Source organism: Nocardiopsis oceani (assembly GCF_054777395.1).
The window spans coordinates 1-56,406 of sequence record NZ_BAAHAR010000051.1 but is presented as its reverse complement, the minus strand read 5'-3'; the positions used below and the strand labels follow the sequence as shown (position 1 = coordinate 56,406).

Below are 56,406 nucleotides of genomic sequence, written 5' to 3'. Positions count from 1 at the left end.
CCACGCCCAAGGAGATCGATAGGGGCGTTCAACCGGACAGTCGTATCGAATACGTCGACAGCGACGACGGTCTCACGGATTGGAGTACGCCAACGGTGGTCCTCGACGACGACCTGCACCACCACGACGCCGTCGTCGCACGCACCGGGGACCGGTACGCCATGGTGGTCGCCAGCGCTCCGAACATGTATGACGAACACGGTTATCCGCCGCAGGGGCTGTGGGCGCTGACCGCGGGCCGCCCTTCCGGACGGCGCGGCGACTGGAGTGCTGAGCCGAAGCAGATCCTCTCCGGCGACAGCGCTCCGGAGTGGTACGCAGGAGCCATCTATGCGCCGGCAGCGGTCGCGGGCGACGACGGCATGCTCCACGTGTTCTTTACCGCCGCCCGCAAGCCCGACCCTGAGCCGTACGTGCTCTCGATCGGCCGCCTCGACATCCCCGGCGGTGAACTGCCCGCTTGAGCATCCCTTCCCTGGCGCCTCAGGGGGTGGCTTCGGCCTGACCGCCGGGGCGCCGGGCCGCGTCGGCGGTCCGTACGCGGATCTTCGAGGGTGGCCTACACCGTGTTCGAACAGGGCGAACACGGAAGTCCCGCCGCGTTCGACGTCGTCATCGGTGACTTCGCCGGGGCCCTCCGGCGCTGCGGGCTGTCACCCGGGCTCGCCGCTGCCGCCGAGACCAGCGACTACGACGACGCGCTACGCGCCTCCCACCAAGACGGTGTGGACCGCATCGACGCCGAGATCGGCACCCCGGTACTGGCGATCACCACGTCGCAGGGCGCCCAGCGATCCTGCTTCGGACCCGTCCTCACTGCGGTGCCCGCGTACGAGGACGCGATCCGGCTGTGGGAGGGCACCCTCGCCACGGCCGCGACCCCGCACTTCCGGGAGCTCAAGTGCTGACGCGCCACCGCCCCGCGGGGCGGTGGCGGTTCACTCCGGGGCGGGCAGGGCGTCGGCGCGCACCATCACGCAGTCGAACTCCAGCACCCGGCCGGTGGCGTCCTCACGGGTCACCGGGTACATGCCGGTGACCTCGAACCCGTCCGCCTCGTAGGTGCGGATCGACTCGTCCATGCGGGGCATGCCCTCGTAGATCTGCATGAGGGCCACCTCGGACTGCATCCCCACGAACTCCCTGATCCGCTCGCCCGCGCCCGTGTAGGCCTCGAGGTCGAAGCCCTGGGTGTCGAGCTTCAGGTAGGGGCGGGGGTTCTCGATCCCGGCGAGGGCCTCGTCCAGGAGCCTGTCGAGGCGGCGGAGGGTGATCTTCTGGCTCTCGGTCTTCTTGAAGCGCTTATAGCGGGTGTTGCCGAAATCGGTGGGGTCCAGCAGCGAACTCATGGACCCCTGCACGACGTTGATGGTGTCCGTGCAGTCCTCCCGCCCCAGGGCGATCGGGTGGACGTGCCAGTCGGGGTCGTTCTCGGCGACCTGCCGCAGCTTGTCGGCCATGGCCTCGACCGGTTCGAAGGAGACGATGCGGCCCTCGTAGCCGTGCGCGCGCAGCTGTTTGCCGTACTGGCCGACGTTGGCGCCGACGTCGAAGACGCAGTTCACTCCGGCGTGGCGGATCAGCGAGGCGATGTGCCGGGCGCCCAGGTAGTTCTGCGCCCGCTTGTGCATCGCCAGCTCGTCCTCCACCGACAGGTCGGTGTCCACGGAGAGCGTCGCCCCGGGGCCGAAGGGCACGCGTTCTCGGTCGCCGGTCGCCTTGCGGGGGCGGCGGGGGGTATCGCCTCTGGCGACCTTCCAGGACCGGTTGCCGGCCGCTGTCACCCGGTAGTCGCCGCGGCGTTCGAGGACGACCGCGCCGGGGCCGAGGTCGTGCACGTTGATGTTGAACTTGGTGAGTACCTGGAGCAGGCGTCGCCGTAGCGTGGGCATGTTCCCAACGTAGTAGTGAGTGTCTGTCTCGCAACAGGTTTGGGGAGATCCGATCGCGGATCTGCACGGTTTTCTCGGCGGACCCGTCGGCTTCGGCCCTCTGCGCGTGGGGATCCGGCCCATTACGCGTGGGAAAGGGCGAGCTCGAGGGGTTCTGGGGTACGGGCGGGTTCCAGGGCTTCGACGAGCAACCGGCCGTAACGGATCTTGCGCCCGCTGGTCGTGCCCAGGAAACGGCGGAGCTGCTGGTCGTCCGGGCGGCCGCGCTGCGCGGGCTGGTTCCGGAACGTGTGCAGGGCGCGCGACTCGTCCTGGTCCGCAACCACCTGTTCAACCCCCTGGATACCGAGCGCGCGGATGAGTTCGTCCTCCAGGTCTGCGACGCACACGTGGAACCCTTGAGGTTCCAGTTCGGAGCCGAGGCCGGAACGGGCGAGGGCGCGGCGGACATGGTGCTCCTCGCCGACGTCGCACAGGCCGGCGAGGCGCAGCCCTCGCCCGTGGGGACCGAGGCGTTCCACGAAGCGGTTGATGTTGGTAGCCCCGCCCATGGACACGATCACCGTGCGCCGTGCGTCCAGGTCAAGGCTCGTCCGGGCGGCGAGCGCCGCCAGTGCGGCCCGGTCGCTGTCGCCCTCCACCAAGATCGCGGTTCGTGCGCCGTCCAGTCCTCTCACGCTGTCACTCTACGGTCGGCCTGGCCGCGGCCAAAGAGGATTTCCCGGGCGCCGACATGCCCAGGGGCTCGTGCGCACGGTCCTCCCGATCGCGCCCGTCGAGCGTAGGCTGCTCCGGGGAACCGTAATCCGCCCGGTCGCGGCTCCGGGCAGGGCGAGGAGGACTGACATGCGGATGGTCTGCGTACTCGACACCAACGACCTGGACACGCTGGCGACGTTCTGGTCGGCGGCACTGTCGTTCGAGCGCGAGGCGGGGGAGCACCCCACGTACCGGGCGCTCCGGGACCCGGAGGGGCGCCGCCCGGACCTCATCCTCCAGTGGGTGCCCGAACCGCGGCCCGGGAAGAACCGGATGCACTTGGACCTGCTCGTCTCCGACCAGGCGGCGGAGGCCGAGCGGCTGGTCGGTCTGGGCGCCCGGATCCTGACCACGGCCTTTGAGGAGGACGGCCATGTGCTGTCGGTGCTCGCCGACCCGGAGGGCAACGAGTTCTGCGTGGTCCAGCCTCCCGAGGGCGTCCCGGAGGCCTGAGGGCGGGCCCCGGAACCGGGTGCCCGAAGAAACAAGGCGCCCCTGAGGAACTGACCCGCCTCAGGCACCCCGCTTCAGTGGTCCGTGCGTCGGGGGACGACGTCCTGGAAGCGGACGTGTTCCCGACAGGTGGGGCAGACGGGTGGGGAGGCCTGTGCCATGGGGTGTTCGCGGCCGTCGGGTCCGCGGTGGTGCAGAACGGCGGGCGGCTCGTCGAACAGCCACTTGTCGCCCCAGGAGAACAGGGCGAACAGGACCGGGGCCAGGTCCCGCCCGGCCTTGGTCAGGTGGTACTCGTACCGTGCCGGGCGCTCCTGGTAGGCCTCGCGCCGGACGATATTGGCCTCCTGCAGGGCGCGCAGGCGGGCTGTGAGGCGGTCTCGGGGCGCTCCGGTGTTGCGGGCGATCGCGTCGAACCGGCGGACGCCGAAGAGGAGTTCGCGGACGACGAGCAGGGACCACTTCTCACCCACGAGCTGCAGGGCGGCCGCCGCGGAACAGGGCCGTCCGGGGACGGTGACGGCCGGTGGTGGTTGCTGCGTGCCCTCGGGATGCTGCATGCCTCCAGCATGGCACGGGGGCAATAGTTTGGAAATCAAACTCACCCTGTAGTGTGCCCGGTATGGAGAACCAGAACACTGCCGCAGCGGAGTCGTGGGGCGAACCGCGCAGCAAGACGATCACCTGGAACGACCCCAAGCTCACGGTGGACGGCCGCGAAGGCCTCACCGGGCTCGAGCACATGGAGGCCCTCCTGCGCGGCGAGATCCCCGGGGCGCCCATCGCATCCCTCATGGACTTCACGCTCACTGAGGTCAGCGAGGGCCGGACGCGCTTCGAGGGCACACCGGACGAGTCCGCCTGCAACCCGATGGGCGCCGTACACGGCGGCCTGATGTGCACCCTGCTCGACTCCGCGGTGGGCTGCGCCGTGCAGACCACCCTCCTGGCCGGCGTGGGCTACACGTCGGTGGAGATCAAGGTCAACTACCTGCGGCCGGTGTTCGCTGGTACGCCCCTGGCCGCCAAGGGCTGGGTGACCAAGCCCGGCCGCCGCGTGGCCTTTGCCGAAGGGGAGATCCGCGACGCCGCGGGCAAGGTGGTCGCCACCGCGTCGTCCACCTGCCTGGTCTTCGAGATGTGAGTCCCGCCCGAAACCTTGACGCCGAGCGGCTCAATACCTGGCCACGCGCGGTTTCCACAGGGTGGCCCGTTCCACCACGTAGGCCTCCAAGTTGGTGACGCTCGCGCCACAGTCCGCCTTGCGCTCGGTGGCGACCAATGCGGAGGCGATGAGTTCGGCCCGGTGGCTGGCCTCGTCCTCGGTGTCACCGACCGGGATCACCTGGCGCACGTGGTGGCACCGGGCACGGCCGTCGGTGTGCACGAGGCCGACCACGTACGTGCGCTTCCACCTGCGGTGAGCGGCCTCGCGAGGTATCACGTAGCGGAAGCGGCACCGGACCCGGCTGCCGCCGGGCAGGTCCGCCTCGGCTTGGTAGGTGATGGACCACCAGTTCTCGGCCACCTGGACGACGGGTACCTGCCTGGCCCGGGCCCAGGCCTTCAGGGCCGACCGGTCCTCGGCCTCGATGGTGGCGGCGTCGCCCACGGCGCCCCCCAGACAGTTGAACGGACCCCGGGCACACCCCCTTGAACAGCCCGGGGCTCTGACATTGGATCACGCTAAGTGAGGCTTCGCGTTCAAGGGGTACAGAATGTAACCAGTCCCGGTGTTCCGGTCAGGACAGCAGTCCGATCTGCGCGGACAGGTCACTCGCGCGGCGTCGGCGCCGCGACTCGCGTGACTCCAGCTCCTCCATCACCATCCGGCGGGCGAAACCGTTGTACCGAACCGTCTCCGGGGCGGCTTCGTGCGCTTCTTCCAGCACGAGCAACGCCTCCTCCGGGTGGCCCGCCAAGTAGCAGGCGCGTGCCTGTTCGATCCGGTGCCGCGCCCTGCGCGGCCGGGACGGGATCGCCTCGGCCGGTGCCCTTTCGGCCTGCCTTATCCCTTCGCCGCCGTTGCGCAGCTCCACGGCCACGGTCACCGCGTGCGCCCCCATGACCGGCCGGGAGAACGAGGTCATCGGATGGTAGTACGCAGCTGGTAGCCGCTCGGCCGCTCGGCGTGCGGTGTCCCAGTGCCGCCACGCCGAACCCGCCTCCCCGCGCCGCGCCGCCGTGTAGCCCGCCTCGAACCGCAGTGCGCCCCAGACCGCCAACACACGGCGGTGCCCGTCCGGTAGGTGCCGGACGAGGTGGCGGCTGGCGTCTTCGGTGACCGCGTCGGCGGCCTCCCAGTCGCCCGCGTCCCGGTGCGCCTGAGCCAGGAGCCAGGAGGCCACCCCCAGGGCGTGCGGGTCTCCGGCCTCCTGCGCGGCGACCATGCCGCGTTCGGCCACCCGCCACAGCAGGCTCTGCGCGGGTTGGTAGGCGATGAAGAACTGCGCCAGCGAACACACCTCCGACAGCACCGACTGCGCCTCCGCCCGCGCGGCCGCGCTCTCGGCCTGCCGAACCGCCCCTTGCGCGTCCTGGAACAGCACGGGGAGCAGCCGGCCCACCACCTCCCGGTGGTTGGGCGCGGAGTGCCGGGCTTTCCAGGCACGGGCCAGCCGGGCACGCAGGTGCGCCGGGGGAGGGGCGGGCCGGTCGTCGTCGACCGGCAGGGCGTTCACCGCGTCGCGCACCCGTGGCAGCAGGGCGTGTCCCGGTCCGCTGAACAGTTCCACGGGCACCGACTGCTCACCGGTGAGGTCGGCGAGGTCGCGGATGCGCAGTGCTTCGACCAGCCGGAGCAGGATCGGGAGTTTGGGTGTGCCGAGTCGGCCGGTCTCCACGGCCTTGACCCACGAGGCCGAACGGCCCACCAGGCCGCCCAGAACCTCGCGCGTCATGCCGCGCCTGGTGCGGTTCATCTTGAGGCGGGTACCGAACGGGACCTGGATCTCGTGCGGGTCCGGGGTGCCGTGCACGGACATCGTGCTGTCCTTCCCTGGGGGAGTGCGGAGTCCAGGCTACGAGGGCGCTTCCGCGCACAGGAGGGAAACCGCGCAACCAGTGCGGCGGCCCAGCGCGCCCGGGGGCGGACGCGCCGGAGCCCTCGGGGCTCGCGCTCCGAGGGCTCCCTGTCTCCACGTGTCTCTGTGCCTCTGCCTCTCCGTGCTTCCGCGGAGCCGCAGCGCCGTGCGCCGGGCTCCTCGCGTCAGGGTTGGCCCTCGGCCGCCCGGTCCTCGGCCAGTGCCACCATCTGCTCCTGACGGGCGCGGACGGCGGGGCGCTCCGGGTGGGCCACGTGCCCCAGCTCCCTGCGGCGTCCGTGCCGGTTGGCCAGGGCCATCGCGGACGAGCGCCGGATACCCAGGTCCTCACCCTGCGCGGCCAGGTCCTGCCGGACCCGGCGCCGGTAGGTGTGCCGCACCGCGAAGTAGACGGTGACCGCGGCGAGGAACACCAGCAGTGTCTTGGCCGCCATACCGACGGGGTGGTCGGCGATCGGCGCGTCGAAGAGCCAGTGCAGGCCCATCGCCAACAGCAGCAGTAGCGCGGCCCCGGCCGCCCGCCGCCCGCCCGGTCGCCAGGCGGTGGCGGCCAGCAGACCGATCGCGGTACCGGCCAAGGCCGACATCGCCCAGTGCGAGCCCAGCCCGGTGAGGCCGACCCGGACGAAGAGGGTCTCCAAGACCGAGGCCATCCCCCCGGTGCCGCCCCCCATCGAGATCGCGTTGAGCGCGTAGGTGAAGTTCTCCACGAGCTGGAACCCCAGGCCCACCAACGAGCCGATCACGAAACCGTCGACGGGTCCGCGTACCACCCGCGGAGCCATGACCGCGATCAGGACGACCCCCAGCACCTTGAGCAGTTCCTCGTTGACGGGGGCGGTCAGTGCCGCGCCCCAAGCGGTGCCGAACTCCAAGCCGCCCGCCCTGGACCACGCCGACAGCAGGTTGCTGTTGGCGAAGAGGGCCAGACCCACGGCCCCGGTCATGCCCCAGAGCAGGGCCAGGATGGAGAACGTGAGGCCCGGTGACCGCACCGGGCGGATCCGGCGCAGTACCCAGAACCCGAGCACGCCCAGCAGCGTGAGCAGGAGCGCCGCCACCACCGCCTCGACGGGGAAGACCAGCATCGCCCCGGCGAAGTTCATCAGGGTGAAGCCGAACCCGCCCAGGCACAACAGGCCGAAGAGCAGCATGGCGGCCAGGCTCGGCAGGTGCCGCGCACCTGGTGGCGCCTCCTCCGCCGGGCCGTGGAGGCGCCCGGTGCCCTCGCTGCCCTGGTCGGAGTCGCGCGGTGTGGGAACCCGGCCGCTCGCGGTCGATGGAACGTGTGGTTCGGGTCGTGCGTGGCTCATGTGTTGCCTCCCCGCGTCCGGTCGAACGTGATCGACTCGACCAGGTTCTCCGCGTCGGCCAGCTCGGCCGGACTGGCGTCGGCGCCGACGGCTTGTGCCTCCACCGCGAAGTCCCCGCTCGGTGCGGGAAAGACCGTCGCGGTGCCGGTGTGCCGGTGGATGTGCAGGTCGCCGGTGAGTCCTTCCGCGCCCCGGTCGGAGGTGATCGGCTCGGGATCGTCCAGTCTGGCCCCGGCGTCGTCGACCCGGACGGTGTCGCGCATCCCGTCCCACAGGTCGGTGGCAGTGGCCCGCTGAGGCGGGTGCACCACGGCCATGTGGAGGTTCACCGGCCCCTTGGTGAAGAGGTACTGCTGGCCCTGGGAACTGGCCCCCTTGTCGAGCTCCCAGCCTTCGTCGAAGGTCACCGACGCCTCGTACCCCTCACCGGCCCCGAGCGTCATGCTGTGGCCGCTGGTCATGGTCTCGGTGGCCGGTAGCGCCGCGTTCACCGCCGCCCACCCGCCGGTGAGTACCGCGACCACCACGACGCTGACCCCCAGAGGGACCCAGTTGCTCCGTGGCCCGCGTGGTCTGGCGTGGCGCAGTTCCGCGCTCTCCTCTGCCATCGTGCCCCCAACTCCGCGGTTTTTGCTCTTGGACACAGCGAAACACCCCAAGCGGGACAACTCAGCTGAGCAGTGAACGCTTGGCGCATGTTTACGGCGATTTCACTCAAAGCAGGCATGATGTGCCTCGGGCGTGTGGCGCCCATGCCCTGGCTCGTTCTCCGGCACCGCCTGCCCCTGGGCGGGCACAGTGGGAGTCATGGGCACGCGGGCACGGTGCTTTCCGTTGTTCGCGCGACGACGGTTCCCGCGAACCTCTGACGAGGGCGCGGCGGAGCGTGAGACCCTGGGGCCGAGGGGCGGCATGGGTGGCCGGATACGGCCCCCGCCACGGTGTATGGTCCCCTTGGCGAAAGAGACCACCCGTGGTGGGATGCCACCGCCTCTCCACTGACACATAGGGAACACGGGCGACCGATGCCGAAGCAGACCATGGAATCTCTCAACACGGACCGATCCTCTCTGGGACACCGGATCCGGTACGCGCTGCGGCACCCCAGCCGCATCGGGCCGTATCTGCTGCGATCAGGGCGCGATCTGCTGCTGCGGTTCACCCACCGCGACCACGTCTCCTACTACCGCGCGGTGATGGCCTCCGACGCCGCCCGCGACCCCAAGCAGGCGGTCGGCAGCCGCAACGAGAAGCGGTGGCTCGCCCTCGGGCAGATGCAGTTCGACTACCTCACCGAGCACGGGCTCAAGCCGGAGCACCGGATGCTCGACATCGGCTGCGGCAACCTGAGGGCCGGTTGGCGCTTCATCGACTACCTGCACGAGGGCAACTACTACGGGATCGACATCTCCCCGGACATCCTGGTCGCGGGCAAGAAGGTCCTCGCCGAGCGCGGACTCCAGGAGAAGCTCCCGCACCTGACCATCACCCAGGACCTCACGTTCGACTTCCTGCCCGAGGGAAGGTTCGACGTCGTGCACGCGCACAGCGTCTTCTCGCACTCCCCCCTGGAAGTGATCGAGGAGTGCTTCGCCAACGTGGGCCGGGTGCTCGCTCCTGGCGGCTTCTTCGACTTCACGTTCGACCGCACCGAGGGCAACGAGCACCACGTGCTGCGGGAGGATTTCTACTACCGCACCGATACCCTCATTGCCCTCGCGGAGAAGTACGGCCTGAGTGCGCGCTTCATGGACGACTGGGAGAAGCGCCCCCACGGCCAGTCGAAGATCCGGATCACCGTGCCGGAGTAGACCGAAGAACCGAAGATAGGGGCGCACGCGCCAGGGCCGTGGGCTTTCGGGTCACAGGCTGGTGGGCAGGGGGCCGCCGTTCCACTGGACCGCGTCCGAGAGGGCTTGGACCAGGTCCATCGGCCCACCGGTGAGGTCGGCGTGGGCGCGGTGGAGGTTCAGGACGATCCTCTCGGCGTCGGACCAGCCATGGAACTCACCGAGGTCGACGGCGCGCGCGGCCTCCAACGGGGTACGACCCTCCCGGACCGCGTCCCCCGCGGTCGCCAGGACGAAACGGTAGTAGCGCTCGTGCGCGGCCAGGACCCCGTCCATCGCCGAGCCCCCGAACACCGGCCCGTGGCCGGGCACCACGTGGTCCGGGGCGAAGGAGCGCACCCACTCCAAGGAGCGCAGCGCCCCGTCGAGCGAGCCCATGAACACCAGCGGGGTCAGCCCGTGGAACAGCAGGTCGCCGGTGAACAGCACCCGTTCCTCGGGGAGCCATGCCACGACGTCGCCGGGGGTGTGCGCGGTGTAGCCGGGGTGGCTCAGGTCGACGCGCCGCCCGCCCAAGTGGAGGGTGAGCCCGCGGTCGAGGGTGATCGACGGCAGCCTGCGGGTGACGTCGCCCCAGTCGGGGACGGGATCCCAGAACGGGGGGACGTTCTCGAGCAGGGGGTCCTCGCTGAGCGCCTCGCGCATGGCGGTCTGGCCGATGAGTACCGCGGAGGCGGGGAGCAGGCTGTTGCCGTGGGTGTGGTCTCCGTGCTGGTGGGTGTTGACCGCCCACCGGATCGGCGCCCTGCCCGTGGCGGTGCTGAGCGCGTCCAGGAACAGCCGGGTGCGGGTCGCGCTCGCGCAGGTGTCCACCACGAGCAGCCCGTCCTCCCCGGCGACCGCGCCCGCGTTGTTCACCCACCAGGTCCCGTCGGGCTGCACCCACGCGTAGACCCCGTCGACGATTTCGCTGAGTTCCCCGGCACCCGGTCCGGTGTCCGTCGTCTGGCCCATGGTGGTCCCTCCAAACCGGGAGCGTGTGTCCGGGGCGTGAGTCCGACTCTCGTGCAGGCTCTTCGCACACGGTAGTCCGCGCCAGCAGGGCCAACACTCCGCATCATGCACTACGAAGGCCCGATGACCTGGACACCCTCTGCGGGCAGGTGTCCTGAACCGGCCCCGCCGGTGAAATCCGGGCTTTTGTCGTTGCGGGGTGCTAACGTCCCGAGAATGGACACCCCCCGATACCTCACCGCACTCCGCGAGAGCGGGACCACACTGGCCGACGCGGCCGAGGGGCGCCTCCACGCCCACGTTCCCACCTGCCCCGAGTGGAACGTGGCCGACCTGGTGTGGCATACCGGCGAGGTCCACCACTTCTGGCGGGCCATCGCCTCCGGTGAGGTGCGCGACCCCAACGACGGCTACGTCGGGCCCGAGCGGCCCGAGGACGAGGATGTCCTGGGCTGGTTCCGGGACGGCCTCGCCCAGACCATCGCCGTGCTCTCCGAAGTCGATCCGGACGAGGCCCGCTGGACCTGGGCGCCGCAGAAGGACGGCGCCTTCATCCTCAGACGCATGGCCCAGGAGACCGCCGTGCACGCCTGGGACTGCCTCAACGCGGTCGGCAGCCCCGAGCCGGTACCCGCCGACGTCGCCGCCGACGGCGTGGACGAGTTCCTCGCCTTCTTCCTCGGCCTCGCCGAGCTCTTGGACCTGCCGAAGCAGCCGGTGGGGCCGGTCGGCCGCGTGCTGCTGCGCGCCACCGACACCGGCCACGTGTGGTCGGTCGACCACACCGGCCAGCACTGGAGGGTGAGCCGAACCGAGGAGACCGCCGGATCCTCCGCCGAGGGCACCGCCTCCGACCTGCTGCTCGCCCTGTGGCGCCGCACCGGAACCCAGACCCTCGACGTCAAGGGCGATGAACAGGCCTTCGCCCGCTTCCTCGCCGCCGCCGAGACCGAGTAGACCGGCAGGGACCCAACTAGCCGTCTTGAGCACTTGGGTGCGGGTCTGGCACGCAGATGCGTCTTCCCGCAGGATGCACAGGATGGAGCTTCCCCCCGAGTAGTGGACATCGATCGCACCGTGCTGAGCGCGTTCCCCGTTTCGGCGTCCACGCGGCCGTCTTGCCGGAAAAGCACGTTCTCGTGCCGAGCCGCGGCGGTCCGGTGAAACCGAAAGCGTCCCGACAGAGAGTCTCGAAGAGCACGATCGGCGCGGTCGCGTTCCGGGACGGCGCCCCCGTCCGGTGGGCCGCACATGGAGGAGACCGTGCCGGAGAGGGAACAGGAGGACGGAGCGGTGACCGGTCCAGTGACCCGTGCGCTCGCGCGGGTGCGGATGACGTTGGGCGAGTGGTCGGTGCGGAAGGTCTTCCTGGGGGTTTCCGCGCTCCTCGCCGTCGTGGTGCTCGCGCTGGTGGTGCACCCGCTGACCCAATCGTCCCCGGACCCCGATCACACCACGGCAGCACCGGGCACGGACCGCACCGTGCCCGACACCGTCACCGGGGTCGGGTGGGTGTGGGACCACCCGGTCGAGGGAACCGCCGAAGGAAACGCGGAGGTCGTCCCGGTCCCCACGGGAGTCCTCGTCATCGACGCCCGCGGCCTGTACGCCCTGGATTCCACCGACGGTGACGAGCGCTGGCGGCTGCGCCCGGAGTCAGGGCTCATGTCCCGCGGGGTCTCTGCCGACGGAAGCCTTGTCGCGGTGTCCTTCTCCGAACGGCGGTGGGGTGACCTGGGCGAGCGCTTGCTGGCACTGGACACGGACACCGGAGAGATCCGGTCCGACCACTTCCGGTCCATAGGCGAAGACCAGGTAGGGGGCTTCGTGCAGAGCCGGGAGCTGACCAGGGGCACGTACGTCACCGAGTCGGAGGCCAATCCCTACACCGTCCGCGCCTACGGCCTCGACACCCGGGACCAGCTCTGGGAGGGACCCCAGGTGGAGCCGTGCGAGCGACCCTACGCCCCCGACCCCGACGGCGGGGAGGGCAGGCCCACCTCGCCTGACACCGAGCTGCTGGCCACCACGAAGGACAGGATCCTGGCAGGGCAGTCCTGCCGGTACGAGGACGGTGTGGGCGAGTCGCGCCTGGTCGCCTTCGACGCCGAGAACGGGGAGGAGCTGTGGTCCCATGATTCCCGGGAGCCCGTGGTCGGCGTGGACACGGCTTCCGACGGGCTGGTGGGGATCGTGCACGCGTACCCCGGCGGCGATGGCGAGAACGAGGTCCCGGCGGTCGCGTTGGACCTGGAGGATGGTTCCGTGCTCGCTGAAGAGCTGCCGACAAGCCCGGAACCGAGGGAGTTGAGAACGTACCGGCCCTACGACTGCCCGCCTGAGCCCGCCCCGGAACCCGGCCGCCCCCAGACCACCGCGTGGAACGATCGGAGTGCGCTCGTCGCCGAGGCCGGGCAAGGAGACGAGGAGATCCGCTTCACCCTCACCTCCCTGGACTCGGGGGAGCAGCGGACCGCGTCGGTAGGGACGGTCCGCTCGTTCGACGCGGTGGCCTACAGCTTGGGGTGCACAGCGGTCATGGGAGAGGGGGTGGCCGGTGTCACGGGCGCGGAACTGGTGGGGGAACGGCCCGGCACACAGCCCGCCACGCCGGGAGTGTTCGTTGCGGACTGGGGGACGGCGGGCGTACACCGTGTCATCGACCTAGGCGGAACCGCTGAGGGGTTCAGCGCCGACGACGCCGACGCGTTGACACTGCACGCCGCACCCGGTGCCGTAGTGGTGTCCGGTGAGGGGGCGGGCGCAGAGCCGGGGCGGCTGCGGATCGTGGGGCTGACTCCCGATGGTGCGTAGTCCGCGTCCTGTGTGCGGTGCCGGTGGGCGCTCGACACCTGTATCCGTTCCTTCGTCCGGTCTCTGCGAGCGCGATCACGTGCATCCGGGTACTGGCAGGACCTCCCTCGGGCACTCTCGGGTTCCTAGTCTGAGCACATGGACCAGCCCAGCCAGATCCGGGAGTCCCGGAGAGCCAAGAACACACCACAGCAGGGCCTTTTGAACTGCGGCTATGTAGTGTATCGGGCAGGCGTTGAGGAAGGGTTGGTATCCCGGTCGAGTGCACGCAGCATGGGGGCGAGCTTGCTTACCGTCTCCGCGTACTCGGCGTCGGGGTCGGCCCCGGCCACGATCCCTCCTCCGGCGTACAAGCGCACACCGTCGGCCTCCTGCCGACCGCAGCGCAGGGCCAGGCCGATCTGTCCGTCGCCCTCGGAGTCCATCCATCCCACCGGACCCGCGTAGCGGCCGCGGTCGTGCGGTTCCAGCTGGTTGAGGACGTCTACCGCGGCGCTTCGGGGGACACCCGCGACGGCGGCCGTGGGATGGATGGCTCCGGTGAGCTCGAGTACGGAGGTGGCGCTGTCGCGTACCCGTCCGCGCACGTCGGTGGCGAGGTGGTGGATGTTCGGCAGTTCGAGGACGAACGGTTCAGGGCAAGAGTCCTCAAGATCCACGATTCCGGCCAGGCCGTCGATGACGGAACGGACCGCGTGGGCGTGTTCGTCGGCGAAGCCGCTTTCAGTGGTGAGCCGACGGTGCTGTTCCGCATCGGGCCTCAGCCCGCGCGGAAGGCTGCCGGCAAGGACGCGCGAGCTGACCCTCCCGTCACGGCGAGCGGCGAGCATTTCGGGTGTCGCTCCGACCAGTCCGCCGATCGTGAACGTCCAACAGGTGGGGAACCCGAGGGCCAAGCGGTCCAGCACGGCCGTGCGGGCTGCCTCGTCGGCCTCGACGAACTCGTCCCTGCACAGCACCACCTTGCTCACGCGGCCGCGGGAGATCGCCTCCAGCGCCGAGCGCACGGCGCTCGTGTAGCCCTCGCGTCCAAGCCTCCCTCTGTTCGGCGGGCAGGGTGTGACCCGGTCCGAGACCGTGGCCGGGGCGTGCGCGGCCGCTGCTGCGCAAAGGCGCTCGGCATCGATGTACTGGGTCCGCGATGCACCGCCCCCGCGGCCTACGGACCTGATCTCCGCGGGTATGCGCAGCACGCTCGTGGTAGCCGAGGCGTCGTCGAAGACGGAAGAGACGAAACACGTCAGGCCCGGCACACCCGCGCTGACCTTCCGCCAGATCGCTGACATGCGGCGCAACCGGTCCGTGCCCGTGAGCTCGACCGTCCACCCGCCCGAGCCGACCACCCCAGAGCCGTCGGTGATCCAGGCCACTGCGTCATCCAGGTCGGTTCCCTGTGGAAGGAGTCCGGGCCCGACGTGCTCCGAAACCTCACCCATGGCATGTTCCTCCTTCGGGCGGGTGTGCGGCCGCCGACGAGCGGTCGGCGGCCTTCAGGGACGGCCACGTGCGGGCCGTGGATTCAGTCCTGCGCGGCCCCAGCATCGGCAGCCTCGGCGAACGAGGTGTCGACGACTTGGTCCTCGATGGATACCGATTCGGGGAAGTCGAAGAGACCGGCCTCCCGGTAGGCCTCCTGCTGAGCCTCGAGCTGGTCCTGCGCGGGGGCCAGGTCCGGGTACCACACGTAGGTCGGGCTCTCCTCCAGGACTTCGATATCCTGTTCCGTGGCCTCCGCGAGGACCTCCAGGATCTCCGGGTCGTAGGGGTCCTCCTGCAGGTCAGCGGAGGCCCTGACGAGCGCGTCGAAGAACGGTTGGGCCTGATCGCTCTCCAGGAAGTGCTCACCGTAGAGGACCCCGCTCGCGATGGTGCCCTCCGGCGGCAGCGCGAACTGTTCCGCCGTGCCGTCCTCGATCATGGCGCTCGTGAACGGAGCCGGGGGCAGTGCGGCATCGGCGCCCCCGCTGTCCAGCGCCCCGGCCATGTCCCCGAAGTCGACGTTGAGGGCCTCGATGTCGTCCAGGGTCAGGTCACCCTGTTCCAGGATCGTGGCCAACTGGTAGGCGCCGGCCCCGCCGAGGTCACCGGAGAGCGCGACCGTGCGCCCCTCGAGGTCGCCGACCTCCGAGATCTCACCGGATTCGACCAGGTCCGCGGCCACCATGAGTGCGCTGGGGGAGTTGTCCTCCTCCCCGCCGCCACCGCCCATGGAACCGACGACCTTGATCTCCAGATCGTCGTTGACGGCGCTGAACAGGCCTGATCCGAGACCCGCCACCAGCACGTCGGCCTGTCCGGCGGCGGTCAGTGGAATGGCGTCCTGTCCGGCCTGGACGGTCTCCATGCTGAGTTCGAGTCCCTCGTCCGCGAAGTAGCCGCGGGCGTCGGCCACGTACAGCGGGGAGAACAGGGTCGACGGTACGTGGATGACGTCGACGACCTCCAGGTCGCCGTCTTCACCGCCGTCGGCGCCCGCGCACGCCGCAGTGACCACCAGTACCGAAGCAGCGGCGACAACCGCCGAAGTGTGTTTCCTCATGTGGCCGACCAGCCTTTCCGCTGTGTGGGGTGATGGGTCATCGGGCCGACCTCCGCGGCCCGGTCCTGCGCCACGGGAGCGCGAAGTACTCGACCGTGGCGACGGCGAACGTCGCAAGGGCACCCAGGAGCGCGACAGCGACCAGCCCGACGTACATGTTCCCGGCTTGGAAGAGCTGCCAGGAGTTCCAGATCAGGTAGCCGAGGCCGGAGTTCGACGCGACGAACTCCACCGCGGTGACCACCACGACGCCCAGGCCGGCCGCGACTCGGAAGCCGGTGAGGATGGAGGGCAGCACACCGGGGAAGATGACGAACGCCATCCGTTTCCAGCCGACCGCGCCGTAGGCGGTGGCAGCCTCCATGGTCTTGGGGTCGAACTGGCGGATGCCGCCCAGGGTGTTGATCTGTAGGACGAAGAACACCGTGAAGGCCACGGCCAGGATGCGCGGCAGGTCCGACAGACCGAAGATGAGCAGCAGCAGGGGCAGAATGGCGATCTTGGGAAGCGCGTACAGCGCGGAGAACATCGGTCCGAACGCGGCGTTGAGCGGCCGCGACATCCCCATGATCATCCCGGCGAAGGTTCCCGCCAGACCGCCGAGGAGGTATCCGGTCAGGAACCGGTAGATCGTCGCCGAGGAGTGCTCCCAGAGTTCTCCGCTGAGGATCATCGCCCACGCGTTGGCGAAGATCGCCGTCGGCGGCGAGAACAGCCGTGCGTCGATGACACCGGTGCGCGCTGCGGCCTCCCAAGCCAGGAGCAGGACCACCGGGGTACCGATCGACAGGGCGATGTCGCGGCGCCGCAGCCGGCGCTCGCGCCTCATCTCACGGCGGGCGGCGCTGTCGACGACCTCGGCGTTGCTGGTGTCCTGGGCGGGGGTCGTGGTCGACTGGCTCATGCTTGCTGCGCCTCCTGGCTTAGCTGGACCTCGTCGCGCAGGTCCTCCCAGATCGACTGGCGCAGCGAGGCGAACTCCTGGGTGCCCTCGATCCCGGAAGGGCGCGGGCGCGCGAAGGGCACGTCCACGACCCTCTTGATCCGGCCCGGGCGTGCACTCATCACGAACACCCAGTCGCCCAGCACCAGCGCTTCCTCGATGGAATGGGTGACCAGGACCACGGTCTTCTTCTCCTGCTCCCACAGCCGGAGGAGTTCCTCCTGCATGAACAGGCGGGTCTGGGCGTCGAGGGCTCCGAGCGGTTCGTCCATGAGCAGGACTTCGGAACCCGTCGCGAAGGCACGGGCGATGGCGATGCGCTGCCGCATGCCCCCGGAGAGGCTGTTGGGATAGGCGGTGGTGAAGGCTTGGAGGCCGACGGCGTCGATCCATTCCCGGGCGGTGGCGTTCCGCTCGCGTTTGCCCACACCGTTCATCCGCAGGCCGAAGGCGACGTTGTCCAGGACGTTGAACCAAGGGAAGACACCGTGCTCCTGGAACACGAAAGCGGGCCGGTCCGTCGATGCGGCGTTGGTCTGGCCGGTGGTCGATTCCTCCAGGGATCCGAGGATCCGCAGCAGGGTCGACTTCCCGCACCCGGAAGGCCCCAGGACACAGACGAAGGAACCCCGTTCGATGTCGAACGAGACCCGCTCCATCGCAACGGTCGCGCCGTTGGCCGCGAAGAACACCTTGGATACGTCCCGTACCGCGTAGGCGAGGTCATTGTGGGACACGGTCACGAGCTCCTTTCTGAACTGGCACCATCGGCTCGCTGGCCGTCCACGCGTGGCGGACGGCGCGAGCAGAACTCCCCGCCCAGGAGGTGGAGCCACGGGGCGGACGGATCCGCCTCCTCCGGAACCGATTCCACCTGGGCGCGCGCGGCCTCGCTGTCGTCAGCGGCCCGGAATCCCAACTCCTCTCCTCCGACGCGCGAGAGGTATCCGCTTGTGTTGCCTGATACCCCCCAGACGGTGCGGAACCCCGGTGCCGGCCCACTGAGGGCTGCCAGTACCAGCGCTGTGGCGTCGGCGGGGGAGAGCCAGGTGCTGAGCGTTCGGCGTGTCGTGGGAGCTGACTGACGAGAGGCGATGCGCAGGGCGACCACCTCCATCCCGTAGCGGTCGCCGTACAGGGACCCCAGCGCTTCGAGCGCAGCTTTGCTCATCCCGTAGAGCGTGTCAGGCCGGATGGAGACGTCGTCCTCGATGAAGCCGTCCACGGGTACGGGTTGGAAGCCCGCGGCGTGGATGGAGCTGGCCAGCACCACTCGGCGCACGCCCGCTGCTCGCGCGGCTTCGAGTACTCGATAGGTGCCGTCGATGTTGACGGCGAGCAGCCGGTCCCAGTCGTCTTCCAGGGGGATCCCGGCCAGATGGACCACAGCGGTAGCTCCGGCCAGGGCCGGAGCGATCGCCTCCGCGTCACGGATGTCGGCGGTGACCGGTTCGACGCCAGCGCGTGCTGCCACGGGCCGCAGGTCCAAGGCCCGTACCGTCCACCCGGCCGCCGCGATCCCGTCGGTGATGTCGGAGGCCAGTGCTCCGGCCGCACCCGTGATGACGACGGCACCGTGCGAGCCGTCCGATCGGCCTGTTCGGAGCCCGCTGTCGGTGGGGTGTCCAGTCACGTCAGCGCCCCCTGCCCAGCCAGCTCGGCGCGCACGGCTGCCACGTCTTCTTTGCCGCGGTCAGCGGTGACGGCGGCGGCGACACCGGCGGCGTGACCCGTTCCGAAGGAGGTTCCCATGACCCGTAGCGACGCGAACGAGCTCTGGTCACAGCTGGTCAGCCTCCCTCCGGCCCACAGGTTGTCCGTCGAGCGCGAAGTGACGGAGCCGTAGGGCAGGTGGTACCAGCCGCCCCCGGCGATTCTGGTGTAGTCGGTCCGGCCGCGCGCCACGTGCTCCTCCATCGGCCATCCGCAGCGTGCGATCGCGTCCTCGGGCCGCTTGCGCCCGGAGACCACGTCGTCGGCTGCGACGACATCGCGGCCGGCCAGGCGCCTGGTCTCCCTGATGCCGATCTGCGGACCGGTGGTCAGCAGGTAGGCGTCCTCCCAACCGGGCAGGAACTCGCGAAAGGCGCGGACGTAGTGCCAGGCGTCGGCACGGGCGTTGACCTCGGCCGAGGTCAACGCCCCGACGTCCATGATGTCGACGTGCTGGTCCGCGACCAGCATCATGACGTCGCCGACCACGGGCATGCGCACGGCGATCCCCGAGGTGCGGGGCAGGTGTACGCCCGTGGTCTCGGCGTAGCGCTCGACGGCCTGCGCCATCCTGGCGGAGACACCGTCGGCGTGGTCCTTGTGCACACCGCCGACCCGCATGACCAAGGTGGAGGCTTGGCGCTCACGGGGCGGTGAGAGGAGCTCTTCGGCCTCCGCCGCCTTGATGAGCACACCGTCCCCGCTGGCGTCCACGAAGCTGGTGGCGGTGATGGTCCGTACGCCGCCCCGGTGGGCGAGCGTGACGGATTCGATCGATCCGTCAGGCGCCTCAGCACTGACCAGGAAGGAGTGCAGGTAGAGGGAGACTCCCGCCTCGAGGACGATCTCGTCGTATACCCGCTTCATCGTCTCCAGGTCCAGGAGGACGACCTTGTTGCCCGTTGCCGCCACCGTGTGGGTCCGGTAAAGGTCCTGGGCGGCGAGCCTGTCCAGGACGCTCTGCCCTACCCCGCGTACCACCTGCTCGCCGTTCTGGTCGAAGAAGCCGCAGTGCGTGAGGACCGAGCTGGCGGTGGCAGCGCCGCCGAGGAACCCGTAGCGCTCGATCAGGCACACGCGCGCCCCCGACCTCGCCGCGCCCACAGCGGCCGCGATCCCGGCTGCTCCGCCGCCGATGACTGCCACATCGAACTCTTCCACGTGTGTCCTCCTCGGTTGCTGGGCTACGCGGAGCCCGTGTGATGAGGTCCTGGTCCCGGCGTCACCGGTCGTCCCGTGCAGGTGGCGTCCTTGTTACGTCTGTGTTTCCTGATGTTGACATCCGGAAAGCTATCCAGGAACTGCCGGATTCTGGTGGGGCCATGCTTTGAGGGCATAGCATCGTCTGATGGAGATCCGACATCTCGCCTATTTCGCAGCCGCTGCCGAAACCGGTTCGATCTCGCGGGCGGCGACCCGGCTCGGTACGAGTCAGCCCTCCGTCAGCCGCCAGATTCGGACCTTGGAGAAGGAGCTGGGCGTCAGCCTGTTGCGGCGTAGCGCGAACGGCGTCCGCACGACACCGGCGGGGGAGGGGCTGCTGCGCCACTACCAAAGGGTGTCGGCCGAGATCGCACGGGTCCCCGAGGTCGTCGAGGCCGCCTTCGAGGGCAAGGAGTTCGTGCGGGTGGGCTTGCCGCCCGGTCTGCCCTCGACATGGTTTCTCGGCGTGCTGACCGGGCTCCGCGAGGAATACCCCAATGTGGAACTCGACCTCGTGGACCTGTCCAGCCCGGAGCAGGAGCGGGCGCTCGGCCGGTCCAGACTCGACCTGGCCTTCATGCACCACACCCCTTCCGGTTACCGCAGCACCCACGTGCTGCGGCAGACGCTCGGCGTGGCCCTGAGACCGGGGCGGCACCGGTTCCGGTCCGCGCGGACGCTGACGGATCTGGACGGTGCCCGAATCCTGGCGCATACCTCTTGGGAGGTGTCGGGGCAGATCAGTGTTCTCGAGAAGGTCAGTCAGGCGGCAGGTGTGACCATCGACTGGCGCTTCCGGCAGTTCGGTGAACACGTCGGACTGATGGCCGCCAGCACTCAGGCTGACGGCATCCTCATCACCGAGGCGACCGCCGCGCGTTTCGTCTACCCCTGGCCCTGGGTCGCGATCGAGGTCGCCGGTGACCGGCCGATATACCTGGACACGTGGGCGGTCCACCCCACTCCGGCGATGCTGGCGGTCGAAGCGGTCGTGGACAGGGCGGTGCGTACACCCGCGGAGTGGCAGCTGCGTCTGCCAGCCGACGGAGCGGTTCTGACGACCACGGGTCACGACCGGCCTGTCCGGGACCACGAGTTCTAGGGCGTGTCCGGCGGATGAAGTGGCGGAGCAAGACCTCCGCGGGGTCGGCATGGTTGGCGCGGCCCAACAGCACCGCATACGGCAGTCCGCTCAACCATGCCAGGACCGGCACCAGCCGCGGCACCCGCACTGTTGACTCGGTCTCCCAACCCCACGATCGTCTGCGACAAGAGCGCAACGAGGACGGCTGATTCCAGCAGAGAGCAGGTCAGAGAGCGCTGGCCGGCTGCTGCCCGGGCGCCGATGACTGCACGGAGCAACGGTGGGCGTCTTCAACGGCCATGAGTACTCAGCTCCTTGCCGCAAGGGCTTCGATCTCGAAGAGTCCCTCGGGTGCCGCCAGCCCGGCGACACCGACGATCGAGTGCGCCGGCGGGTGGTCACCCCACGCCCGCAGCGATGCCTCCCTGACGATTCGCGCGCGTTCGGGTTGGAAGCCGACGACGTAGCTGGTGGCCTGGATCACGTAAGCGAAGTTCAGGTCCACTGCCTGCAGTGCGATGCGGACGCTGGCGAGCGCGTCCTCGACCTGCTCGGTGAAGTCGGTGTCGAGGAACTCTCCCCCGGCTGCCGTATTGACCGAAGCCTGCCCTGCGACCACCACGAGGTCACCGGAGAGCGCGGTGATGACGTGGGTGTATCCGTAGGGTGTGGGATCGAACAGCCCGGTCGGGTTGATCCTGGTCAGTGACATGGTGCTCCGCACCCCTTCTCTCAGGAATCGGCATTCTGCTCCCGCCCGTCAGCGGTCCTAGGTCTGTGGCGGTGTGACGGCGGTGACGGCTTCTTGGTAGAGCAGGTCGGGATGTTCCAGGGCCTCGGCGATGAGCAAGGCTCCGCCCGCCAGGGCATCGGTGCTCAAAGGGTCGAGATCCCACACGGGGGACAGGTCGACTCCTTCGGCGGCGCATCCGACGATCCGGACGATGTGCTCGGGCCCGGCGCCCACGGCACGCAGGGCGGCGTCGCGATTGCGCCAGAGCTGCTGGAGTTGGGTGGCCAGGTCCGGGCCCGCGGGGGCGCCGTTCTCATCGACGCCGGTAAGCGGTCCGATGAACACCAGCGCACCATCGGGACGTGTCACCCGGGTGACGTGGGTGCCCACCGGGATAGCGGGGTCGGTGCCATGACTAGCGCGTTCCAACGACATGATGCTCAACTCCTCGCCGCGATGGCTTCGATCTCGAACAGCACCTGGGGTGCGCCCAGCGCGGCCACACCGATGAGCGAGTGCGCCGGCAGGTGGTCGGCCCACGCCCGCCGCGATGCCTCCCGGACGATCCGTGCCCGGTCGGGATCGAGGCCGACGACGTAGCTGGTCGTCTGGGCCACGGCAGCGAAGTCCAGGCCTGCCGCCCGCAAGGCGATGCGGAGGTTGGCGAGCGCACCCCCGACCTGCTCGGTGAAGTCGGTGTCGAGGAGCTCGCCACCGGGCGTGAGTTCTCCCTCGACGCCGACTTGGCCGGCGACCATGACGAGGTCACCGGAGAGGGCGGTGACGACGTGGGCGTATCCCGCAGGTGTGGGGTCGTGCAGTTGGGGCGGGTTGATCCTGGTCAGTGACATCGTGTTCCTCATTGCTTCTCGGAGATCAGTTGTTCGGGTGCGGTCGGCGCTCGGCGGTGGTGTCTGCGTCATCACGCGGCCGATGGCGTGCGGGCCGGATCTCGTCGATCAGGCGCGAGAAGCCGTCCTCGCCGTGCCCCCTGTGGACGCTCTGGTCGATCCATGCCTTGAGTTGGCGCAACGGTGCGGCGTCGACACCGGCCTGCTCCCGGCTTTCGATCAGGTCGCCCATCAGTGCGGCGTGGGTGCGCAGTGGTCCCGTCAGCGGTGCGGGCGTCCGGTTCCAGACCGTGGTCGACCGCCCGTCAGCCAGCACCGCCCGGGCGACCGCACTGCCCATCGCGCCGGTACCGAGCACGGCGACGGCCCCGCTTCGGCCGACATCGGCCTCGTCCTCGTTCGACATGGTCATGCCTCCTCATGCCCGCTCAGGGCGTCCTGTTCGTGCTGCGCAGAGTCTGGTTCCCGCTCCTCTTCGCAGCCGTCGTGACGTCCGCGGTCCCGGATGACGAGGACGACGCTGACCAGCAGTGCGGCGAGTCCGACGAGTACTGCCCCGATGACCGTGTACGTTTGCAGTCCCAGGCTGATCGCGTCGTGCACGGGACCAAGAAGAGCCGGGCCACCGGAGCCGAGGCCTTCCGCCGCGGCAACCCCGCCATGGAGGCTGGAGAGCGCCGTATCGGCAGCGGATTCGGGCACTTCTGCTGGCATCGCCGACTCCAGCCAGGAACGGTAGACCACCGTGCCCACAGCACCACCCGCCGCGATTCCGAGGGCGTGGCCGAGTTCCCCGCTGACTTCCTGTGCCGCGCTGACGGATCCGGTCTTCTCCGTCGGCGCGCTGGAGACGATCAGATCCGTGACCAGGGCGAAGGCCAGACCTTGCCCGAATCCGAGCACCGACATGGCGGCGATGATGATCGGCAGCGGAGTGCCGGGGCCGACGGTCGCGGCCATCAGTACTGCCCCGGCCAGGACGACGCCGAGTCCGAGCGCGACCACCACCGCCGGGCGCAGCCGCCTGGCCAGTTGGGGGGCGAGCATCGCTCCGGCGATGTTGGTCGCGGCGAAGGGAAGCGTCCACAGTCCGGCCTGCAACGGGGTGAGCCCCACCACGAGCTGCATGTACTGGGTGAGGAGGAAGAACATCCCGAGTACGCCGGTGGCGACCAGCAGCATCGCGCCGAGCGAGGCCCCGATCCGCGGGTTCCTCAGCAGGTCCAGGTCGAACAGCGGGGAAGCCAGCCGCTGCTGGCGGCGGACGAAGATCCCCATCAGGAGAACCCCGGCGGCGGCAACGGCCAGGTTCGACAGGATCGACCCCTCCCCGGTCTCCTGTCCTGCGGCCAGCTCCTGTAGGCCGTAGACCAGCGCGAGGATGCCGGCCACGGACAGAGCGACGCTGGGCAGATCCAGTCGGGCGCTATTGCGCTCGGCGCGTTCGGGCAGCAGCCAGGGGCCAAGCAGCATCAGCAGCACCATGAACGGGACGTTGATCAGGAACACCGAGCCCCACCAGAAGAACTCCAGGAGTGCTCCGCCCATGACGGGGCCGATCGCCCCTCCGACGGTTAATGCGCTGAGCATGATCGCGATGGCCAGCCGGCGTTGGCTCTCATCGGCGAACATGGTCCGCAACAGTGAGAACAGGGAAGGCATCAGTGTCGCCCCGGCCACACCCAGCAGGGCGCGGGCGGTGATGAGCATTTCGGCGTTGACCGAGAACGCCGCGACGGCGGAGAGGACACCGAAGGCGGCAGACCCGATCAGCAGTATCCGCCGGGGTCCGGCCCGGTCTCCTAGGCGTCCTGCCGTCACCAGTAGGCTGGCGATGACGAACCCGTAGATGTGGGTGATCCATAGTCCCTGGGAGGCGCTGGGTTCCAGATCCGCGCTGAGGGCGGGTAGTGCCAGAAACAGCACTGTCAGGTCGGAGGCGACCATCAGCATCGGCAGTACCAGCAGGATGAGCCCGGCCCATTGCTTCTTCGTGGCCCGCTCGGCGGTGGGTGCGGCAGACATCGGAGTTCCTTGAATCTCGCTCTGGCTACGCATCGGGTGATCCCGATCCGGTCGGCTCTCGGTGTGCTATCCGAGTACCTTGTGGGTGGTCGCGCTGGCGTGGCTCTCACTACTGGCGTGGCTCTCGCCACTGGCCGGTAGCTCGAAATCCAGACCCGGGTAGGGGCGCGTCTTTCGGGCCTCGCGCAGCATGGGAGCCCACCAAGCGAGCTCATCCAGCACCGCGGTGGCCGGTGTGCGCAGACCGGCGGAGTCCACGGGGCGCCCGTCGTAGTCGAAGGTCTTCTCGAAGTTGGCCAGGGAGATGAAGCTCTTGGTGGCGATGGCGGGGAACTCCGGGAAGATCCCGCGCAGGTGTTCCACGGCGGTCAGTCCGCCGGTGATCCCGCCGTAGGAGATGAAGGAGACCGGGCGGAGCACCCACTCGCTGTAGAACCAGTCGATCGCGGTCTTCAGCGAGGCCGGGTAGCTGCGGTTGTAGACCGGGGTGATGAGCGTGAAGGCATCGGCCTTCGCCAGCCTGCTGCCGAGCCGGACGACGTCCTCAGGAGGCGTGACGCTGTAATCGTTGCCGGCGAGTTCTACCGGGAGCTCGTAGTCGGCCAGGTCGATGAGGTCGATGTCGAAGGCTCCGTGCCTCCGGGCTTCTGCGGTGAACCAGCGGGCCACGGTGGGGCCGAAGCGGTCGGGGCGGATACTGCCGATGACCACGGCCAGGGTGGGGGTCTCGGTGGTGGGCATGATCGCTGCTCCTGACTGGTCGGAGAACCTTTCACCACTGATCGTGGACCGCGGCGTCTCCGGAAAGGCTCCGGCGGAGCTCCGGGGTGCGGGTCCCGTGTCTCCAGGGCTTCCTCGGGGCCATGACCTGGACCTTGTGCACGTGCTCCCGACCGCAGGCGTGCAGGAGTGACCCGAGCCCTAGAATCGCCCCATGAGGATTGAGGTGCTGGGACCTGTACGGCTCCGGGACCACGCCGGAGATGTGGTCGAGGTGCCCGAGCGGAAGGTCCGTGCCCTGCTGGCAGCCCTGTCCGCTGCCGACGGCAAGTCGGTGTCCCCGCAGACGCTCCTCGACCAGGTCTGGGGTGCGGCGCTGCCGGCCAATCCGGCGCGCGTGCTGCAGTCCAAGCTTTCCCAGCTGCGGAACCTGCTCGAAAGCGCGGGTGGAGGCGGGCGCGGGATTCTGGTCCGTGAGCCGGGCGGATACCGGCTTGTCGCCGGTCACCGTGAGACCGAGGGCCCTGTGTCGGGGGTGGAGACCGATGCCGACGTGCTGCGCCGGGGCGTCGCCCGGGCGCGGGCGGCCACCGAGCCTGCCGAGCGGCTGGCCCTCCTCAACGACATCCATGAACTCTGGCGCGGTCGTCCCTACGGTGAGTTCGCCGACGAACTGTGGGCCTCCGCGGACACCGCGGCACTGGAGGAACTGCACCTGCAAGCGGTGGAGCTGCAGGCCGCGGCACTGCTGGAGACCGGGTCCCCCGAACCCGCCTACACGGTGTTGCGACCGCTGCTCCAGGACCACCCCACCCGGGAGCCGCTGGTGGTTGCCGCCATGCGTGCCTGCTACCTGACCGGCAGACACCCGGAGTCGCTGCGGCTCTACGAGAGGCTGCGCACCCACCTGGCGGACGAGCTCGGAGCCGACCCGAGCGCCGCGACCCAAGAGCTCCACCAAAAGATCCTCCGGCAGGACCCACAGCTGACACCTGCTCCGGGGCCGGGTGACCAGACACAGGCACAGTCCGGGGCACCGGGTTCCACGGCGTCCGGAGAGAGCCCGCGCGGGAATCTCCCTCGGCACGGTTCACCGCTGATCGGGAGGGAAACCGAGTCCGCCGCCCTGGAGAGTCTGGTGCGCGACCAGCGCCTGGTGACGGTGCTCGGCGTCGGTGGTGTCGGCAAGACCCGCCTGACCACGGCCGTGGCGGCCGGTATCGTCCGGACCCGACAGGACAACCCTGAGGCTGGCACGACGGGCGTCGGTTCGGCGTGGTTCGCCGATCTCACCGCCCTGGCTGCGCGCGAGACCGTCGAATCCATCACCGGGCAGTTGGTCGCCCTGCTCAAGCTGCCCGCGGCCTACGGCGACCATGAGACGCTGCTCTCGCGCGTGGCCGCGGTACTGGACGAGCGCAGGGCGCTGCTGGTGCTGGACAACTGCGAGCACGTGGTCGACGCTGTCTCGTACTTCACCGCGGAGCTGCTCGGCAGGACCGAGCATGTGCGTGTACTGGCCACCAGCCGTGAGCCGCTGGGCTTGCCGGAGGAGCAGCGGTTCCCGCTGACACCGCTCGCGGTGGAAAGCACCGGCCCCGCCGATGAGGGCTCCTCCGCCCAGGACGGTGCCGGGCGGCGGAGCCAAGCGGACGGTGCTGTGCAGCGGAGCCGAGCTCCTGCGGTGACGCTGTTCCTGGCCCGTACCCGTACGGTCGCCCCGCACCTTCAGCTCAGCGACCAGGACCTCGGCATCATCGCGGAGCTCTGCCGCCGCCTGGACGGGCTGCCGCTGGCCATCGAGCTCGCCGCCGGTCGGATGAACACCCTGGCACCGCGGGGTCTGCTCGACCGCATCACCGACCGGCTCGATCTGCTCGCTCGGCCTGGACGGGGCGCCCCGCGCCGTCAACAGACTCTGCGCGGTGTGCTCGACTGGAGCTGGGAGCTCCTGGACGAGACCGAACGTGCTCTGCTGCGCAGGCTGGCCGTTCACCCGGCCAGCTGGACCTTGGACGCCATCGAGGCGGTCTGTGCGGACAACGCCACCGGCACAGACGCAGCGGATTGCGGGATCCCGCCGGGCGCCGCCCAGGAAGAGCACCGGGCTCATGGGCTGCGCGGTGTTCGGCTGCGCCGCGCGGAAGTCCTTCCCACACTCGCACGACTGGTGGACCGCAGCCTGGTCTCCACGGTGCACATCCAGAACGGTGGCGGTACCGCTGTGCGCTACCGGCTGCTGGAGACAGTGGCGACCTATGCCACGGAGAAGCTGGAGGACTCCGCGGAGCGACCGGGGGTCGCGTCCCGCCATCTCTCCTACTACCGGGCCCTGGCGGACTGCGCCCGCGGCTTCCTGTTCGGACCGCATGCCCGTGACTGGATGGACTGGATCGATCAGGAACAGGCGCACCTGGACCACGCCCATGCCGAAGCGCTGCGCATCGGCGACGGGGCCAATGCCGTCGGACTGACCCTCTCGACCTTCTGGCACCGCTGGATGACCGGAAGAGTGGGGGGCCTGGTCCAGACGCTGCGGGCAACCCAAGCCTGTCCCGGTCCGCGGGACAACGCCCACAAACAGGTGGCGGTACTGGCAGCCAGGGCCGATGAGCGGGACGACGTGCACCACTGGTCTGCGGAGATCACCGCTGCCCTGGACGCGTTCGGCGGCGACGACCAGGCGGTGCTGGCACGTATGCAGGTGCAGTGGTTCCCCGCCACCATGCTGATCGTCTCGGAGGACTACCGCCGCACCGGAGAGCAGCTTGCCGACGAAGCTATCGGCTACCTGGTCGACCACGGCGACCTGCATGGAGCGGCCTTCGCCACGACCCAGCGGGACTGGTTCCTGCTGGACCACTGGGACGTTCCGCCCCAAGGGCTGCCCGGCGGCCATGACGCGGAGGCCGTCCTCCGTGAGCGCGGGGACTCCTACGGGCTCATCCTGCTGCTGTCGGTGCTCCACATGAGAGCGGAGAACGAGGGCCGCACCGCTGTCGCCGAGAGCATCGCCGAGGAAGCCCTGGGGCTGGCGGTGAGCCTCGATCTGGATGGTGAAGCCGCCTACTGGTATCCCATCCGCGCTCTGAACAGCCTCCGCGCCGGTGACTTCGAGGCAGCGGAGCAGGCCATCGAGGCGGCGCTGGCCCTGGCCAGGTCGGTGGCCTTCTGGTACGGGGAGGTGTTCGCCTTTGCGGCCCGGGCCGCGGGGGCCGCAGCTCGCGGTGACACCGCGCGGGCGGCGGAGATCCTCAACTCCATCTCCGCCCCCGGACACCACCACGGTGCCCGCTGGGTGACCCGGATCCTGGGCGACGAGGCGCTGCCAACCCCCGATGAGGCCGGTCGGGCCTGAGGCGCCGAGCGGAAGTGCAGGGCCGCCGAGGAGCCTGCCCAAGGGTCATTCCCAGCGGAAGAGCGCGGCGGCCACGCCGGCGCCGATCACGGTGCTGGCCCCGAGGCTGACCCAGTTCTCCCAGGCCACCGTCTCGCCCAGCCACGCGGACTGGAACGCTTCGACGGCGGCTCCGAAGGGCAGCCAGGAACCGATCTCGGCCAGCTTGTCGGGCAGGTTCTCCACAGGGCCGAACATGCCGCCCAGCGCGGCGAGCCCGAAGAACGCGGTCAGCCCGACGGCGACCGCCGAGTTGGGCGTCGGCGCGACCGAGGCCACGATCATGCCGATGGCGTACATGGCCGCGCAGCAGGCCAGCAGCACCAGCACGGCCGTCAGCACATCGTTCGGCGGATTGGCGTTGAAGAACAGCGCCCCGACACCGAAGGCGAGCGCGATGCCCAGGATGACCTGGAGGAAACTGACCACCATCTGGGCCACCAGCACCATCGCGGGTGAGGCCGGGGTCACTGCCAGCCGGCGGAGGATCTTGGTCTTGCGATAGGTCGCCAAGAAGCTGGGCATGTTCATCACGGCGATGGTGGTCACCACCATGGTCACGACCACCGGCAGGGCGTACACGTCGAGCACGGTGACCCCCGGCGCGACTTCCTGGCCCAGGTCGTCGAGGGAGATGCCTTGCATCACCAGGATCAGCAGGGGCAGGCCCAGCGGGACGATCAGTCCAGCGGTGTCGCGGGTGATCATCCTGGCCTCGGCCTGGATCATCCGCAGCCATGCGCGGGGGCCCGGTCGGCGGGCTTGGATCGTGGTCGTCGGCCTGGTGGCCATCAGTGGTCCTCTTCCTGGTCGTCCTGCGGCCCCTTGCCGGTCAGCGCCACGAAGGCGTCCTCCAGCGTGGCGACCCCGGCCTGTGCTTTCAGCTCCTGCGGTGTGCCCTGGGCGATGATCTGGCCGTCGTCGATGATCGCGATCCGGTCACAGAGCCGTTCCACCTCGTCCATGGCGTGGCTGACCAGGATCACCGTCTGCTCTTCCAGTGACTCGATCGTCGACCACACCCGGCGGCGGGCCTTCGGGTCCAATCCGGTGGTGAGCTCGTCGAGGATCACCGCCTGAGGTCGGCCGATCAGCGCCAGGGCGATGGAGAGCCTCTGCATCTGCCCGCCGGAGAGGTTGCCGAACCTGGTCTCGGCCTTCTCCTGCAGCTCCACCATGGCCAGGGCCCGGTCGGCCTCCAGGGGGTCCGGGTAGAAGCTGCGGTAGAGGTCCACCAGTTCACGGGCGGTCAGGGCATCGTGCAGGTAGGCCTGTTGCAGCTGGACACCGAGTACCTGGCGGACCCGGGCCCGGTCGGTGAACGGGTCCAAGCCCAGAATCCGCACACTGCCCTTGGTGGGTTTGCGCAGCCCGGCGATCATCTCCACCGTGGTGGTCTTGCCGGCCCCGTTGGATCCGAGGACGCCGAAGGTCTGCCCGACAGGGATCTGCAGACAGACGCCGTCGACCGCTGTCTTGCCCTTGTAGCGCTTGACCAGATGCCGGGCATCAACGGCCAGTGGTGTGGTCTGATCTCTCATGCTGATCAGTCTTCTGCGCCCGGTCGCGGCAGGTATGTGCCGGCGGTCATCACCTCGCCCATGACTTTCGGCACCTACGGTCCCCCCGGGCTCTCAGTACCCTTGACCGCTATGGAGGATCATCCCCGCAGCGCCCCGGTCTCCGCGGTTGCTCCCCGCAAGGTGCGCCGTGCCGAGGCCTTCGCCGGGTTCGCGGTCATGGGGCTCAGCCTGGTCATCGGGGTGCTCACCCTGGTCATTGACGACCCCATCATTCCCGTCCCAGCGTGGGCCGGCCTACTCGTGGTGTGGTGTGCCTCCACGTGCCTGTCCGCCAGTGAACTGCCCAGCCGCGCCGGGCAGCTGCTGCTCTATGCCGCCGCCGTGCTGACCTCCTGGTTGCTGGGGGTAACGGCGTTCGGCGGCGGAATGACGGTCATTCTGATGATCGTGGTCGCTGCCGTGGGCAGCTACCTGATGCCGATGCGGTGGGTGCTGGGCGTCGTGCTGCTGAACTGCCTGGTGGTCTTCGGGCACACGTGGGTCAGCAGTGCCGACCTGGTCACAGCCGTGGTAGTCGCGAGCTTCTACCTGATCATCCATCTGGCCACGGTCTTCAGCACCTACCTGTCATGGCGGGAGAGCCAGCTGCGCACCACCTTGGAGCAGAAGAACCTGGAACTGGTGGCCGCGGGAGTGCGGTTGGAGGGCTCCGCAGCATCCGCCGAACGGCTGCGCATCTCCCGGGAGCTGCACGACCTCATGGGACACCAGCTCACGGTGCTCAACCTGGAACTGGAGGCCGCCAAGCACCGCGATGGCGCTGCCGCCCGTGAGCACGTGGAGCGCGCCGGGTCCGTGGCCAAGGACCTGCTGGCCGATGTGCGCAGCACGGTCGGCGAACTGCGCGGGGCCGGACCGGGCGACCTGCAACAGAGCCTCCAGCGGTTGGCCGGGGCGGTGCCCAGACTGGAGATCCACGTCGAGGTCGGCGCCGGGGTGCAGCCCGACGAGGACGTCTCCGCCGCTCTGGTACGCGCGGCCCAGGAGATCATCACCAACACCGTCAAGCACGCCGAGGCATCCGAACTGGCCCTGACGGTGGAACTGGACGAAGGCACGCTGACCCTCAAGGGCACCAACGACGGCCCGGCCCCGCACAGCATCACCCCCGGACACGGCCTGACCGGCCTGCGGGAGCGCTTGGAGCCGCTCGGCGGGAGCCTGGACATCAGCACCAGACCGCATTTCACCGTGGAGGTGCAGCTACCGCTCAACCGTGATCGGCAGCTGCAACCATGAGCCGGCCGGCCCCACGCGTTCTGGTGGTCGACGACCAGACCCTGGTCCGCCAGGGAATCCGCTCACTGCTCGAACTCGCCGGCATCGACGTGATCAGCGAGGCGTCCGACGGCGCGGAGGCACAGCAGGCATGCTCCACGCACAGCCCCGACGTTGTCCTCCTGGATCTGCGGATGCCGGTCTACGACGGGCTCTGGTTCCTCGAGAAGCAGTCCGAGCAGGGAAGCGAGATCCCCACGCTGGTGCTGACCACCTTCGACGACGACACCGTGGTACTCGATGCCCTGCGAGCCGGAGCCCGGGGCTACCTCCTCAAGGACGTCACCGTCGACCAGCTCGCCCACGCCGTGGAGTCCCTGGCCTCCGGAGGAACACTGATCGGCCCGTCCATCACCGAACGCCTGGTCAGAGCGATCCGGTCCGGTCCGCCGCCCGTCGGCGCCGCCGGGGCCGTCGTCGAGGGCCTCACGGACAGTGAGACCAAAGTGCTGCGTCTGGTGGCCGAGGGATACACCAACCGTCAGATCGCCGAACTGGTCCACTTGGCCCAAGGCACGGTGAAGAACCACGTCTCCGCCATCTTGGTGAAACTCGGCGCCCGCGACCGGACCAATGCCGTGCTGCGGGCTATCCGCGAGGGGATGCTCGGCTGAACACGCTGCCGGTACCGAGCACAATGCTGAGTCGTCAGACGTTCCCCCAGGGCGGATGGGGAGCGCTTGCGCGCTTCCCGTCAGTGGTCCGCACCGAAGCGCCCCGACACCGAACGCAACCGTGTCCGCTCCGGTGTCTCGGGCAGCCACGGATACCCCGTGCTCGAACCCATGACCCTGGTCGAGAACGGGCCCGAGCCTTGATCAATACGCCGTACTTCGGCAACCTCGTCGGTGAGTTCCTCACCCTCGAAGGAGTGACATCGTGCATACCCGCAAGACCTTCACCATCGTTGAGGACACCCTCCAAGAAGGGGGACGCCCGGTCGGCCCCGCGGCGCGCGTAGCCGTGGTCGCTGCGGTGATCGACAACCCCTGGCGAGGCCAGGGCTTCGTCGAGGACCTGCAGGAGGGGATCGATGCCACCGCCTCCGACCTCGGGGCTCTGCTGGCGCCCAAGGTCGTGGATGCTCTCGGTGCTCCGGTCGAGGCCTACGGCAAGGGTGCGGTCGTCGGCCTGGACGGGGAGATCGAGCACGGCTCCGCCCTGATCCACACCCTGAAGTTCGGCGACCACTTCCGCAAGGCGACGTCCGCGACGACCCTTCTTCCGGCCGTGGAGAAGAGAGGACCCGCCGGGATCGTCTTCGACATTCCGCTGAAGCACATCACCGATGCCACGATCCGGTCCCACCACCAGACAGTGGAGGTGCGGCTGCCGGACGCTCCGCATGCCGGGGAGATCGTCATAGCGCTCGCGGCCTCGGCGCAGGGCCGTCCGCAACAGCGGCTGGCCTCCCTGTCCACGGAGCAGTAAGACGGCCGAAACGGCGGCGCCCGTCGTGCTCCTCCATGGAGTCGTGCTGGCCAGGCTCATGTTGGGTCCGCTGATCGATGGGCTCGCCCGACGGACTGATCGTCCAACGGTCGCGAGGATCAAGCCGGGCACGTTGCTGTGTCCGGGGAACGGAGAAGCCCGTGGTCAGAACGATATTCTGACCACGGGCCAGGAGCGCACAACAGGCTAGACCGGCCCCCAACCGATGGCATGGGCGACCAAGAGCGCGGTGGTCCCCATCGCCAGCCAGATCAGCATGAGCGGCCAGATGAACCGCACCCACTGGGTCCAGGACACCCCGGCGAGCGCCAGGCACGCCATGAAATAGCCGGACGTGGGGTAGAAGATGTTGGCGAACCCGTCGCCGATCTGGAAGGCGAGCACGGAGGTCTGGCGAGTGACGCCCAGGATATCGGCCAAGGGCGCCATCACCGGCATCGTGATGACTGCCTGCCCGCTGCCGGACGGGACCAGGAAGTTGAATGATCCCTGGACCAAGAGCATGCCCAGCGGGGCGAGCATGGCCGGCAGCCCGATGGTCGCGGCGGCAAGCCCGTGGACCACGGTGTCCAGGATCTGCCCGTCTTCGAGCATGACCGCCACGCCGCGGGCGAGCCCGACGACGATTGCGCCCATCAGCACACTGCGCATGCCCTCGGTGAACGAGTCACATACCTGCGTGGTGTTGAGGCCCGACACCAGCCCGACCACGACACCCATGGCGAGAAACAGCCCGGCCAGCTCGAACATGAACCATCCCAGGCCGAGTACCCCGTAGAGGAGCAGGGCCAGGAACCCCAGGAGGACGACGATTCCGGCCACCTGGCGCTTGGTAGCCGCCGCCGGTTCGGTCTCGGTGGACTTGGTGAGCTCAGCGCGCTTCTTCTGGTCCTCGGCGTAAACCAGGCTGTGTTCGGGGTTCTTACGAACTTTGGCTGCGTAGTGCATCACGTACAGCACGGCGGCCGAGACGACGCCTACGAACAGCACCATGCGCAGGCCGATACCGGAGTACAAGGGGATGCCGGCGATGTCTTGGGCGAGCCCGACGGTCACCGGGTTGGTAAGGGCGGCGGAGAACCCGGCCGTGGTCGCGCACAGAGCCACCGCGGCCGCGGTGATGGAGTCGAAGCGCAAGGCCAGCATCAGGGGGAGGATCACTGGAATGTAGACCAGGCTGAGTTCTTGGGTGCCGATGAAGGTGGCGATGAACGCGAAGGGGACCATCAGCAAGGGGATGGTGAGCAGCCCTCGGTGGGAGAAGCGCCGCGCCAGCCGCCCGACCCCCAGATCGATGATTCCGGTGGCCCGCAGCACCATGAATGCTCCGCCGATGAGGAATGTGAAGACCACGACCTCACCGGCGTCGACCAGGCCGCGCGGTACGGCGGTGAGGAATTCGACCAGTCCCACCGGAGCGGCGTCGATGTAGCGGAAGGAGTCGGGGTCGACGATCTCCCTTCCCTGGGGGCCGGGGACGAGATCGTAGGCCCCGGCGGGCACGAGGTAGGTGGCCCCTGCTGCCAGCGTGATCAGGCTGAACAGGATGACGTAGATGTGGGGGACTTGGAAGCGCCGCTTGTCGAGCCTGGCCGTGTGTAGCTTCTTCTGCGCCTTCTGTTTGGCCTGCTTGTTCTGTTCGGTCTCACCGGCCTGGGATTCCTGGGGTGAATCCGTGGGCTGTCTGCGCGCCGGGGTCATCGATGTTCGCTTCCTGGTCGGGGAGTAGCGCGCTCGGCGCCAGCCAAGGCGGTGAACCGTGCCCCTCGTCTCCGCTCGTGGAGGTTGGTCGCAGAGGAGCCGTCCCCGCGGCGCCGGAATGCCGTTGACGGGCTGGTTGCTCCTGCCAGCCCGCCCTGGGGTCCGGTTGTGGCTGGTTGTAGTGGCGCCCGAGCGCGCGGTTGGCTGGCAGCAACGAAGGCGCACCTGGTCCAGGGGCCGTTCCGGGCCTCGCCCTCCTGATGGGGATGGGCTGGCCTGTGTCCGGGGTAAAACCCGCGAACTTCCATTCCATTATGTGGAAATGAAATGTTGCATAATGGATCTTATGCATAGCGCCCTGTTCAGCGTCAATACATACAAGCTGATCGGGCCCTATCCCAACCGGTTCCGTGTTTTCCTCCAACCTCTCGCGGTCCGCTCGATGACCGCGTTGGTTAACCGGTCTTCTCCGGCCACGGGGGGCTGGCTGGCCGTATGTGTTTCGGGAGAGTCGGGGCGAGAGGGAGCAAGGGCCAGGCGAGGCGGGGCCGGGCACGTTGCGACAGGGTGAGGCGGGGTTCCCGTCGGGTTCCGGTGCGGGAATGCGGAAGCCCGGCACCCTCGGTGGTGTTGGGCATGGCATGGCCCTCTCTTCCCACGACCTTCCCGGCGCCCGCACCGGACTGATCGGGCGTGAGCACCCCGTCGCGGTCCTGCGCTCGGCGATCGGGCGCACGGACCACAGCCACGGCGGTCTGATGCTCATCACCGGTGAGGCCGGCGTGGGCAAGTCCAGTCTGGCCACCGCTGCCGTGGAAGAGGCCCGCCGTACCGGGGCCTTGGTGCTCAGCGGATCGTGCTGGGACTCCGATGGTGTCCCCGACCTGTGGCCGTGGATCCAGGTCGGCCGTGCGCTGCGCCGCGCGGCCGACCTACCGGGGGCGGCACGGATCGACCAGGGGACCTGGGAGGCCCTGGCAGTGCTGTTCGGTGAGAACACCGGAGACCCGGGAGCCGGATTCGCCCTGTTCGACGCACTGACCGAGGCCTTAGTGTCCCTGGCCCGAAACCGGCCGGTCCTGGTGGTGCTGGAGGACCTGCACTGGGCGGACACGGCGTCTCTGGACGTCTTGGAGTTCGTCGCCCAGCACACCTGGTTCGAACGGGTCCTCGTGGTGGGGACCTACCGCGACGCGGAGGTGGAGAACGAAGGCCACCACCTGCAGAGCCGCCTGGCGTCGCTGGCTTCGAGGGCCGTCACACTCGCGCTGAGCGGACTCGAACCCAAGGAGACGGGTGCCCTGGTCGAACGCACCGCGGGGCGGCGCCCGGACGAGGAGACCGTCGAGGCGCTCCACCGCTGGACCGGCGGCAACCCGTTCTTCGTCGAGCAGGCCGCGCGCCTGTGGCAGGGCGGAAGCGGGGCCACGACCCTCGCACCCGGGGTGCGTGAGGCGGTACGGCGGCGCCTGGACGTACTACCCGAGCCGGTGCGCGGCGTGCTCACCACCGCTGCACTGCTCGGGCGCGAGTTCCACCGCCAGATCCTGGCAGCGGTGTCGCGGCAGCCCGACGCCCGGGTGGACCGCCTGTTGGAGCAGGCCGCGGTGGCGAAACTGGTGGTGATCCAGAGTGGCGGGCACTGCGCCTTCTCCCACGATCTGGTGCGGGAGACCGTGGAGGCCGACCTCACCGACGAGGACCGCGCCGCAGCGCACCTCAGCGTGGTCCGGGCCGCGGACCGCTCACCCCGGATCGCCGGGATGATGTCTCCTCCCGACCTCGCCCGGCACGCCTACGCCGCCGGAGAGGACCTGGACGCGGAACGGGCCGTGGAACTGCTGGCGCGGGCCGCGGAGGACGCCGGCGGTCGGCTGGCCGGGGAGGAGTCCCTGCGGCACTACCGCCGTGCCCTGGAGCGCGCGGACTCCCTGGCACCCCGTCCGCGCGTGCTCCTCATGCTCGACTACAGCGCCATGCTGAGCCGGTGGGGCGAGGAGTCGCACGCGGACCGGGAGTACGAGCGAGCCCTCGAACTCGCCTCGCAAGCCCGGGAACCGGAACTGTTCGCGCGGGTGGTGCTGTCCTTCCCCCACACCTGCCAGGAGGGGAGCTCCGACAGATGGGAGGAGCTCGTCGCAGAGGCACACCGCGGTCTGCTACCCGACCGGACGAGGCGGGAGGGCACACCGGAGGCCCAGGCGCGGGAGGTCTTGGAACACCTGGTCCGCCGGGCCAGAGAACGAAACGACGACGAAGCGCTGACCTTCGCACTGTCCTCCCTGCACACCACGGTGTTCGGAGCGGGAAGCGCGCGGGAACGGCTCGCCCTCAGCCGGGAAATCGAACAGCTGGCCCGACAGACCGACGACCAGCCGCTGGTGCACATCGCCTCGGCCCTGCAATGGGTGGCGCTGCTGCAACTCGGCGACCCCCGCTACCTGGAACAGTTCCGCACGTTCGCGGCACGCGCCCGAAACGAGGGCGCACCGCTGTTCGTGCTCGTGAGCCAGGTCGACCAAGCGATCGTGTCCGGGATCCTCGGAGAGTTCGAGGAGTCCGCGGACGCCCTGGCCGAGGCCCACCGCTTCGCCCCCGGTATCGGGGAGAAGGTGGTCGGAGGCGACGAGCTGCTCAAACACGAGGAGTGGGGCCTGCTCCTTCTCCAAGGGCGCCACACGAAGCTGGAGGAGCTGCACCGCCGGCCCCTGCAGCGCCCCACCCCCTTGCTGGCCGGACTGCAGCAGGCCATCGCCGCGGTCCAGCACGGCGACGCGGCCGCCGCACGCGCCTTCCTCGACGAGCACGAAGACGGCGAGCCGCCGAAGGGCACCGCCCCGCTGTGGTGGCGGCTGCGCGCACAGGTCGCCGCCGCCACCCGTGATCCGGGGTTGAGCGAGCGCGCCCGCGGCGACCTCGCCCCCTACTCCGGCGAGTGGCTGGTGTCGATGTACGGCTTCGAGATCGGGGGCCCGGCCGACCTGTGGCTGGGAAGGGCGGAGGCTGCCCAAGGGCTCTGGGAGCCGGCCTTGGAGCACCTGCGCGCGGCCGTGGCCTCCGCGCGGGCGCTGCGCTCACGTCCGTGGACGGTCGAGGCGCTGCTAGCGCTGGCCGAAACGCTGTTGGACCGCGCGGACGACGGTGACGGGGACGCGGCCCTCGCGCTCCTCGACGAAGCCGGGGGCCGGGCAGCGGGGATGCACGACGTCCCGGCACGCGTGGCTCGGTTGCGCGAACGGGCCGCGGCGGACCCGGCGCCGGTGGATTCCGGGCCGGACCACGAGTTCCGGTTCGACTCCGGTACCTGGTCGCTCCGCTTCGCCGGGTCGGTCGTTCACATGCCGGACGCCAAAGGCCTGCGCGACCTGCACCTTCTGCTGTCCAGCCCCGGAGTGGACGTGCCCGCGGTACGGCTCGTCAACCCGGCCGGCGGTGCCGAGGCGGAGTCCGCCGCCCGCATGGGCGGGGACGACGTCCTGGACGAGCGGGCCAAGGCGGAGTTCCGGCGGAGACTGACCGAACTGGACGAGCTGATCGAGCAGGCCGAAGCGCTAGGCGACGACGAGCGCGCCGCCGCCCGCGATCGGGAGCGCGCGGCGCTGCTGGGGGAGCTGCGCTCGGCCGCGGGCCTGGGCGGGCGCCCCCGGCGCCTGGGCGACGCCGCCGAGCGCGCCCGTAAGACCGTGACCGCGCGTATCCGGGACACGCTGGGGCGCCTCGACCGGCGCCACCCCGAGCTCGCCGCCCATCTTCGCGAGTCGGTGTCCACCGGAGCGCACTGTTCCTACCGTCCGAACACGCGGCCCCGCTGGCGGCTGTAAGGCCGGGCCGGATCCCCCTCTCCGGGACGGGACCCGGCCTCACAGCCGCGGTTGACGGGGCCGATCGCCACCGCGGCTCACTTACGGTTGTACAGCCACATGGTCAGCGAGCCGAAGATCAGCACCGAGGCCGCGCAGAACACGCCCACCCAGGTGATGGCGGCGGCGTCGGGCACTCCGGCCATCACGGAGCGGATCGCGGTGACCAGCTGGGTGATCGGGTTCAGGTCCACGAACACCTGGAGCCAGTCCGGCATGGTCCGCGGGTCCACGAACACGTTGCTGAGGAACGTCAGCGGGAACAGGATCAGCATGCTGATGCCCATCACCGACTTCTCCGTGCGGGCGATCAGGCCGATCGCGGTCCAGATCCACGACAGCGAGAAGGCCGCCGCCAGCAGCAACAGCACTCCGGCCACGACTCCGGCCGGGCCCCCGTCCGGCCGGAATCCCAGGAGCAACCCCAAGCCCATGATCACCGCAGAGGCGGTCGTGTAGCGGAACACGTCGCCCAACAGGTAGCCCACCATGGGCGAGGGCCGCCAGATCGGCAGGGTGCGGAAACGGTCGAACACGCCCTTGTCGATGTCGTTCTTGACCGAGGAGCCCGTGTACATCGTCGTCATGATGACGCTCATGACCATGATCCCGGGCAGCAGGAACTGGATGTAGTCCTCGGTGCCCCCGGCGATCGCACCCCCGAAGAGGTACGTGAACATGAGCGTCATCATGATCGGGAAGGCCGTGACGTCGAACAGCTGCTCCGGCACGTGCTTGATCTTGAGCATCGCACGCCAGCCGAAGGCCGCGGTGGCCGCGGCCGGGCTGGGCCGTTGGGGCCACTCCTCCGGGATCAGCACGGCCCGCAGCTCGGCTGAGGACGCGCCTGGCGAGGAGCCGGACGACGCTTCTGGCACGGCGCCGGATGAGGCGCCCGACGACGAGGCGGAAGCGGTGTTGGTCGGTGCGGTGGCCATTACGCGGCCTCCTTCGCGGTCTGGTCGTCGGTGCTCTGGTCGTGGGCGGGGTGGTCGGTCAGGGCGAGGAAGACCTCGTCCAGGCTGGGCTGGCCCAGCGCGAAGTCGTCGACCGCCACCCCGTTGCGGGACAGTTCGGCCAAGGCGTGGGCGGCCCGGTCGGCGGCGTCGGCGGACCCGGTCAGCCGCGCTGTGAGCGCCACCGGGTCAGCGGCGCTGGTGACCTCCGCCCCCATGGCCTCAGCCAGAACCCGGCGCGCTTGCTCGAGCTGGGCCGCATCGCGCAGCCGCAGCTGCACCGACCCGGCGCCGACCGACGACTTGAGCTCACCCGGGGTGCCTTCGGCGATGACCCGGCCGTGGTCGATGACGGCGATGCGGGAGGCCAGCTGGTCGGCCTCGTCCAGGTACTGAGTGGTGAGCAGCACCGTGGTGCCCTGCGCGACGATGATGCGCACGATGTCCCACACCTGGTTGCGGCTGCGCGGGTCCAGGCCGGTGGTCGGCTCGTCCAGGAACATCAGCTCCGGAGGGCGCACGATGCTGGCGGCGATGTCCAGGCGGCGGCGCATGCCCCCGGAGTAGTTCTTGGCCTGCCGGTAGGCCGCGTCCTGCAAATCGAAGGCCTCCAGCAGGAGCTCGCCCCGGCGGCGGGCGGCTGCTTTGCGGTAGCCGACCAGCCTGCCGATGAGGATGAGGTTCTCGATGCCGGTGAGGTCCTCGTCGACCGACGCGAACTGGCCGGTCAGGCTGACCTTGTCCCGCACCTTGTTGGCCTGCGTGCGTACGTCCAGGCCCATGACCTGCGCCTGTCCGCCGTCCAGTTGGAGGAGCGTGGCCAGCATCTTCACCGCCGTCGTCTTTCCGGCCCCGTTGGGGCCGAGCACGCCGTAGACCTGGCCTGCCGGGACGGTGAGGTCCAGGCCGTCCACCGCACGGTTCTTCCCGAAGACCTTCACCAGGCCCTCGGCACGGATGGCGGCGTCAGCGTCGCGAATCGCCATGGCTCCTTCTTTCTTGAGTGCGGATACTTGAGTCCGAATCGTCGGTCTCCGTAAGGAAAGACCTGGGGAAGAGGCGGGAATCATCGGGGCCACTCCCGGTACGGGCGCCGCGCGCGGGCCTCGCGCAGGGCCAGGCCCCACCACAGGAGCTGGTCGAGCATCGCCGTCGCGGCCCTCTCGATGTGCGGGCCGTCCATGTGGGGCAGGTCCTCGGTGAGCAGGTTCAGACCGACCCGGTTTCGCATGGTCACCGCTTGGAGTTCGACGAAGACGGCGCGCAGGTGCTCGACGGCGTGCAAGCCGGTGTCTCCGGTGCCGTAGGAGGTGAAGCCCACCGGTTTGGCCCGCCACTCGTCGAAGCCGAAGTCGATGGCCTGTTTGAGGGAGGCGGGGTAGCTGCGGTTGTACTCGGGGGTGACGATGACGAACCCCTCGGCCCGGTCCAAGGCTTCGGTGAAGCGGATCATCTCGGGGGTGGGGTCGGCCGGAAAGCGGTTCGGGAAGTCGAAGGCCGCCAGGTCGACGAGTTCGGGGGTGAACTCCGGGCGGGCCCTGAGCACGCGGGTCATCCAGGCGGCGATGTCCCCGCCGGAGCGGGCCTCGCGCGTGCTTCCCACGATCACCGCGGTGCGCAGCGGCGACTGCCCGTCCAACGGGTCCAGTGTCCCGGTGCCGTCCATAGCCGTGGTCCTCCCGCCTGTCTCGCTGCTTGCCCAGGAGGCGCGAGACGGCGTCCGGCTTCCGCTAGACGGGAGCTAGCGGCGGTTCAGTCTTCGCTGCTGGACTTGGGCAGCACTACGACGGGGATGGGGGAGCGGTGCAGGAGGCCCTGGCTCACCGAGCCGAGGAAGAGCCCTCGGACCGTGCCCCGGCCGCGGGAGCCGACCACGATGGCGTCGGCCCCTGCGGCGGCCTTCAGCACCGCGTCAACCGGGTGGGAATCGGAGCGTACGACGCTGACCTCGACAGCGGAGTCGTCGCGGTCCTCGAGCGCGTCCGCGAGCAAGTCGGTGACCAGCTGCTCGGACTGTTGGTCGAAGACCTCCTCCAGGGACTGGAGACCGGGGCCGTACGCCCCGGTCGGGTAGCCGTAGGGGAGGGGTACCTCCCAGCTGTTGACCACGACGAGTTCGCCCTCGGCCTCCGCCACCAAGTCCGCGGCCAAGCCCAGCGCGCGGCGGGAGGGGTCGGAACCGTCGACGCCGACGACGATGCGGTCGAGGGAGGTCTTCGCCGAACGCCCCTCGCCGTCGTCGGGCACCACGACGACCGGGCAGGGCGCTTGGGCGGCCACGCGCACGCTCACCGACCCCACGAACACCGAGGCGACCGTGCCCAGGCCCCGGGTGCCCAGCACGATCAGGTCGTCCGGGCCGCTCTGCTGGATCACCGCCAGCGGCGCCTCGTCCATGGTCGAGACGGTCTGGGCCTCGACACCGGGTTGGAGTTGGGCCGCGTGCTCGCTGGCCTCGGTGAGCACAGCGGTGGACTGCTCGGTCATCTCGGCGGTCGGTGAGAGGCGGGAGATCCTTCCGGTCGCCACGAACACCGGCATGCCGAGAGCGTGCACGATACGCAGTACAGTCCCGCGGCGGGCGGCTTCCGCGGCGGCCCACTCCAGGGCTGCCCGGGAATGGGAGGAGCCGTCTACACCGACGACGACCTTGGACCTGTTCTCCTGCTCCGCTGCCATGATCTTCCCCCTCGATCCGGTTTCCGCACCGCCGACAGGTCATCCAGGGTGGCTCCGCCACAGCCGGGCCGTGTCTCCTCGCACTCCGACCAGTCGACCGAACGAGCTGTTTCCAGTCAACCGTCACCTACCCGAAGACAGTAGGGGCATTGGACAGGCGCTGCCGAGACCAACGGCCCACGGGACGGGAAGGCGGTTCACACCGCCCCCGCCCGCTCGTTTCGTAGCCGGGTCCGGATACGCGGGACAAACCACGCGGCGGCAGCTGACACCAGGAGGCAGTAGGTACCCAAGGCCGTGATCTGGGCCGGGTAGCCGACCCCGGCGTCGATCAGCAGACCGGCGACACCGGGCCCCGCGGCGGAGGCAAAGACGAGGACCGCCACGATGATCGACCGGATGGAGCCCAGGTGCTCGACCCCGTACACCTCCGGCCACACCGTTCCGAACAGGCCCAGGGACAGCCCGTTCGTGATTCCGTACAGCAGCATGAACACCGCAACGCTCCACGGCCCCTCCGCCATCGCCAGGACGAGCAGACCCAGACCCAAGGGGAGCAGGTAGACGGGGACGAGTCGCAGCGCGGTGAGGCGGTCGACAAGGATGCCGCCCACCAGGTTGAACACCACGGTCGTGACCGCGTACACCGACAGAGTCGAAGCGAACAGGGCCGGAACCCACCCCCGTAGCTCGGTCAGGTACGCCTGGTGGAAGAACACGGTGTTGCCGATCAGGGCCGGTGCGACCATGGCGGTGAGAACCAGATAGAAGTAGGGGTCGCGCAGGGTCTGGCGACGCGTCCAGCCACGGACCGCGGCCACGGGACGGTCACCGCCCGCGCCGGTGAGCGTGCGCTCCCGGCCCATGAGGACGGACATCGGCCACGCCAGCAGTAGGAGAAGTGCGGCCACGAGCCACCACGCCTCCCGCCATCCCGCAACGGCCAGGACGGCGACGACCGCGAGCGGCAGGACGGCCTCCCCGGTGTTCAACCCCAGCGTGGCCACCGAAGTGGCGCGTCCGCGCTCCCGGTCGAACCACCGTCCGGTGAGGGTGAAGGAGGTGTGGGTCATCATGCCCTGGCCGAACAGCCGCAGGGTGAAAAGGGCCAGGAAGAGGATCCACACCTGGGAGGCCAGCGCCATGATCGCGGCCCCGAGGGCCAGCATCAGTGCGAGCGCGGGAACGATCCGCCCAGCGCCGTGGCGGTCCACCACCTTGCCCAGCTGGGTCATCGCCAGGGCACTGGCCAGGGTCGCGAACATGAACAGGGAACTGAACTGTCCGTGGGTGAGGTCGAGGGTCTGACGGATGTCAGCGGAGAAGAGGGAGACGAAGAAGGTCTGACCGAAGGAGGAGAACAGGAAGAGCGCGAAACAACCCAGAAGCCAGCGCCGGTTGGCGGCCAGGAAAAACAGGTAGGTGCGCATGTCAGACCGGTATCCTTTTGGTTGGCGCCATGGCGGACACGGCGTGATTGTCGTGTCGCTTCACATCCGGATGGGCCGTGTCAACGTCGTTCGAAAAGTGGTTCTGGCACGGATTTGGTGAAGCGCCTGCGCCGACAGGGCTCTGCTCGCGATGATGCGAGGTGTCCCTCTCCTCCTTCTTCAACCTGTTCGTTCCCCGCCTGACGGAACTCTTGACACACCTAACTATGGCCCTGGGTGGGCGAGCGGGCGCCCGACTGTCTGCTCACCTGGACGCCGCGGTCAGCCGGATGAGCCTGCTGCGCTCGATCCGCACCAGGCCCGAGACCGCCGTGGAAACACCCCGCGTCCTCGGAGTGGATGGTTTCGCTGTGCAAGGGCCATGCCTACGGAACGCTGTTGGTTGACCTTGAGGCCCGCCTGGGACACCGCTCGCAAGCCGTTCGTGTGGCCCGAATCGACCGAGCAGATCCTGTCCTCCCTCGGCCAGCTACCGCAACGAAATTACGACTCGGGACACCAGGGATCGACGCGCTGGCAACGGCTCAGACCAGTCCAGTCAATAGGGCCGAGGACTCCAGCGCAGACAACGCAGTGTCGGAGTTGTTCACCGCCAGCCTCAAGCGCGAGACATTGGAGGGAAGGGGGCCTCGAACGCTGGATCACGGCCCAGGCGGCCCGCTTGGCGGCATTCTCCTGGGCGGGTCCCCCAGGCACGGCTGGCCGCTCTGACTACTCGCATAGAGCCTGCAGGCTCAGCCGTTCCACATCAAGAATGTGGCTGGTCATGGCCTCATGAGCGATCTCCGGGTCGTGGTGCTCGATAGCGGTGAGAATGCGTTGGTGACCCTCGAAGGACACCTGTATCCCTCCGGAGGTCCGCAGGGAGTAGTTCCTGCTGTCTAGGAGCAGCTCGTTGATTCCTTCGACCATCTTGGCCAGCAGCGCGTTCTTCGTTGTTTGCGCGATAGCTAGGTGGAACGCGCTGTCCGCGTTGACGAATGAGGTTCCCTCGGCAATGCAGCGCTCCTGGTCACTCATGTGGCGGCGCAGCTCGTCGAGGTCGTGCTCCTCGGCCTGTATTGCCGCGGTCTGGGCGAGCTGGGGCTCGATGAGTCGGCGAAGTTCGAACTGGTCGTTCAGCGGGGCGTTGACCAGGCTGAGCGCGGTGGCGAGCTCGGTCACGCTTGAGATCTTTGCCCGAACGAACGTTCCCGCACCGACATGGCTCTCGACCAGCCCTTGACTTTGCAACAGGGAGAGCGCCTGGCGGATGGTCGCCCGGCTTACATGGAAACGCTTGGCGAGATCCCGTTCCGGAGGGAGCCGCTCCCCGGAACGCAACACCTCCCGCTGCATGAGGTCACGTAGCTGCCGTGCGACCTCCTCGTGTGCCTTCGTGCGGGCGATGGGGTTGATGGCAAGGTCGTCCTGTTCGTTCACCCTTCTCACTCTAGACCGTCAGCGGTCCATTGGCTGAACCGATTTTTTCGCAAACAGTTGACCAAGAGTGTGATCCGTGACATCTTTTTGGTCTAGAAGACAAGCCTCTATACCAATGGTCTGTTCATTGACCCACTGGAGTGTTGTATGTCGCATACCACTCGTGCCGTGACGCTGGCCCAACGCGGGATGGTGGCATCACCGCACTACCTCGCTTCGCTCGCGGGGCTAGACACTCTGCGAGAGGGCGGGAGCGCGGTGGACGCGGCCATCAGCGTCAACTCGACCCTCGGAGTCGTCTACTCGCACATGACCGGAGTGGGCGGAGATGCGATCTGGCTGATCTACGACGCCGCCTCCGGCTCCGTACACGCGCTCAACGGCAGCGGCAGAGCTGGAGCCAACGCCACGCGGGACCTGTTCGCCTCCCAGGGGCACACCACTATTCCGGTGCGCGGCCCAAAAGCGGCGATCACGGTCCCCGGCACGGTGGACAGCTGGTGCGCGGCCCACAATTGGTTCGGCACCCTTCCCCTGGCGCACACACTGCGCACGGCGATCAACTACGCCCGCGGCGGCCATGCGGTCTGCGCGGGCAAGGCAAGGTGCCTTAATGAGGTCAGCGACGTACTGCGCCGCTACAGCTCCTCACGTGAAACCCTGTTCACCTCAGGCGGACAACCACCCAAGCCTGGCGACGTGGTCCGCTTCCCGAAACTGGCCGAGACGCTGGAGACGATCGCTCAACAAGGCCGAGACGGTTTCTATACCGGCGCCGTGGCCGAGGAGATCGTCGGCTCACTGCAAAAGGCCGGTGGCCTTCTCACCATGGAGGACCTCGCCGCCCACCGTTCCGAGTGGGAACAACCGCTGTCCACCACCTACCGAGGGTTCGAGTGCTTCCAGCACCCTCCGAACTCTCAAGGCTTCGTGCACCTCATGATGCTGAACATCCTCGAGGGGTTCGACCTTTCGCAGATGGGCCAGACCAGCGCCGACTACCTGCACACCGTCACCGAGGCCACCAAGCTGGCCTTCGCCGACCGGGACCGCTACCTCACCGACCCGGACTTCACCGACATCCCACTCGACACACTGCTATCCAAGCAGTACGCCGCCGAACTCCGGGACCGCATCCGGCCCGACCTCGCCCGCCAGCCAGGCCAACCTTCCACACTCGCGGGCGACACCACCTGCAGCGTGGTCGTAGACAGCGCGGGCAACGCAGTATCGGTGATCCAGAGCCTCTACCACGAGGTCGGATCGGGGTTCGTGGCCGGTGACACCGGTGTGCTGTTGCAAAATCGCGGCTCGTTCTTCTCCCTTGACGAAGAACACGTGAACACCCTCGAACCGGGTAAACGCACTTTCCACACCCTCATGCCCGGGATGCTGCTCCGGAACGGCCAGCCATACCTGGTGTACGGAACGATGGGTGGCGAGGGCCAACCACAGACCTCAACAGCCCTGGTGAACCGCATAGTGGACTACGGCGACGAGGTCCAGCAGGCCATTGACCGCCCCCGATGGCTTCACGGGCGTACCTGGGGCGAGCAGAGCGAGGATCTGCGCGTCGAAAGCCGCATCCCCGAGTCAGTCCGCTCCGGCCTGCAGCGCCGGGGCCACACGGTACATACCGTGGACGAGTTTGACGACATCATGGGGCACGCGCAGGCGATCCACGTTGACTCCAGCAGAGGAGTCCTCATGGGAGGTGCCGACCCTCGGGGCGAAGGACTCGCCCTGGGCTGGTGACCCCCAGTGGCATTTATCTGTCCATGAGTAAAGGAAGTCAGCCACATGGACATGCCCGTCACGGTTCTGAACTGGAGCTTGGCATTCCTGCCAATCGCCCTACTCCTATTCATGATGATCGCACGCCGTTGGGGCGCGGCGGAAGCTGGACCATTAGCCTGGATCATCGCGGCGGTAGTGGCCGCCGCAGTATTCGAGCTGCCCCTTCCTGACCTCGGCCTGCAGAGCGTCAAGGGTACCTGGGACGCTATCACCATTCTCTACGTCGTGTGGCCGGCGATCCTGATCTATGAAGTTACGCGGGAAGCCGACGCCTTCGAACCATTCCGGCGCGGTATCACTCGATTGCTGCCGCACCCACTGATCCAGGTCATGGCCTTCGGGTGGATCTTCGCGTCGTTTCTGCAGGGCATTACCGGTTTCGGTGTACCCGTCGCTGTATGCGCTCCCCTGCTGATCGGGATCGGCGTCCGGCCGCTGTACGCTGTCGTCATCCCGCTTGTGGGGCACGCCTGGAACAACACCTTCGGCACCCTCGCCGTCGCGTGGCTTGGGCTTGGCCAGGTCACTGATATGTCGCCCGCAGTGGCTGCGACTACAGCCCTGTACGCCGCCGCCTTCGTCTGGATCCTGAACCTCATGGGCGGGCTTCTTGTGTGCTGGCTCTATGGCAAGGTGCGGGGAATTCTGGAAGGGCTCCCCGCGGTCTTGGCGATATCGCTGGTGCACGGCGGGCTGACACTCGTCCTCTCCCAGTGGAGCGACGTGCTCAACGGCTTCATCGCCGGTGTCGTCGGCTTCGCCCTGATCTTCGTTCTAGGAAGGCTGCCCAGGTACAAGCGGACCCCCTCTGTAACCGGCAGCCGTATCTTCGAATCGGGCCCCGGCCACGTAGGAGAGTCTCTCGCCACTACGGAGGGAGCCCCGACCAGTGGCGGCGCCGGACGCACCCTCACTGACGGCGGTGCTGGTGGCGGTGCCACAGAAGAGTCCACACCGGGTTCCGAAGCAGCCTCAGCGAAGCGAATGTCGCTGAACCGAGCGTTTATTCCTTATTACGCTCTGCTGGTGATCACTCTCGGGATCCTGCTCACGCCACTGGAGAGGCTGCTGGAGGTCTACTCGATCGGCCCGTCATTCCCCGAGATCACCACCGGTCTGGGATTCATCACCGGGGCCGAAGATGAGTCAGTAACGATATTGACCACCCCGGGAACATTCCTGTTCGCTGCGGCCTTCATCGGTTACTTCGCCTACCGCTCTATGGGCTACATCCATACGGGAGGGTTGCGTCGTATCGGGTCGAACACCGCCGGAAAGGCCATACCGGCAACGATCGCCGTCGTGAGCCTGGTGGCTATGGCCGCCGTGATGCAGGGGGCAGGCCAAGCAGAGGTACTCGCTTTGGGGATAGCAGCTACCACGGGCGGCTTCTACGCGTTCCTCGCACCGTTCATTGGCGTTCTCGGCGCCTTCATGACCAGCTCCAACCTCGCATCTAACCTACTCTTCGGTGGATTCCAGGAGAGCACCGCAAACGCCGCTGGGTTGAACCAATCCGCTGTCCTGGGCGCACAGACCGCCGGCGGAGCCACCGGCAACATTCTCGCCCCGGGGAACGTGATCCTGGGCACCACCACTGCCGGCATCCTCGGCCGTGAGGGCGATGTGCTGCGCATTACCCTCCCGCTGACCCTGCTCATAGCCGCTGTGATCGGAGTTGCCGTTCTCGCGGTTGCCTAGCCCTCATGTAAGGAGTCCAGATGGATGCTACAGGCCGCGCCCAATCCCTGGCGGGCATCGTGACGATCGCTGCGCTGCCGCTCCTATACATCGGCGGCACTCAGCAGGTGACGATCCTCGTCGTGATCGGGTTGGTCCTGTTCACCGCCGCGATGACTATTACACCGGCGATGCATTTTCTCATCACCCTGCGCCGTGGTCGGGACGCGCACGGCTAACTTCTTGGTGCGCAATAACGATCAGGTCCTTGCCTGGGAATAAAGCAGGCCGTGCGGTGAGGTATTTCTACAGTGCAATACCTGGGCTGGGCCGCACGGCCTTTCCCAGCCTATTGTCACAAGGCCTCAGCCGCTACGACTGGGCAAAATCTTTGCCGGCCTCGCCACTAGAAACTCAGTGTCCATGTCCAATGGGCGGAGAGCCCGGGCGTTGGCGAGTGATGCGCTGCCAACACTGGTTGGCCTTCTTGAACGAACGAAGTCGTCTGTAGTTCTTGCGGATCCAGCGCACCAGGTAGGCGTTGGCGCGCTCCAATAGGGGCAGCAGTGCAGAACCGTAATGCGTTTCAACGTCGTTCGAAAAGTGGTTCTGGCACGGATTTGGTGAAGCGCCTGCGCCGACAGGGCTCTGCTCGCGATGATGCGAGGTGTCCCTCTCCTCCTTCTTCAGCCTGTTCGTTCCCCGCCTGACGGAACTCTTGACACACCTAACTATGGCCCTGGGTGGGCGAGCGGGCGCCCGACTGTCTGCTCACCTGGACGCCGCGGTCAGTCGGATGAGCCTGCTGCGCTCGATCCGCACCAGGCCCGAGACCGCCGTGGAAACTCCCCGCGTCCTCTACACCAGCTCCGATCGAGCCCGCTTCCGTCAGGGAGACACCGAACATGGCACGTACTGTGCGGGAGAGGTGGGGGCTGTCAGCGAAACCCGTGTCCTGGGTAGCCGGCGGGGCGGAAGTAGACCCGTCGACGTTCGCCGGCGGGCTGACGGAAACCGGGTGTCTCCGTGAGGGAGGGGCTGTTAGCGTCACGGGTATGTGGGACAGGCCTGTTGACCTCGATGAATGCCGGATCCAGGACGCATTGGCGGGTTGGGGGATCCATGCCGTGGCGATGGCGTACGTCCCCTTGGGGTTCGGCGACCACCACTGGAGCGCCACCGACACCTCCGGGCGGCGCTGGTTCCTCACCCTCGCCGACCTGGAGCACAAACCCTTCCTCGGGGCGGATGCCGACACGGTCCTCGGCAACCTGGCCCGGGCCATGGACACCGCCGCCCAGCTTCACGACGAGGGCGGGCTCGGGTTCGTGGTGGCGCCGCTGCGCTCGGCCGCCGGCGCCACTGTCGAGCGGGTCGGCCAGCGCTACGCGCTGAGCGTCTTCCCCTACACGGAGGGCACCTCGGGGGACTTCGGGCAGGAACTCGAACCCGAGCAGCGCATCCGGGTCCTGGACACCCTCGCCCGCCTGCACCGGCGCACCCCGCCGGACAGCATCCGTGTGGCCCGCCCGGAGCTGGCCGGGGCCGACCGGCTGTCCGAGCTCGCTGCGGACCCGGAGAAGGTCGGCGACCAAGGGCCCTTCGCCACCCTTACATCGGAGCTCCTCGACCGGCACCGCACGGTTCTCCTGGGCCGCCTCGAACAGTTCGCCCTGCACGCCGCCGAGGTCGACACGTCCCGCGTCGTCACCACCCACGGCGAACCGCACCCCGGCAACCTGCTGTGGCGCAACGGCGGCCCGCTGTTCGTGGACTGGGACACCGTGGGACTGGCCGTCCCCGAACGCGACCTCTGGCTGGTCACCGACGACCCCGACGAGCTCTCCCACTACGCCGACGGGGCCGGGCACGTCCCCGACCCCGCGCTGCTCTCCCTGTACCGGCTGCGCTGGGACCTGCAGGACGTGGTGGAGTTCGTCGACTGGTTCGCCGCGCCGCACCAGCGCGGCCCCGACACCGAACAGGCCTGGCGGGACCTCGGCACGATCCTGGCCAGGCTGGACGGCTGACCGCTCGGCTTCGCCACCTGCCCCACCTCGTCCGGTCGACCGCCCACCCCGAGGGCTCAGCTGTGGGTTACCACGGGAACGAACACCCGCAGCGCGGCCGGGCGCTTGCGGAACGCCACGGTAGCCGAACCCTCCATCACCTCACCGTCCACCGCGAGCAGGCGCGGCTTCTCCGGGATGGCCAGGGTCAAGGCCTCGGCCAGCCGCTCGGTGTAGCCCTCACCGGCCAGATGCCGACCGAACAGCACGTCCGCCACGGCACGCAGCCTGGGGAACGGCGACCGCGCGCACAGCACCCGCACGTCCAACCGCCCGTCGTCCAGGCTCTCCCGCAGGCCCGGCACCCGCGCGTGCGTCCGGTACCGGCAGTTGCCCACGAACGCCCACCACACCTTGGCCGGGCGCCCGTCCACCAACGCCGGGGTGGGCTGCACATCGCGCAGGTCGCGCCAGATCGCCAGCGTGAAGGCGGGCCACTTGCCGATCCGCTCGGCCCAGCGGTCGCGCCGCTCCACCATGCGTGGATACGACCCGAACGACGCCGTGTTGAGGAAGATGTGCCCGTCCACCTCTCCCACGTCCACGCGGGCCACCTGGCGGTCGGCGAAGGCGCGCAGCGCGATCTCCACCGAGGTCAGCCCCAGGGTGCGGGCGAAGTTGTTCAGGGTCCCGTCCGGCAGCACCAGCAGCGGCCGGTCGTGGGCCAGCGCGGCCGTGGCCCCGGCATTGACGGTGCCGTCGCCGCCCGCCACCGCGAGCACCTCGCAGTCGCGGGCCGCCTTGTCCATCACCTCGGCGACGTCGTCTTCGACGGACATCGGAACGATGCGCGCGCGGGGCAGATGCCGGGCCACCCGGGTGGTGGTGTCGGCGGTGGTCAGGGTAGGGACCGTACCGTCGCCCCCGCGCGGGTTGAGCACCACGGTCACTCCGGCCCCCTCACGGTCCACCTCGGCCTCGCCCGCGGGGACGGTGCTCGCCCCGAAGGCGAGTTCGGGCCGCGGCGGGACGAGGGCCCGGGCGAGCACGGCGGCGCCGGCGCCCACGGCCAGGCCACCGAGCACGTCACCCGGGTAGTGCACCCCGCTGTACACGCGGGAGAAGCCGACCGCGCCCGCTATCGCGGACACCAGCACCGACAGCGGGACCGGCGCGTCGGCCATGACGCCGCCCGCGTAGCCGGTCGCGGCGGCGGTGTGACCGGACGGGAAGGAGGAGCTGAGGTAGCTGCGGTAGGGAAAACGGGCGGTGGGCACCGCCGAGCTGTCCGGCCGCGGGCGCCGGGCCAGGTACTTGACGGCGGTGGCGCCGATGTTGGCCGCACCAGCGGCGACGATCGCGCGCAGTGCGGTGCGGCGCAGCCGGGGCCCGCCGGTGACCGCGAGGGTGGCCGAGACCAGCACCCAGGGCGCCATGTTGTCGGTGGTCTGGACGAACTTGGGCGTGTACCCGTCCAGGTGTGGCGTGCCCACCCGGGTGACCCGGTCGTACACGCGTCGGTCGAACCGGTGGAGCCGCTGGAGCAGTCGCATGGAGCCAGCCTGGTGGCCCCGGGGTGTGTTGTCCATAAGCGCGCGCCGTGCAGCTGTCCCCGAAGCCTCGCAGAGCCGCCGCTCCCTTCCGGCCCCTGGTCCCCGTGCACACCGGCTGATAGCTTTTCGCGGTCCCCGAATTGCCCATCTCGCAAGTGAGGTAGGACCAAGACAGCGTGGCGGAGAAGACCGAACGGCGAGTGGGCAGACCCGCGGGTGCGGCGGGCCGGTGGCTCATCCTCGTGGGGGCCGTGTTGGCGGTGGGCGCGCTTACCTGGGGGTTGTTCGTATACCAGCCCGACGCTCTGCCGGAGAGCATGGGCGGCCTCTGGTGGCTGTTTTTCCTCGCCGCCGCCCTGTGGCTCTACCCGGTCTCCCGGAGCGAGGACGTGTCCAGGGCGTGGGAACCGCGGGTCTCGACGCGGGTCCGGGTCCTTCTGCTGGCGGCGCTCGCCGCCGGTCTCGCTGTGTTCACCTGGATCGGCGCCCCGCGCGAGGCGTTCAGCTGGTGGGCCGACCCCGCCCACCACCACTCGCCGTCGGTGCCAGAGGTGGCGCTGTGGCTCGGCAGATGCGGAGTGACCCTGGGTGTGTTGGTGATCCTGGTCGGGGAACGGCCCGGCCGGACCTTCCCCGCCACGGTGCCCCGAGCTGGCGCCGCACCGCCGTGGGCACGGCCGCCGGGGTAGTCGCCGTGGTCCTGCTGACGGTGCTGGCGGTGCCGCTGACCTACCGCCCCGTTGTGCACAGCGTCGCGTCCGCCGGGAGCGAGGCGGTCCCGGTGCCGGAGGACGTGACCCGGGTGGGGTGGACCTGGGAGCCGCCCGAACACACGGACCTCCTCTCGACCGATGCCGGGACCCGGGGGCCGGTGTTCACGGTCACTGACGGGCTGGTTGCCCTGGACGGCCAGGCGGGAGAGGAACTGTGGGCCTACCGCCAACCCGGCGCCACAGAGGTGGAGAGCGGTGTGATCGCCGGCGGGGAACTGGCGTATGTCCGGTACCGCGACCTGTTCGAGGGCGGGGAGGGGACAGTGCTGCTGGACACCGCCACCGGTGAGGTGGTCGAAGAAGGGGAGTGGCCCGAGATCAGCGATCCAGAACACGTGCTCGACGAGCCGGTAACCGCCGCCGGTGTCACCCTGCGTGCCGAGGACCCCTACCGGGTGGACGGCGAGGAGACCGTCTTCGCCTACGAGTCGGAGAGTGCCGAGCCGGTGTGGGAGCACACGCCGGAAGGCGGTCCCGAAGAGCTCTGCTACGGGGAGGAGCCACTGCCCTTCGGGGACACGGTGCTGCTCGGATACCGCTGTGCCGAACCCGACCTGTGGAAGGAGGAGCAGGAGTGGGAGGACGAGGAGGGGCAGGTGCCCGAGTCACTCTCCGGGCCGGTGGAGGCCTCCGTGGTGGCGCTGGACGCGCGCACCGGGGACGAGCTCTGGTCCCGTGACTGGACCTGGCAGCACGACGTCTCACAGAGCGATCGCGTGGGGCGCCTGGCAGGGTTGAACCTGATCGACGGAGGTGCGCCCCTGAACAGCGGCGCCGAAACGGCTCTGGGGGTGCGGACGGCTTCGGGGGCAGAGGCCTCGGTGGTCGATCCGGCCACCGGCGAGGACGTCGTGGACCTGACCGGGTACGACTGGGTCGAGCTGTACGGGTTCGACACCGGGACGGTGATCTACCGGACCGATGATTTCCCGGAAGGAAACGACACCAACCGCCGGTGGTCGGAGGAAGACGGACACGACGAGGCCCACGGGTCCCGCCCCAGCGGCTGGCACCACCGCAGCGACGGGGTGCTCGCGGACCGGTACCTGGTGACGGAGCGCGGTGAGGGCGACCAGGGGCTGCAACTCCAGGTCGAGACACACCCCTTCGGTGCGGAGAGAGCAGAGAGGGTCACCCCGGTCGAGGACTCCCCGGACAGGGAGCTCGTCTTCTCCGAGGCGCAGAGTCCCCAGGCGGTCCCCGGAGCAGTCGTGTTCCTGGTGGAGAACGTGGTGGGCGCTAGGGAGCAAGCCGTCCTCTACGGCCTGGTGCCCTGACCGTCGGCCGGTGCCGTTCCAGTGGTACAGGCCCCGAGGGCGGTGCCGCTTCCGGTGCTGGTGACCGCATCCGGCCCTGGGAAGACGTTTCGGTAGGCCCCCGGGAGAGGTAGATTTCCGGCGTTCCCCCTTGGAAAGGCGCCCATGTCCACCGAGAACCCCGACCCGATCCACGTCGTGGTCCTGCACTCCGAGCAACCGCTCACCGTCGACCTCGACGAGGCCCACCCCGGCTGCCGGGTCACCGTCCTCACCGACGGTGTCCCCGACGCGGTCAGCGAGGGGACCGAGCCGCCGGACGTCGTGTCGATGCCGCGCTACGAATGGGCCGACCAGCTCGCCCGCTGGGCGCGCGGCGGGGAGGTCGACGTGGTGACCAGGGACGAGACCTGCCAGGACGTGTGCGCCGAACTCCGCGCCGGGCTCGGGCTGGTCCCGCGGCCCCGCGCCTCCGCCGACCACTGACCCACGGTTCCCGAACCGGGCCTCCCGACGGTGCGTCGGCCGCTGCTAGTTTGTCGATCGCACGACGGGCGGCGGGGCTTCGCGCGCGCGGCGCCCGAACCCGGGTCGGGAGGCGGTCTTGGCGGAAAGCACGGAGGCGACCGGGCGCAGCGTGCCGGTCCGTGCCCTGCTCTGGTCCACGGCCGGGATCCTGGCCCTAGTGCTCGCCGCCGGGCTGGCGGTCTCCGTCGCCTACCCGGGCACGGTCCACCGGGTCGCCGACACGGATCGCGGCGATCCGCCGTCGTACCCCTTCGACGTCCGCGAGCAGGGCTGGGATTGGCAGCCGCCGCGGGGCACCTCGGTGACCGGTGTGGGATCCGGACCACACGGGCCGGTCATGGAGCTCAGCGACGGGTTCACGGCCCTGGACGGGACCACGGGTGAGGAGCTGTGGACCTACCGGAAGCCCCGCACGGACGGGCTGGAAACCCGCTTGTTCGAGGGTGCGGCACTGCTCGTCCACCGTCCGGGCGACGGTCCGTCGACGGAGACTCTGCTGGACCCCGGAACCGGTGAGATCACCGCCGAGCGCCCGGCGGCCGAACAGGGTGTGCTGGCGTACACCCTCCCGACCGCCCTGCACGAGTACCGGAACGGTGCCGGGCGTCAGGGGTTCGAGGCGCGTGAGGCGGACTCCGGCGACCCCCGGTGGGCCTTCGTCCCCGAGGCCGACGACCTGCTCTGCGAGTACCAGCCCCACCCGTGGCCGACGTACGCGCCGGACACCGGTGCGGGACGCGTAGTGGTGGCCCAGGCCTGTGTGGACGCCCAGGAGTACGAGGAGGGGACGCTCACGGGTTCCGCCGACGCCCCCGGACCGGGTGGCGTCGAGGACATTCTCGTCTACGGCGGTCAGCTGGACTCGATGGCCGCGGTGGTCTCCGCCATGGATCTGGACACGGGGGAGGAGCTGTGGCGCCACGAGCAGCCGGTCACCGAACCCGCGGACCGGATCGAACTGGACCGGGTGAGCGGAACCCCGTCCGAGTTCGGGGCGGAGCACGCTTTCCGGCTCATGGACCACGACGGCCAGGTCCTGCTCGACCCCGGTACGGGGGAGCCTCTCGACCGGCCCGAGGAGGCGCTCGACGAGGACGGGCTGCCCAGACCGGACGCCGAATGGGTCCTGCGCGCGGACGCCGACGGAACGGTTCTGGCGGTGCCGACCGAGGGCGCTGACGGGGAGTTCGCCGCCGGAGAACGGGAAGCGTTCGAGGTGCTCACCGCCGACGCAGATGGGGACGTCAGGGCCCGGCTGACGATCGACGAGGAGGGGGTGCACTCGGGACACTTCGCGCACGCCGCCGTACTGGAGGACACGCTGCTCGTCCCCCGGGTCGACCCTCAGCCGGACGCGGAGGGCGGTGTGGTGTCGGTGCTCGTCGCCTCGCTGGCCGCGGACGACCTCGGCGGCGCGTGGCTGGAGGTAGGTCCCGCCTCCTCCGGCGCGGAAGAGGGATACCGCCTGCTTCCGGTTCCCGGGGCGGTCGTGTCCTACACCACCGACGGCGACGGTTCCGTGGTCGATATCCGCGCCCTGGTTCCCTGAGACCCGGTTCCCTGAGACCCGGTGCCCTGAGACCCGGTTCCCTGAGACCCGGTGCCCTGAGACCCGGTGCCCTGAGCCCTGGTGCGGGGCGCTGGTGAGTACTGGTGAAGGGGCGCTGGTGTAGCCCGGGGCACGGTGGGTGGGGGTTTACTGTTCGGTGCGGGTTTCCCGTTTCCTGCCGCTTGATGGTGGCCGTCTCCGCTGCGCGCCTCAAGGTCGTCGCCATCGAGCGCTTCGCGCATCATTGGCGCTCCACCTTGACCCGCTTCGCTGCGACGGCGGGTTGGCGGCTGTCAGGAAAGGGGGAGGTGTGGTCGGGGTAGCAATGGTCCGGCCTTCGGCCGGACCCCAACGGCACAAGCACGGCCTGGCGGCCGTCAGCGGCCACTCCGCCGGAGCGTTGACGGGTCGGGTGTCGCGGCGGGTCATGCTCTGCTGCGAACCCCTCGGCCTGGGGGCCGATACCAATACCGTTGTTTTAGGTTGTTGTCGCTGGTCGGGGCACACCACCCGGGCTGGCCCTTGGTCTGGCGTTCGCGATCACGCTCACCCGCGAGATACTCAAGAACGTGACGAACGCGGCTGACCGTGC

The 56,406-nt window shown here is 69.1% G+C and carries 52 protein-coding genes (1 of these 52 only partly in view); 22 read left to right on the top strand and 30 right to left on the bottom strand.

Annotated features, from left to right (window positions below; genetic code table 11):
* A protein-coding gene (locus tag ACYVDG_RS27040; RefSeq protein WP_460759859.1) for a hypothetical protein crosses the window boundary here: on the top strand, positions 1-464 show its final stretch. Its footprint begins 565 nt before the window's first position; 464 of the gene's 1,029 nt are visible here — the last part of the coding sequence; its start codon lies beyond the left edge, outside the window; it ends in the stop codon at positions 462-464.
* 90 nt (positions 465-554) lie between these two features.
* Entirely contained in the window at positions 555-908 is a 354-nt protein-coding gene (locus tag ACYVDG_RS27035; protein ID WP_460759854.1) for a mycothiol-dependent nitroreductase Rv2466c family protein, read from the top strand.
* Between the two features lie 30 nt (positions 909-938).
* Here ACYVDG_RS27035 and ACYVDG_RS27030 read toward each other — a convergent pair whose 3' ends face one another.
* On the bottom strand, positions 939-1,892 hold the full coding sequence (locus tag ACYVDG_RS27030; RefSeq protein ID WP_460759850.1) for an FkbM family methyltransferase: 954 nt from the start codon (positions 1,890-1,892) through the stop codon (positions 939-941).
* Between the two features lie 122 nt (positions 1,893-2,014).
* A complete protein-coding gene (locus ACYVDG_RS27025) occupies positions 2,015-2,569 on the bottom strand; it encodes a TOPRIM nucleotidyl transferase/hydrolase domain-containing protein (protein WP_460759845.1) in 555 nt (184 codons plus the stop codon).
* A gap of 169 nt (positions 2,570-2,738) precedes the next feature.
* Here ACYVDG_RS27025 and ACYVDG_RS27020 point away from each other — a divergent pair, with 169 nt between their 5' ends.
* Positions 2,739-3,104 (top strand): VOC family protein, encoded by a 366-nt coding sequence (locus ACYVDG_RS27020; RefSeq protein ID WP_460759841.1) that lies wholly within the window; start codon positions 2,739-2,741, stop codon positions 3,102-3,104.
* 74 nt (positions 3,105-3,178) lie between these two features.
* Here ACYVDG_RS27020 and ACYVDG_RS27015 read toward each other — a convergent pair whose 3' ends face one another.
* On the bottom strand, positions 3,179-3,664 hold the full coding sequence (locus tag ACYVDG_RS27015) for a winged helix-turn-helix transcriptional regulator (protein ID WP_460759836.1): 486 nt from the start codon (positions 3,662-3,664) through the stop codon (positions 3,179-3,181).
* Positions 3,665-3,726: 62 nt separating this feature from the next.
* Here ACYVDG_RS27015 and ACYVDG_RS27010 point away from each other — a divergent pair, with 62 nt between their 5' ends.
* On the top strand, positions 3,727-4,248 hold the full coding sequence (locus ACYVDG_RS27010; RefSeq protein WP_460759830.1) for a PaaI family thioesterase: 522 nt from the start codon (positions 3,727-3,729) through the stop codon (positions 4,246-4,248).
* Between the two features lie 30 nt (positions 4,249-4,278).
* Here ACYVDG_RS27010 and ACYVDG_RS27005 read toward each other — a convergent pair whose 3' ends face one another.
* The 4 genes from ACYVDG_RS27005 to ACYVDG_RS26990 all read right to left on the bottom strand — a co-directional run bounded on the left by ACYVDG_RS27005 (position 4,279) and on the right by ACYVDG_RS26990 (position 8,069).
* Positions 4,279-4,716 carry a hypothetical protein gene (locus ACYVDG_RS27005; protein ID WP_460759827.1) on the bottom strand — a complete coding sequence of 146 codons (438 nt, stop codon included), beginning with the start codon at positions 4,714-4,716 and terminating at the stop codon, positions 4,279-4,281.
* Between the two features lie 130 nt (positions 4,717-4,846).
* Complete coding sequence (locus ACYVDG_RS27000) at positions 4,847-6,088, bottom strand: helix-turn-helix domain-containing protein (RefSeq protein ID WP_460759822.1); 1,242 nt, start codon at positions 6,086-6,088, stop codon at positions 4,847-4,849.
* A 224-nt stretch (positions 6,089-6,312) separates the two neighbouring features.
* Complete coding sequence (locus ACYVDG_RS26995; RefSeq protein ID WP_460759817.1) at positions 6,313-7,461, bottom strand: PrsW family intramembrane metalloprotease; 1,149 nt, start codon at positions 7,459-7,461, stop codon at positions 6,313-6,315.
* Positions 7,458-8,069 (bottom strand): hypothetical protein, encoded by a 612-nt coding sequence (locus ACYVDG_RS26990; RefSeq protein ID WP_460759811.1) that lies wholly within the window; start codon positions 8,067-8,069, stop codon positions 7,458-7,460. The genes ACYVDG_RS26995 and ACYVDG_RS26990 overlap by 4 nt, the downstream gene beginning before the upstream one ends.
* Before the next feature lie 417 nt (positions 8,070-8,486).
* On the opposite strand from ACYVDG_RS26990, the gene ACYVDG_RS26985 reads away from it, so the two are divergent.
* Positions 8,487-9,272 (top strand): class I SAM-dependent methyltransferase, encoded by a 786-nt coding sequence (locus ACYVDG_RS26985; RefSeq protein ID WP_460759806.1) that lies wholly within the window; start codon positions 8,487-8,489, stop codon positions 9,270-9,272.
* 51 nt (positions 9,273-9,323) lie between these two features.
* Here ACYVDG_RS26985 and ACYVDG_RS26980 read toward each other — a convergent pair whose 3' ends face one another.
* On the bottom strand, positions 9,324-10,265 hold the full coding sequence (locus ACYVDG_RS26980) for an MBL fold metallo-hydrolase (protein ID WP_460759800.1): 942 nt from the start codon (positions 10,263-10,265) through the stop codon (positions 9,324-9,326).
* Positions 10,266-10,481: 216 nt separating this feature from the next.
* Here ACYVDG_RS26980 and ACYVDG_RS26975 point away from each other — a divergent pair, with 216 nt between their 5' ends.
* Together ACYVDG_RS26975 and ACYVDG_RS26970 are read left to right on the top strand one after the other, a co-directional pair.
* Complete coding sequence (locus tag ACYVDG_RS26975; RefSeq protein ID WP_460759796.1) at positions 10,482-11,222, top strand: maleylpyruvate isomerase family mycothiol-dependent enzyme; 741 nt, start codon at positions 10,482-10,484, stop codon at positions 11,220-11,222.
* Positions 11,223-11,528: 306 nt separating this feature from the next.
* On the top strand, positions 11,529-13,079 hold the full coding sequence (locus ACYVDG_RS26970; RefSeq protein WP_460759792.1) for an outer membrane protein assembly factor BamB family protein: 1,551 nt from the start codon (positions 11,529-11,531) through the stop codon (positions 13,077-13,079).
* Between the two features lie 212 nt (positions 13,080-13,291).
* On the opposite strand, the gene ACYVDG_RS26965 is transcribed toward ACYVDG_RS26970, so the two are convergent.
* From ACYVDG_RS26965 to ACYVDG_RS26940, 6 genes are all read right to left on the bottom strand, one after another.
* Positions 13,292-14,515: an isochorismate synthase gene (locus ACYVDG_RS26965; protein ID WP_460759789.1), complete on the bottom strand. Its 1,224-nt coding sequence runs from the start codon at positions 14,513-14,515 to the stop codon at positions 13,292-13,294.
* 83 nt (positions 14,516-14,598) lie between these two features.
* Entirely contained in the window at positions 14,599-15,618 is a 1,020-nt protein-coding gene (locus ACYVDG_RS26960; protein ID WP_460759784.1) for an ABC transporter substrate-binding protein, read from the bottom strand.
* Between the two features lie 37 nt (positions 15,619-15,655).
* Entirely contained in the window at positions 15,656-16,522 is an 867-nt protein-coding gene (locus ACYVDG_RS26955; protein WP_460759779.1) for an ABC transporter permease, read from the bottom strand.
* Positions 16,519-17,298: an ABC transporter ATP-binding protein gene (locus ACYVDG_RS26950; protein WP_460759773.1), complete on the bottom strand. Its 780-nt coding sequence runs from the start codon at positions 17,296-17,298 to the stop codon at positions 16,519-16,521. The genes ACYVDG_RS26955 and ACYVDG_RS26950 overlap by 4 nt, the downstream gene beginning before the upstream one ends.
* A 2-nt stretch (positions 17,299-17,300) precedes the next feature.
* Entirely contained in the window at positions 17,301-18,194 is an 894-nt protein-coding gene (locus tag ACYVDG_RS26945) for an NAD-dependent epimerase/dehydratase family protein (protein ID WP_460759768.1), read from the bottom strand.
* Entirely contained in the window at positions 18,191-19,435 is a 1,245-nt protein-coding gene (locus ACYVDG_RS26940) for an FAD-dependent oxidoreductase (RefSeq protein WP_460759763.1), read from the bottom strand. Before ACYVDG_RS26940 ends, ACYVDG_RS26945 begins: the two co-directional genes overlap by 4 nt.
* A 187-nt stretch (positions 19,436-19,622) precedes the next feature.
* Between ACYVDG_RS26940 and ACYVDG_RS26935 the strand changes: the two genes are divergently transcribed.
* Complete coding sequence (locus ACYVDG_RS26935; RefSeq protein ID WP_460759758.1) at positions 19,623-20,579, top strand: LysR family transcriptional regulator; 957 nt, start codon at positions 19,623-19,625, stop codon at positions 20,577-20,579.
* A 289-nt stretch (positions 20,580-20,868) separates the two neighbouring features.
* Here ACYVDG_RS26935 and ACYVDG_RS26930 read toward each other — a convergent pair whose 3' ends face one another.
* From ACYVDG_RS26930 to ACYVDG_RS26905, 6 genes are all read right to left on the bottom strand, one after another.
* Entirely contained in the window at positions 20,869-21,273 is a 405-nt protein-coding gene (locus ACYVDG_RS26930) for a RidA family protein (protein WP_460759753.1), read from the bottom strand.
* Positions 21,274-21,330: 57 nt separating this feature from the next.
* On the bottom strand, positions 21,331-21,729 hold the full coding sequence (locus ACYVDG_RS26925) for a hypothetical protein (protein WP_460759750.1): 399 nt from the start codon (positions 21,727-21,729) through the stop codon (positions 21,331-21,333).
* Between the two features lie 5 nt (positions 21,730-21,734).
* Entirely contained in the window at positions 21,735-22,145 is a 411-nt protein-coding gene (locus ACYVDG_RS26920; protein ID WP_460759746.1) for a RidA family protein, read from the bottom strand.
* A gap of 25 nt (positions 22,146-22,170) precedes the next feature.
* Positions 22,171-22,557: an imine reductase family protein gene (locus ACYVDG_RS26915; protein ID WP_460759741.1), complete on the bottom strand. Its 387-nt coding sequence runs from the start codon at positions 22,555-22,557 to the stop codon at positions 22,171-22,173.
* Positions 22,554-24,170: an MFS transporter gene (locus ACYVDG_RS26910; RefSeq protein WP_460759736.1), complete on the bottom strand. Its 1,617-nt coding sequence runs from the start codon at positions 24,168-24,170 to the stop codon at positions 22,554-22,556. Before ACYVDG_RS26910 ends, ACYVDG_RS26915 begins: the two co-directional genes overlap by 4 nt.
* Before the next feature lie 66 nt (positions 24,171-24,236).
* Positions 24,237-24,911, bottom strand: a complete 675-nt coding sequence (locus ACYVDG_RS26905) for an NADPH-dependent FMN reductase (RefSeq protein ID WP_460759729.1) — start codon at positions 24,909-24,911, stop codon at positions 24,237-24,239.
* Positions 24,912-25,104: 193 nt separating this feature from the next.
* Here ACYVDG_RS26905 and ACYVDG_RS26900 point away from each other — a divergent pair, with 193 nt between their 5' ends.
* Positions 25,105-28,248, top strand: a complete 3,144-nt coding sequence (locus ACYVDG_RS26900; protein WP_460759723.1) for an AfsR/SARP family transcriptional regulator — start codon at positions 25,105-25,107, stop codon at positions 28,246-28,248.
* A gap of 45 nt (positions 28,249-28,293) precedes the next feature.
* Here the strand turns inward: ACYVDG_RS26900 and ACYVDG_RS26895 are convergent, their stop codons facing one another.
* Positions 28,294-29,079 carry an ABC transporter permease gene (locus tag ACYVDG_RS26895; RefSeq protein ID WP_460759719.1) on the bottom strand — a complete coding sequence of 262 codons (786 nt, stop codon included), beginning with the start codon at positions 29,077-29,079 and terminating at the stop codon, positions 28,294-28,296.
* Positions 29,079-29,828 (bottom strand): ABC transporter ATP-binding protein, encoded by a 750-nt coding sequence (locus tag ACYVDG_RS26890; protein WP_460759716.1) that lies wholly within the window; start codon positions 29,826-29,828, stop codon positions 29,079-29,081. The genes ACYVDG_RS26895 and ACYVDG_RS26890 overlap by 1 nt, the downstream gene beginning before the upstream one ends.
* 111 nt (positions 29,829-29,939) lie before the next feature.
* Here ACYVDG_RS26890 and ACYVDG_RS26885 point away from each other — a divergent pair, with 111 nt between their 5' ends.
* From ACYVDG_RS26885 to ACYVDG_RS26870, 4 genes are all read left to right on the top strand, one after another.
* Positions 29,940-31,109: a sensor histidine kinase gene (locus ACYVDG_RS26885; protein WP_460759713.1), complete on the top strand. Its 1,170-nt coding sequence runs from the start codon at positions 29,940-29,942 to the stop codon at positions 31,107-31,109.
* Positions 31,106-31,762, top strand: coding sequence for a response regulator (locus ACYVDG_RS26880; protein WP_460759710.1), 657 nt, complete (start codon positions 31,106-31,108; stop codon positions 31,760-31,762). The genes ACYVDG_RS26885 and ACYVDG_RS26880 overlap by 4 nt, the downstream gene beginning before the upstream one ends.
* 66 nt (positions 31,763-31,828) lie before the next feature.
* A complete protein-coding gene (locus tag ACYVDG_RS26875; protein WP_460759707.1) occupies positions 31,829-31,966 on the top strand; it encodes a hypothetical protein in 138 nt (45 codons plus the stop codon).
* A 61-nt stretch (positions 31,967-32,027) separates the two neighbouring features.
* Positions 32,028-32,579: an amino acid synthesis family protein gene (locus ACYVDG_RS26870; protein ID WP_460759702.1), complete on the top strand. Its 552-nt coding sequence runs from the start codon at positions 32,028-32,030 to the stop codon at positions 32,577-32,579.
* Positions 32,580-32,786: 207 nt separating this feature from the next.
* Here the strand turns inward: ACYVDG_RS26870 and ACYVDG_RS26865 are convergent, their stop codons facing one another.
* A complete protein-coding gene (locus ACYVDG_RS26865; RefSeq protein ID WP_460759699.1) occupies positions 32,787-34,301 on the bottom strand; it encodes a YfcC family protein in 1,515 nt (504 codons plus the stop codon).
* Between the two features lie 641 nt (positions 34,302-34,942).
* On the opposite strand from ACYVDG_RS26865, the gene ACYVDG_RS26860 reads away from it, so the two are divergent.
* Complete coding sequence (locus tag ACYVDG_RS26860) at positions 34,943-38,122, top strand: ATP-binding protein (protein WP_460759695.1); 3,180 nt, start codon at positions 34,943-34,945, stop codon at positions 38,120-38,122.
* A gap of 77 nt (positions 38,123-38,199) precedes the next feature.
* On the opposite strand, the gene ACYVDG_RS26855 is transcribed toward ACYVDG_RS26860, so the two are convergent.
* The 6 genes from ACYVDG_RS26855 to ACYVDG_RS26830 all read right to left on the bottom strand — a co-directional run bounded on the left by ACYVDG_RS26855 (position 38,200) and on the right by ACYVDG_RS26830 (position 44,669).
* Complete coding sequence (locus ACYVDG_RS26855) at positions 38,200-39,099, bottom strand: ABC transporter permease (RefSeq protein WP_460759690.1); 900 nt, start codon at positions 39,097-39,099, stop codon at positions 38,200-38,202.
* The gene (locus ACYVDG_RS26850) at positions 39,099-40,103 is read right to left on the bottom strand and encodes an ATP-binding cassette domain-containing protein (RefSeq protein WP_460759685.1); all 1,005 of its coding nucleotides are present in this window, start codon (positions 40,101-40,103) and stop codon (positions 39,099-39,101) included. Before ACYVDG_RS26850 ends, ACYVDG_RS26855 begins: the two co-directional genes overlap by 1 nt.
* Before the next feature lie 80 nt (positions 40,104-40,183).
* The gene (locus ACYVDG_RS26845; protein WP_460759680.1) at positions 40,184-40,783 is read right to left on the bottom strand and encodes an NADPH-dependent FMN reductase; all 600 of its coding nucleotides are present in this window, start codon (positions 40,781-40,783) and stop codon (positions 40,184-40,186) included.
* 86 nt (positions 40,784-40,869) lie between these two features.
* Positions 40,870-41,796 carry a universal stress protein gene (locus ACYVDG_RS26840; RefSeq protein ID WP_460759677.1) on the bottom strand — a complete coding sequence of 309 codons (927 nt, stop codon included), beginning with the start codon at positions 41,794-41,796 and terminating at the stop codon, positions 40,870-40,872.
* Positions 41,797-41,993: 197 nt separating this feature from the next.
* Entirely contained in the window at positions 41,994-43,226 is a 1,233-nt protein-coding gene (locus tag ACYVDG_RS26835; RefSeq protein ID WP_460759672.1) for an MFS transporter, read from the bottom strand.
* A gap of 732 nt (positions 43,227-43,958) precedes the next feature.
* On the bottom strand, positions 43,959-44,669 hold the full coding sequence (locus ACYVDG_RS26830; RefSeq protein ID WP_460759667.1) for a FadR/GntR family transcriptional regulator: 711 nt from the start codon (positions 44,667-44,669) through the stop codon (positions 43,959-43,961).
* 147 nt (positions 44,670-44,816) lie between these two features.
* Between ACYVDG_RS26830 and ggt the strand changes: the two genes are divergently transcribed.
* From ggt to ACYVDG_RS26810, 4 genes are all read left to right on the top strand, one after another.
* Positions 44,817-46,424: a gamma-glutamyltransferase gene (ggt, locus tag ACYVDG_RS26825; RefSeq protein ID WP_460759662.1), complete on the top strand. Its 1,608-nt coding sequence runs from the start codon at positions 44,817-44,819 to the stop codon at positions 46,422-46,424.
* A gap of 45 nt (positions 46,425-46,469) precedes the next feature.
* Complete coding sequence (locus tag ACYVDG_RS26820; RefSeq protein ID WP_460759658.1) at positions 46,470-48,167, top strand: L-lactate permease; 1,698 nt, start codon at positions 46,470-46,472, stop codon at positions 48,165-48,167.
* Positions 48,168-48,187: 20 nt separating this feature from the next.
* Positions 48,188-48,385: a hypothetical protein gene (locus tag ACYVDG_RS26815; protein ID WP_460759653.1), complete on the top strand. Its 198-nt coding sequence runs from the start codon at positions 48,188-48,190 to the stop codon at positions 48,383-48,385.
* Positions 48,386-49,201: 816 nt separating this feature from the next.
* Entirely contained in the window at positions 49,202-50,176 is a 975-nt protein-coding gene (locus ACYVDG_RS26810) for a phosphotransferase (protein ID WP_460759648.1), read from the top strand.
* A gap of 56 nt (positions 50,177-50,232) precedes the next feature.
* Here ACYVDG_RS26810 and ACYVDG_RS26805 read toward each other — a convergent pair whose 3' ends face one another.
* The gene (locus ACYVDG_RS26805) at positions 50,233-51,708 is read right to left on the bottom strand and encodes a bifunctional phosphatase PAP2/diacylglycerol kinase family protein (protein ID WP_460759643.1); all 1,476 of its coding nucleotides are present in this window, start codon (positions 51,706-51,708) and stop codon (positions 50,233-50,235) included.
* Positions 51,709-51,884: 176 nt separating this feature from the next.
* On the opposite strand from ACYVDG_RS26805, the gene ACYVDG_RS26800 reads away from it, so the two are divergent.
* The 4 genes from ACYVDG_RS26800 to ACYVDG_RS26785 all read left to right on the top strand — a co-directional run bounded on the left by ACYVDG_RS26800 (position 51,885) and on the right by ACYVDG_RS26785 (position 55,814).
* Positions 51,885-52,397: a hypothetical protein gene (locus tag ACYVDG_RS26800; RefSeq protein WP_460759640.1), complete on the top strand. Its 513-nt coding sequence runs from the start codon at positions 51,885-51,887 to the stop codon at positions 52,395-52,397.
* A gap of 5 nt (positions 52,398-52,402) precedes the next feature.
* Entirely contained in the window at positions 52,403-53,758 is a 1,356-nt protein-coding gene (locus tag ACYVDG_RS26795; protein ID WP_460759635.1) for an outer membrane protein assembly factor BamB family protein, read from the top strand.
* 144 nt (positions 53,759-53,902) lie between these two features.
* On the top strand, positions 53,903-54,223 hold the full coding sequence (locus ACYVDG_RS26790; RefSeq protein WP_460759630.1) for a hypothetical protein: 321 nt from the start codon (positions 53,903-53,905) through the stop codon (positions 54,221-54,223).
* Positions 54,224-54,341: 118 nt separating this feature from the next.
* Positions 54,342-55,814: a hypothetical protein gene (locus tag ACYVDG_RS26785; RefSeq protein WP_460759624.1), complete on the top strand. Its 1,473-nt coding sequence runs from the start codon at positions 54,342-54,344 to the stop codon at positions 55,812-55,814.
* Positions 55,815-56,406 lie beyond the last annotated feature (592 nt).

Excerpts from the sequence above, each read along its gene's own strand:
- ACYVDG_RS26880 (WP_460759710.1), top strand. The coding sequence starts at position 31,106 with ATGAGCCGGCCGGCCCCACGCGTTCTGGTGGTCGACGACCAGACCCTG.
- ACYVDG_RS26885 (WP_460759713.1), top strand. The coding sequence starts at position 29,940 with ATGGAGGATCATCCCCGCAGCGCCCCGGTCTCCGCGGTTGCTCCCCGC.
- ACYVDG_RS26910 (WP_460759736.1), bottom strand. The coding sequence starts at position 24,170 with ATGTCTGCCGCACCCACCGCCGAGCGGGCCACGAAGAAGCAATGGGCC.
- ACYVDG_RS26930 (WP_460759753.1), bottom strand. The coding sequence starts at position 21,273 with ATGTCACTGACCAGGATCAACCCGACCGGGCTGTTCGATCCCACACCC.
- ggt (WP_460759662.1), top strand. The coding sequence starts at position 44,817 with ATGTCGCATACCACTCGTGCCGTGACGCTGGCCCAACGCGGGATGGTG.
- ACYVDG_RS27000 (WP_460759822.1), bottom strand. The coding sequence starts at position 6,088 with ATGTCCGTGCACGGCACCCCGGACCCGCACGAGATCCAGGTCCCGTTC.
- ACYVDG_RS26840 (WP_460759677.1), bottom strand. The coding sequence starts at position 41,796 with ATGGCAGCGGAGCAGGAGAACAGGTCCAAGGTCGTCGTCGGTGTAGAC.
- ACYVDG_RS26920 (WP_460759746.1), bottom strand. The coding sequence starts at position 22,145 with ATGTCACTGACCAGGATCAACCCGCCCCAACTGCACGACCCCACACCT.
- ACYVDG_RS27015 (WP_460759836.1), bottom strand. The coding sequence starts at position 3,664 with ATGCAGCATCCCGAGGGCACGCAGCAACCACCACCGGCCGTCACCGTC.
- ACYVDG_RS27020 (WP_460759841.1), top strand. The coding sequence starts at position 2,739 with ATGCGGATGGTCTGCGTACTCGACACCAACGACCTGGACACGCTGGCG.
- ACYVDG_RS26925 (WP_460759750.1), bottom strand. The coding sequence starts at position 21,729 with ATGTCGTTGGAACGCGCTAGTCATGGCACCGACCCCGCTATCCCGGTG.
- ACYVDG_RS26955 (WP_460759779.1), bottom strand. The coding sequence starts at position 16,522 with ATGAGCCAGTCGACCACGACCCCCGCCCAGGACACCAGCAACGCCGAG.
- ACYVDG_RS26900 (WP_460759723.1), top strand. The coding sequence starts at position 25,105 with ATGAGGATTGAGGTGCTGGGACCTGTACGGCTCCGGGACCACGCCGGA.
- ACYVDG_RS26845 (WP_460759680.1), bottom strand. The coding sequence starts at position 40,783 with ATGGACGGCACCGGGACACTGGACCCGTTGGACGGGCAGTCGCCGCTG.
- ACYVDG_RS26860 (WP_460759695.1), top strand. The coding sequence starts at position 34,943 with ATGGCCCTCTCTTCCCACGACCTTCCCGGCGCCCGCACCGGACTGATC.
- ACYVDG_RS26890 (WP_460759716.1), bottom strand. The coding sequence starts at position 29,828 with ATGAGAGATCAGACCACACCACTGGCCGTTGATGCCCGGCATCTGGTC.
- ACYVDG_RS26850 (WP_460759685.1), bottom strand. The coding sequence starts at position 40,103 with ATGGCGATTCGCGACGCTGACGCCGCCATCCGTGCCGAGGGCCTGGTG.
- ACYVDG_RS26985 (WP_460759806.1), top strand. The coding sequence starts at position 8,487 with ATGCCGAAGCAGACCATGGAATCTCTCAACACGGACCGATCCTCTCTG.
- ACYVDG_RS26810 (WP_460759648.1), top strand. The coding sequence starts at position 49,202 with ATGTGGGACAGGCCTGTTGACCTCGATGAATGCCGGATCCAGGACGCA.
- ACYVDG_RS26815 (WP_460759653.1), top strand. The coding sequence starts at position 48,188 with ATGGATGCTACAGGCCGCGCCCAATCCCTGGCGGGCATCGTGACGATC.
- ACYVDG_RS26990 (WP_460759811.1), bottom strand. The coding sequence starts at position 8,069 with ATGGCAGAGGAGAGCGCGGAACTGCGCCACGCCAGACCACGCGGGCCA.
- ACYVDG_RS26790 (WP_460759630.1), top strand. The coding sequence starts at position 53,903 with ATGTCCACCGAGAACCCCGACCCGATCCACGTCGTGGTCCTGCACTCC.
- ACYVDG_RS26975 (WP_460759796.1), top strand. The coding sequence starts at position 10,482 with ATGGACACCCCCCGATACCTCACCGCACTCCGCGAGAGCGGGACCACA.
- ACYVDG_RS26855 (WP_460759690.1), bottom strand. The coding sequence starts at position 39,099 with ATGGCCACCGCACCGACCAACACCGCTTCCGCCTCGTCGTCGGGCGCC.
- ACYVDG_RS26835 (WP_460759672.1), bottom strand. The coding sequence starts at position 43,226 with ATGCGCACCTACCTGTTTTTCCTGGCCGCCAACCGGCGCTGGCTTCTG.
- ACYVDG_RS26980 (WP_460759800.1), bottom strand. The coding sequence starts at position 10,265 with ATGGGCCAGACGACGGACACCGGACCGGGTGCCGGGGAACTCAGCGAA.
- ACYVDG_RS26895 (WP_460759719.1), bottom strand. The coding sequence starts at position 29,079 with ATGGCCACCAGGCCGACGACCACGATCCAAGCCCGCCGACCGGGCCCC.
- ACYVDG_RS26995 (WP_460759817.1), bottom strand. The coding sequence starts at position 7,461 with ATGAGCCACGCACGACCCGAACCACACGTTCCATCGACCGCGAGCGGC.
- ACYVDG_RS26865 (WP_460759699.1), bottom strand. The coding sequence starts at position 34,301 with ATGACCCCGGCGCGCAGACAGCCCACGGATTCACCCCAGGAATCCCAG.
- ACYVDG_RS27030 (WP_460759850.1), bottom strand. The coding sequence starts at position 1,892 with ATGCCCACGCTACGGCGACGCCTGCTCCAGGTACTCACCAAGTTCAAC.
- ACYVDG_RS26905 (WP_460759729.1), bottom strand. The coding sequence starts at position 24,911 with ATGCCCACCACCGAGACCCCCACCCTGGCCGTGGTCATCGGCAGTATC.
- ACYVDG_RS26965 (WP_460759789.1), bottom strand. The coding sequence starts at position 14,515 with ATGGGTGAGGTTTCGGAGCACGTCGGGCCCGGACTCCTTCCACAGGGA.
- ACYVDG_RS26820 (WP_460759658.1), top strand. The coding sequence starts at position 46,470 with ATGGACATGCCCGTCACGGTTCTGAACTGGAGCTTGGCATTCCTGCCA.
- ACYVDG_RS26915 (WP_460759741.1), bottom strand. The coding sequence starts at position 22,557 with ATGACCATGTCGAACGAGGACGAGGCCGATGTCGGCCGAAGCGGGGCC.
- ACYVDG_RS27010 (WP_460759830.1), top strand. The coding sequence starts at position 3,727 with ATGGAGAACCAGAACACTGCCGCAGCGGAGTCGTGGGGCGAACCGCGC.
- ACYVDG_RS26805 (WP_460759643.1), bottom strand. The coding sequence starts at position 51,708 with ATGCGACTGCTCCAGCGGCTCCACCGGTTCGACCGACGCGTGTACGAC.
- ACYVDG_RS26935 (WP_460759758.1), top strand. The coding sequence starts at position 19,623 with ATGGAGATCCGACATCTCGCCTATTTCGCAGCCGCTGCCGAAACCGGT.
- ACYVDG_RS26960 (WP_460759784.1), bottom strand. The coding sequence starts at position 15,618 with ATGAGGAAACACACTTCGGCGGTTGTCGCCGCTGCTTCGGTACTGGTG.